Source organism: Microbacterium sp. 22296 (assembly GCF_052045385.1).
Lineage (GTDB): Bacteria > Actinomycetota > Actinomycetes > Actinomycetales > Microbacteriaceae > Microbacterium.
In genome coordinates, this window is the sequence record NZ_JBQEOS010000008.1 from 1 (window position 1) to 56,938 (window position 56,938).

Genomic DNA, 56,938 nt, shown 5'->3' on the forward strand with positions numbered 1-56,938 from the left:
GGGGAGCCCCGTCACGTCACATCGCGGGGCGGGGATCCCGCAGGTCGCGACCGGTCCACTCGGGTGCGACGATCGCGGCGACCAGGGCGGAGGCGGTGAAGACCCCCATGAGCACCATGATCGGGACGATGCTGCCGGTCGCGGCGGCCACCCACGCGGCGGCGACGACCGGGCCGATGCCCGTGGCGATGATGGCGGCGACCTCGCGGACGACGGCGGTGAGGGTATAGCGGTTGCGGGCACCGAAGATCTCGGGGATCGAGATGTTCTCCATGGATGCCAGGCCCAGCACCGAGATGTTGTGGATCAGCGCGTAGCCGACGAAGATCCAGCCCACCTCGCGGGAGTTGATCAGCAGCAGGGTCGGAACGATCAGAACGAGCGACAGCGACGACATCACGATGTACATCCGTCGGCGACCGACCTTGTCGCCGAGGAAGCCCACGAGCGGGATCGTGATGAAGCCGATCAGCGACGACACGATGACGATCTCGGGACCGACCTCTTTCGAGATCGCGAGGGTGATCGTGATGAACGAGATGAGGTAGGTCTGCACGATGCCGGAGTTGCCGGCCTGGCCGAAGCGCAGGAAGAACGACACGAGGATCGCCTTGATCGGCTTCCTCCGCAGCGACTCCAGGGTGCGGACGTCGTTGGTCTCGGTCGCGACGCGCTTCAGTTCGTCACGCGAGAGAGCCTTGCCGTCGACGACGTCCGTGCGCTCCTCGAAGACGGGGCTCTCCTTGAGGTTGAAGCGCACCCACAGGGCGAAGAGCATGATCACGGCGCTGCCGATGAAGGGGATGCGCCAGCCCCACGCGATGACGTCGCTCTCCATCATCACGGCGAGCAGGATCGCCCAGATGCCCGAGGCGAAGAGGGTTCCGCAGTTGGTGCCGAGGGCGACCAGCGAGGCGACGACGCCGCGACGGTTGTCGGGGGCGTACTCGGCGAGCATGACGCCCGCGCCCGAGATCTCGGCCCCCGCACCGAAGCCCTGCGCGAGACGCAGGATCACCAGCAGGATCGGGGCCAGGATGCCGACCTGCTCGTACGTGGGCAGCACGCCGATCAACGTCGTCGCCGCGCCCATCAGCAGGATCGTGTAGAAGAGCACCTGCTTGCGGCCGATCTTGTCGCCGATGCGGGCAAAGAAGAACGCACCGACCGGGCGGGCCACGTAGCCGACGCCGTAGGTCGCCATCGCGAGGACCACCGCCATGGCGGCGTCCCCTCCGGCGAAGAAGATCTGGCTGAAGACGAGGGCGGCGGCAAGCGAGTAGAGCTGGAAGTCCATGAACTCCAGCGCGGTGCCGAGCCAGCCGGAGACGGCGGCGCGCGCGAGGTCGCCGGTCGATCTCTTGGCGAGGGGCGGTGACGTCGAGGCGTCGACGCCGGGGGCGGAAGAGCTGCTCATCGGATTACTCCTTTGTAGTGATGACGGGGTCGGGGACAGCGGGTGCGGGTCAGAGGGAGAGGAGGACCTTGGCGGATGCCGAGGAGTCGCGCGCGGTGGCGAACGCGGTCACGGCGTCGGCGGCGGGGATGACGTGAGAGACGACCGCGTCGAGGGCGTCGGTCGAGGCCAGCAGGGCGACGGCGTCGTCGATCTCAGTCGAGAAGCGGAACGCGCCGCGCAGGGTGAGTTCCTTGGCGAGCAGCGGGGCGAGGTTCACGCCCAGGTCGGCATCGGGGAGCATGCCGACCTGCACCACAGTGCCCGCGCGGCGGGCCGCGCGCACCGCCTGGGTGAGCGCGACACCCACGCCCGAGCACTCGAAGACGACATCGAACGATTCGTTCTCGATGGTGTCGGTGCCGACGAGGAATGTCTCGGTCGCACCGAGGGTCCGCGCCCGTTCGAGGGGCTCGGGTCGCACATCGCTCGCGCCGACGACCTCGGCGCCCGCGTGGACGGCCGCGGCGGCGACGAGCAGGCCGATCGGACCCGCACCGATGACGAGGGCGCGCCGGCCCGCGAGGTCGCCGGCCAGGCTCACCGCGTGGATGGCGACGGCCAAGGGCTCGGCGAGAGCCGCGCGCTCGAGGGGGAGCCCTTCGGGCAGTACGCGCACCATGTGCTCCTCCACGACGAGCAGCTCGGCGGCGCCGCCCTGCCGGTGGGGGAATCCTGCGGCACTGCCGAGGTAGTCCCCGCCGGCGCGAAGGTGCGGGCGGTGCTCCAAACCCGGCACCGAGGGGCCGAAGCGCGCGGGGTGCACCGTCACGGGCGTACCGGGGGCGAGGCGGCCCGAGGGGTCGAGGTCGACCTCGGCCGACAGCTCGTGCCCGGGGGTGAGGGGCTCGCGGACGGCGTACTCGCCGTTCTTTCCGTGGAAGTAGTAGTGTAGGTCGGATCCGCAGATTCCGACGTAGCGCACGCGCAGGCGCACTTCGCCGTCACCGGGCTCCGGCGCGGGACGGTCTTCCCAGCGGATGTCCTCCGCGCCATGGATCGCGAGCAGCTTCATCGCGTCTCCTTCGTGTCGTGTGCGCTCCGGGAGCGCCGGGTGGTCAGAGGGTGGGGGCAGCCAGGGCGCCGGATGCCGAGAGGGCGTCGGCGACCGCGCTGTCGACGCCGCGCTGCACGATGATGTCGAGCAGGTCGCCGACCCGGTCGATGAAGACGGTGCGATGCGCGAGGTCTTCGCCGAAGAGGTGGAGGTCGACGATGGCGCGGGCCGCGAGGTCGCGACCGCCCCGCACGGCGCCCGCGGTGAGGCGTTCGCGCGCGTTGTCGCTCATCGCCGCGGCGTGTGGACCGGGGTCGAATCCGGCGGGAGGCGCGATGCAGGCGAGATAGGCCGAGACCGTGAGGGCGATGAGGTGGGGGAACTCCCCGCGGTCCAGTGCCTGCAGGACGGGGCCGGGGATGCGTTGGCCGAGCTTGACCGATCCGTCGGAGCCGACCTGGTCGGTACGGTGTCCCAGCGCGCTGTTGCCCCAGCGTGAGAACAGCTCGCGCTCGTACTGCTCGACGTCGACGCCCGCGGGTGCGGCGACCGACGGCTCGTACTCTCGACGCAGCACGGCCGCGGCGGACGCCTCGATATCGGGGAGGGCGATGGCATCCGGGATCGTCGCCGCGCCCTTCAGAGCGCCGAGGTAGGCGATGAGCGAGTGCGTACCGTTGAGCAGACGCACCTTGAGAAGCTCGTACGCGCCGACTTCGTCGGTGAACACGGCACCGCCGGCCTCCCACGTCGGTCGTCCCGCGGCGAAGCGGTCTTGGATCGCCCACATCGTGAACGGCTCGGCGGGAACCGGTGCGTCGTCGCGTACGCCGAGCAGTCCGGCGACGCGATCGGCGAACTCCCGCGTCGTCGACGGGACGATGCGGTCGACCATGCTCGAGGGGAAGGTCACGGAGCGGTCGAGGTAGGCGAGGACGTCGGCGCCCTCGGCATCCGGGAGCTCCTGCAGGAAAGCGCGAACGAGCTTCTCGGTGTGCGAGCCGTTGGAGAGCAGGTTGTCGCAGCTCAGGATCGAGATCGGCTCCCCTCCGGCGTCGGCGCGGCGCTGCAGGCCGCGGGCGAGCTGCCCGACGGTGGACCGGGGGGCGCCGCCGCGCAGATCGGAGGCGACGAGGGGGTCCTCGACGTCGAGGCGCTGGGTGGCGGGCGAGAAGCTGTAGCCGTTCTCGGTCACGGTGAGTGTCGCGATGCGGATACGCGGGTCGGCGAGGTCGGCGACCACGCGCGCCGGGTCGTCGGCGGCGACGTACGAGTCGGTGTGGACACCGGGGACCTCGAGGGAGGTCTCCTCCGGCGAGATGGTCGCGACGGCGTAGAGGTGATCCTGCGCGTGGAGGGAGTCGACGATGCGGCGCGACCGCGAGGCGACGCCGACGATTCCCCAGTCGCCGCCGTCGGCGCGCAGGGCGGCCGCGGTGTAGACGGCCTGGTGGGCGCGGTGGAAGCTGCCGAGGCCGAGGTGCAGGATCCCGGCGGCGGCGGGCGGCGCGGGGACCGCTACCGCACCGGTGGTGGCGCGGGTCAGGCGGGCGGTCGCGGCTGCCCGGCCGGATGCGGCACGGGTCGCCTCGAAGGGATCGTCGATGATCGGCATGAAAGCAGTGTGCGGTAGTTTGTACAAACTTGTCAAGCTTTTACATCGGACGATGAAGGATGATGGACACACGGCGACGGGAGGTGGAGATGGCGGCGAACCTCACAGAGGTGGCGCGGCACGCGGGAGTGTCGATCGCCACCGCGTCGCGCGCCTTCGGCGAACCCGACCGATTGGCGCCGGCGACGCTCGAGCGCGTTCGCAGGTCCGCCGTCGAACTGGGCTATTCCACGCCCCAGGTGGCGATCGGGACGCGCACGATCGCGGTGGTCGTCCCGGATGCCGCCAACCCCGTCTACGCGACCCTGCTCAAGGCGATCCAAGGCCAGGCGTGGCACGGCCGCCACCGCATCGTGCTGTTCGACGCCGACGAAGACCTCCGTCGCGAACGCGAAGCCATCGAACTCGGATGCCGCACCGACGGTCTCCTCCTCTGCTCGCCGCGCCTCCCGGAAGACGAGGTGCTGGCCCTCGTGCGCGACACCCCGCACGTCGTCATCAACCGCGTCCTCCCCGGCACGGTGTGCGTGGTGATGGACGCCGAGCGGGGACCGACGCAGGCGGTGGAGCACCTCTCCGCCCTCGGTCACGACCACGTCGCCTACGCGTCCGGGCCGCACGGCTCCTGGGCTGACGAGCAACGCGTGGGTGCCGTGGCCCGCGCGTGCGAACGCTTCGGCATCCGCCTGACGCGACTGAGCAACCACGCGGCATCCATCCAGGGTGGCCGGGCCGGTGCCGCGGCCGCCGTCGCCAGCGGCGCCACCGCGGTGATCGCCTACAACGACCTCGTGGCGCTGGGCCTCGAGGCGGGAATGGCCGAGCTCGGCCGCGTCTGCCCCGACGACATCAGCATCGTCGGTATCGACGACATCGACCTGGCCGGTGCCGTCACCCCGAGCCTGACGACCGTGCGTATGCCCATCGCGCGCTCCGGTGCCCTGGCCGTCGAACTGCTCCTGCAGGCGATGGTCGGCGCAACGCCGATGGACGAGACCGTGCTGCCCTCGCAGCTCATCGTGCGCAGCTCCACCGCGCCGCCGCGCGCCCGCCGCTGACGGGGTCGCCGCTGCGCTCGGTGCCGCGCGAGATCGGCTCCGGCGCTCGAATCGCGTCTGATCCTGTCATGAGGGTGTGACGCGGCCGCCCCGGCTGTGGGCCGCCGGGCTCGCGGGGCAGCTCGACGCCGAAAGTCACGACCCGCGGCGACCCCGACGGTGGGAGAATAAGCGCATGGCCCAGCAGCCCGACCCTGAACGACCGGTGTACATCCGCGACGACATCGAGACCGTGACGGTGCGCCGCGCGCCGAAGTACGGCGTCTTCCTGGCGGCCGGGGCGTTCCTCGGCATCCTGGTCGCCCTGATTTTGACGGTCGCGATCGACGGGTCCGGCGTGAGCCCCTATACGCAGGTCGTCTACTCGGAGCTGCAGGTGTTCGGCTTCACCGCGCTCATCTGCGTGATCGCCGGCATCGCGCTCGCCGCGATCGTGGCGCTGGTCTTCGAACGGGTCCTCAGCGGCCGCACCCGGCGGGTCACCGTCGACCACGAGCAGTACGAGGTCTGATCCTCAGGCCAGCTCCGCGATGATCGGGTGGATGGCGGCGTCGAAGGCCACGACGTCGCTGCGCAGACCATCTGTCACCGCCACGGTCAACGAGCCGATCCACCACACGCCCCGCTGAGTCAGCGGCAGCACCTGCACGTTCAACTCGAAAGAATGCGCGCGCCTGCCCACAGTCCGCTCGTGTGCCGCGATCGCGCCGGCGTACGCGCGGTACGACACCCCCGGACGAGCCGCGGACTCCCGCGCGTAGCGATCATGGGCCAAGCGTGCGAAGTCGAGAGCGTCGTCGGCGTGAGCGGTCATGGCCCGGCGCAACATGTCGGCGCCGTCGACGGGAAGGGCGACCAATCCGTCGTACCCGTCCACCAGCTCCAGCGGTACGGGTGAGGGATGCGCCTGCGGCTCGACGGTCATCGCCCAGAAGCCCCGCCACTCGCGTTCGAGCTGCGCGTGCCCGGCGTCCGTGTCGCTCGCGATCATCGGCGGCGGTACGCGCCGCAGTGCCGGGAGCTCCTCGGGGGAACGGATGCCGAGCACTTGCCGCAGATACAGCGCGACGAGCACCGATTGCGCCGCGTCCTCGCGGATCACCCACTCCGGTTGACCGCTCGTCATGGCGCCATTTTAGGGACGCACCCGCCCGAGCGGCGCGTCCCTTGCGCGCGCCGCTCGAGGGCGGGACGAGGTTGCGGGTGCGGGGTCCGGGCACGGGGCGCGTCCTAGGAGGCGCCGAGGAAAATCTGGTGAGGGAGGATGCCGTGGCCGCGGGCTGTCCTCCCGTCGCTGCTCCTCCTCCGCTCGCCGGTGGCCGGTGACGTGGCTCGTTCGCTTGTGCGGCTCCTCCCCGTGCCCCATCGAATCTCCTCCTTTCCCGGCCGCGCACCGTTGCGACGAGCGCCGCAGTCGCCCCCGCGCGACGCGCGGGCGTATCGAGCGCGGGTAGTCTGGTGCGGTGGCCTCAGCTCCCCACGAAAACCCCTATTCCGCCGCCGGCGTCGACACCGCCGCCGGAGACCTCGCCGTCGAACTGATGAAGTCGGCCGTGCGTCGTACCCACGGCCCCGAAGTGCTCGGTGGCGTCGGTGGCTTCGCCGGTCTCTTCGACGCCTCGGCGCTGCGCGACTACGCCAAGCCGCTGCTCGCGACCAGTACCGACGGCGTCGGCACGAAGGTCGCCATCGCGCAGGCCATCGACAAGCACGACACCATCGGCGAAGACCTCGTCGGCATGGTCGTCGACGACATCGTCGTGGTCGGCGCCCGCCCGCTCTTCATGACCGACTACATCGCGTGCGGCAAGGTCGTGCCCCAGCGCATCGCCGACATCGTCGCGGGAATCGCGCGCGGCTGCTCGATGACCGGCACGGCGCTGGTCGGCGGCGAGACCGCCGAACACCCCGGCCTGCTCGGCATCGACGACTATGACGTGGCGGGGGCGGCGACCGGTGTGGTCGAGGCCGACCGCATCCTCGGCGCCGATCGCGTGCGCGGCGGCGACGTCGTGCTCGCGCTCGCCTCCAGCGGCCTGCACTCCAACGGCTACTCGCTCGTGCGGCACATCATCACGGGCGCGGGCATCGCGTACGGCGCGGCGTCGGCCGACCTCGGGGGGACCTGGGGCGAAGCCCTCCTCGAGCCCACGCGCCTGTACACCTCGCCGCTGCTGCGCCTGCTCGACGACGACGCGGTGGGCTCCGGCATCCATTCGCTGAGCCATGTCACCGGGGGCGGCATCGCGGCCAACCTCGCGCGCGTGCTGCCGCGGAACACGTGGGTCGACGTGGACCGTTCGACGTGGAGCCCGTCGCCGGTGTTCCGCGTGCTCGCCGACATCGGCGGGCTCGAGCTGACCGCGACCGAAGGCACCTGGAACCTCGGCATCGGCTTCCTCGCCGTCGTCGCACCCGAGATCGCGGATGCCGCGAGCGCGGCGCTCACGGCCGAGGGCATCGCGACGTGGCAGGTCGGCGTCGTCCGTGACGACGCTCGGGGCGAGGGCGAGTACGAACAGGGCGCGAAGGGCGTCGACGGGGGCGCTGTGCGCCTGGTCGGCTCCTACGCGGATGCCGGGCACCCGGCGAACGGAGCGGACTGACACCCCATGTGCGGCATCGTCGGCATGGCCGGGCAGGGCCCGGTCAACCAGGAGATCTACGACGCGCTCCTCCTCCTCCAGCACCGCGGACAGGACTCCACGGGTATGGCCACCGCTGAGGCGAGCGGTGTCTTCCACATCCACAAGGCCCGCGGCCAGGTTCGCGAGGCGTTCCGCACCCGCGACATGCGCGCTCTCCTCGGCGACATCGGGCTCGGCCACGTGCGCTACGCCACCAAGGGCACCGCGTCGAACGAAGAAGAGGCGCAGCCCTTCTACGTCAACGCCCCCTACGGCATCGTGCTGGTGCACAACGGCAATCTGACGAATACGCGCGAGCTCACCCGCGAGCTGTTCAGCAAGGACCGCCGTCACCTCAACACCAGCAGCGACACCGAACTGCTCGTGAACATCCTCGGCTCGGAACTGCAGTCCGAGATCACCGGACCCGACCTCGATCCCGCGCAGGTCTTCCGCGCGGTCGCCCGCGTGCACGAGCGCGTCGAGGGCTCCTACGCCTCCATCGCCCTCATCGCCGGCTACGGACTCCTCGCCTTCCGCGACCCGTTCGGCATCCGCCCCCTCATCCTCGGCAAGCGCCCCGCCGCCGAGGTACCGGGCCGCGAGTCGCGCGACGAGTTCATCGTGGCATCCGAATCGCTCGTGCTCGAGAACGCCGGCTTCGAAGTCGTCCGCGACATCGAGCCCGGCGAGGCGGTGTTCGTCGCCCTCGACGGCACGCTCCACGCGCAGCAGTGCGCGCCGAACGCGACGCTGGCGCCGTGCTCGTTCGAATACGTCTACCTGGCTCGTCCCGACTCCGTCATGAACGGCGTCTCGGTCTACGAGACCCGCCTGCGGATGGGGGAGCGTCTCGCCGACACGGTCGCGAAGTACACCCCCGCGGGGTCCATCGACGTGGTCATGCCGATCCCCGACTCCGCCCGCCCGGCGGCGATGCAGGTGGCCCGCAAGCTCGGCATCGAGTACCGCGAGGGCTTCTACAAGAACCGCTACGTCGGCCGCACGTTCATCATGCCCGGGCAGGCGGTGCGCAAGAAGAGCGTGCGCCAGAAGCTCAACGCGATGTCGACCGAGTTCCAGGGCAAGAACGTGCTCCTGGTCGACGACTCGATCGTCCGCGGCACCACGAGCCGCGAGATCATCCAGATGGCCCGGGATGCCGGGGCGCTCAGCGTGACGTTCGCGTCGGCCGCCCCGCCCGTTCGGTACCCGCACGTGTACGGCATCAACATGCCCTCGCGCCACGAGCTCGTCGCGCACGGTCGCACGATCCCCGAGATCGCCGCGGAACTCGGGTGCGATTACCTGGTGTACCAGGAGGTCGACGACCTGAAGGCCGCGATCATGGAGGGCACCGATCTGGTCGACCTCGACATGAGCTGCTTCGACGGCCGCTATGTCACGGGGACCGTGTCGGAGGAGTACCTCGCCTGGGTCGAGGGCAGCCAGGAGTCTTGACCCGCCGCGCGGCGGGACACGTCGCGCTCGCCGCGGCCGCGGTCGTGCTGCTCGCGTTGACGCTCCGCATCGCGGTGGCCTCGCTCTCACCCCTGCTGACGGTGATCGGCCGCGACTTCGAGGTGCCCGCGGCGGTCGTCGGGCTCATCGGCATGGCGCCGCCCGTGGCGTTCGCCCTGTCGGGCATGGTGACTCCGGCGATCGAGCGACGTCTCGGTCTGGAGCGAACGGTGCTCATTGCCGCGATCGTCGGCGCGGTGATGCTGGCGCTTCGCGCCGCCGCCGTCGACGCGTGGACGCTGCTGGCCGCGACGGCCGGTGTCTTCGCCGCTGTCGGGGTGGCGAACGTGCTGCTGCCCACCGTGGTGAAGAAACACTTCCCCGAGCGCATCGGGCTGATGACCACCGTCTATTCGACGACGATGGCCGTGGCGACGTTCACGCCCCCGCTCGTTGCCGTTCCTCTCGCTGAGGCGGTCGGCTGGCGGGGGTCGTTCGTGACGTGGGCGGCCGTGGCGGTGCTCGCGGTGGTGCCGTGGGTCGCGATGAGCCTGCGGGCCCGTGCCGCGCGGTCCGACATGGTCGCCGAACCTCGCGCGTCGGTCCTGTCGCGCATCGTGCGGGTGCCGCAGACCTGGGCGCTCGTGGTCACGTTCGGCGTGAACTCGGCCGTCGCGTACGGGATGTTCGCGTGGCTACCGCTGATCCTCATGGACGATGCCGGGGTGGATGCCGCTGAGGCGGGCGGTCTGCTCGCGCTCTTCGCGTTCATGGGGCTCCCGGTGTCGCTCCTGGTGCCCGTGCTCGTGGCCCGTCTCGGGCGGACGACGCCGTTCTACGCCGTCGCGATCCTCGGAGGACTGACGGGCATCGTCGGTCTCCTCGTGGCGCCCGCGGCGGCGACCGCGTTGTGGGTGGTGCTCATCGGCATCCCGCCCCTGATGTTCCCGCTCGCGCTCGTGCTCTTCGGTCTGCGGACGCGCTCCCATGAGACCGCCGTGGCCGTCAGCGCCTTCGTTCAGAGCGCGGGGTACGGGTTCGCCGCTCTCATGCCCCTGGCCATCGGGCTGACGCACGAGGTCACCGGCGGGTGGACGGCGGGGCTGCTCGTGCTCGGCGCGGCACTGCTGCTCGTCGTTCCCGCCGCGATCATCATGGCCCGCCGGGAGTCGGTCGAGGAGGCATGGGAGAGGCGTACCGGCGCGTCGTGGTGACGGCCGGAACGGCGCGGGCACAACACTCTTTGCACGGAACGCCGCGGACCAAAACAGTGTTCACGACGAACGCCACCGGCCGCCCGGACAAGCCCGCCATCGGGGGTCGCCTAGCGATCCGCGACGTGAGCCATGATCACGAGTCGACCTGATCGCCCGGTCGACGACGGCGGTTGGCGCCCACTGGGGTGGACGCTCACCGAGAGCGAGGCGGAGCGGGAGGCGTCAGGCCTTCTCGTCTTCGTACTCGCCGCTGTACTGGTCGGCCCACTTGTCGACGTACGCGTCTTCACCCGCTTCGGGTGCACCCAGTTCGCGCTCGAGAGCCGAGTAGTTCACCGAATAGGTGTCGTACTTCAGCTCACGGGCGATCTTGGTGTTCTTCGCCTTCTGACGGCCACGCCCCATGCGAGACCCCCTCACGATCGACGTCGAGGGCCGCGCTGAGGCCCTGCGTATTGCGGTTCCGGACCGAGCCGGTAAGAGTAACACCCAGGATATCACGGCGCCTTCCGGCTGAGCGGTCGGGCGGCGTCCGCCGGCACGGCCGGCGAGAGGAGCACCCATGACCGACCAGCCCCACCACGCCCCTGCGGGACCCGTGATCGCCGGTGTCGTCCCGGGGCAGGCGCCCCGGGTCGTGCGCGAAGCCGCTCGTCAGGCGGCCCTCGCGCATGTCGACCTCGTCGTCGTGCACGTCGACACCACCCGGTTCGTCGCGTTCGAAGACCCGGACGGCTACGTGCACTCCACGAGCGGCGATGTCGCCGGAGCGGCATCGAAAGCGGCCCTCGAGGACGTGCGTCGAGCCGCCGCCGAGGCCCTCGCGGGCGACACGGTCGCGTGGAGCGTCCGGCAGGAGATCGGCGATCCGGCGCTCGCACTGATCCGGCTCGCAGATGAGATCCACGCTTCGGTACTGGTGGTGGGCACGCGCAAGCGCGGTCTGGGCGAATCGCTGCGGGAGTTCCTCACCGGGTCCGTCGCCGCCCGGCTGAGCCACCGTCAGCGCCGACCGGTGCTCGTCGTCCCGCAGGACGACCCGGTCGGCGCCGACGATCAGCTCCCGTGGGAGTGATGCGTCACCCGCGCATCGCGCGGGTCACGGCGTCGGACGCCTGACGCAGCGCCGCCTCGATCTCGTCGACTCCGGATGCCGCGAGCTCGCCGCCGCGGGCGACGTGCGCGCGCAGCTCGCTGCGCACACGTCCGCGGAACTCGTTGACGGCCGCGTCGGCACGGGAGAGTTGCTCGCGACTGCGGGAGCGCGGATCGTCGGCGGGCGCGGCGTGCGCCTGCTCGCGCTCCTCACGGGAGGCGGCGGCGAGGTCGGCGCGCAGACTCCGCATGGCATCCCGGACGCTTCCGCGCACCTCGTCGGCGATCAGGCGGACACTGTCGGCCAGACCGGCCTGGATGCCCTCCAGGTCGCCGGTGCGATTCGACACCTCGGCGCGACCGGCATCCGTGATCTGGTACACGGTCTTGCGGCCGTCGACGGTCTTGGTGACGAGGCCCTCTTCCTCGAGCTTGGAGAGCCGGGGATAGATCGTGCCGGCCGAGGGCGAGTACGTGCCGCCCGTGCGCTCGGTGAGCGCCTGCATGAGGTCGTAGCCGTGGCGCGGCGCTTCATCGAGCAGGCTGAGGATGTACAGGCGCAGGTCGCCGTGCGAGAAGACGGGGCTCATCACCACTCCTCCTCTCCGGCGAGTTCCTCGGGGCGCAGGCCCGAGATGCCGCGTCGGAGAACCGTGATCTCGCCCGAGACGGTGTTGGCTCGTACGTCGACGAACGATCCCGCGAGGGCGCCGGTCGAGCCGGTGTAGTTCGTGGGGCCCTTGCCCGAGCGAACCTGACCGTCGATCTGCACGCGGCCGCTGACCGAGCGCGAGACATAGTTGGCCGCGAGCGCGCGGTCGAGTCGCACGGTCGCCGTGCCGCTGACGGAGTTGAGGCTGATCGACTGGGTGGTTCCGCTGGAATCGACCAGCATCGCACCCGACACCGTGTCGATCGACGCCTTGGTGATGCGGCCGGTGGCCGCGACGTCGCCCGAGACGCTGTTGGCGCTCAGGGCGCCGTCGAGCTCGCGCACCTGTACGTCGCCCGAGACGGCGTTGAGGTCGACATCGCCGACGAGGCCGTCGACCATGATGTCGCCCGAGACGGTGTTCAGTCGCACGTCGGTGCGCAGGCCCGCGACGAGCGCGCTCGCGCTGACGACGCCGAGGGTGAGGGCGACGTTGCGGGGGACGGCGACGCTGATCTCCGCCTTGGGGCCACCCGCGCCGAAGTTGCGGAACACCTCGAGGAAGTTGTCCCAGCGCAGCTGCGGGTGGTCGATCTCGAGGCGGCCGTCGACGACCTCGATGCGGAGGTCTTTGACGGTGACGCCGTGCACTTCGATACGTGTGTCGGGTTCATCGTGGGCGATGACGTCGACCTGTCCGCCGACGAGGCCGATCTTGAGCTCGCGCACGGCATCGAGGTCGATGACGCGCGTCTCTCCGGGGTGGATGATCCATTTCTCCATGGCTGGGGCTCCTCACTCGCGATATATCGCGTTGTACCCGAGTATCGCGATATATCGCGTATGCGTCAACCCCGCGACGCTGTGAGGTCGCACAGCGTGCACTGATGCCCGACGGTCCGCCCCCTCGCGTCGAGGATCGTCTCCGAACCGGTCCACCGCCCCTGGTGCACCGGTGCGCGACGCCCACCGCTCCCCGCCTCGACGACCCGGGCGCTGTCAAGCCCGCACGCGCGCGGCCGGTCTCACCCGTAGCGTCATGATCCCGACGGAAGGAGACGGTCATGCCCCAGAGCCGTGGATCCAGCAGTCTGAAGGACCCCGAACTCTACGAGGAACTGCGCAAGCAGGGCGACTCGAAGGAGAAGGCCGCGCGCATCTCGAACGCCGCCGCCGCCCAGGGGCGCAGCGAGCTCGGTGAGAAGGGCGGCCACGCCGAGGACTACGAGGATCGCACCGTCGGTGAGCTGAAGAAGCGGGCGAAAGAACTGGGCATCACCGGATACTCGGGCAAGAAGAAGGCGGAGCTGATCGACCTGCTCCGCAACCACTGACGCGATGGCTCGCCTCATCCGCGTCCGGCCGTACGAAGACCCGGGCTTCCGCCGGGTGCGGTCGGGTTCGGGATTCCGGTACGTCGACCACACGGGGGCGGCGGTGTCCGAGCGCGACGCCGAGCGTGCGCGCGGGCTCGTCATCCCGCCGGCATGGCGCGAGGTGTGGATCGCCACGACCGAGAACGCGCACATCCAGGCGGTCGGCACCGACGAGGCGGGTCGGCGGCAGTACACCTACCACGCCGACTGGTCGAAGCGGCAGGACAAGGGCAAGTTCGCCCGCGCGCTGCAACTGGCCGAGGCGCTGCCGCGGGCCCGTGCGCGCGTGACCCAGTCGCTGCGCCGCGCCGAGGCGGACCGTGAGCGGGTGCTGGCGGTGTCGTTCCGCTTCCTCGACCTCGTGGCCCCTCGCGTGGGCAACGCGCGCTACTTCGTGACCAACGGCAGCCGCGGGCTCACGACGCTGCAGAGGCGCGACGCGATCGTCGAGGGCGACCTCGTACGCCTGTCGTTCCCTGCGAAGAGCGGCAAGCGCGCCGAGCTGTCGCTGCGTGACGCGGAGCTGGCATCCATCGTCGAGGAACTCGCCCTCGGGCGCTCCCGTGCCGCGCTGCTCAGCTACAAGCGGGGTCGCCGACGTGTGCCCCTGACGCCGGGAGACGTCAACTCCTACGTGCGCTCGCTCACCGGCGGGCCGTTCAGCGCGAAAGACTTCCGGACGCTGCGGGGGACGATCCTCGCCGCCGAATCGCTCGCCCGGGTCGGCGCGACCGGGGGCAAGAACGAGCGCAAGAAGGCGGAGGTCGCCGCCGTCCGTGCCACCGCCGACGCCCTCGGGAACACCCCCGCCGTCGCCCGGGCGAGCTACATCGACCCGCGCGTGTTCGCGCTGTACCGCAAGGGCCGCACGATGGAGTTGGGCGGATCGAAGGATGCCGCGATCCGGCGCCTGATCCTGGGGGAGTGACCGCGCGCACCGGGTCGTGGCCGGGCGGCCGCCGCGGGCGCGACCTCGGCGATCGGCCCGACCTCGGTCGGCATCCGAGCCTCGGAACAGAGGCCGTGCGAATCGATGACCTCGCGCGGACGCCCGGCGCACGGGGGTCGACGGCGCGAGGCGGCGTAGGGTGGCGCGGTGAGCATGTGGCGTGACGTCGTTCTCGTCGCCGTGGGCGGCGCGATCGGCACCGCCCTGCGGGCCGGCGTCACCCTCGCGGTCGGTGACGACCTGGGGTCCGCTCTCGTGCCGCTCATCAACGTCGTGGGGGCGTTCGCCATCGGCATCCTGTTCGGATGGCGATCCCGGATGCCGGCATCCTCGCGCGCGCAGCGCGTGCAGCTGTTCCTCGGCACCGGCGTGCTCGGCGGGTTCACGACGTACAGCGCGCTCGCCGTCGAGGCGGCGGACCCGGGCCTGATCTGGTGGGGCATCGCCTCGGTGGTGCTGGGCACGGCGGCGGCGTGGGGTGGGCTGCTGCTCGGACGCGGCGGGCGGCGCCAGCGATGACCCCCCTCGTTTTCGTCGCCGTGGCCGTCGCCGGGGGTGTGGGCGCCGCGCTGCGCTTCCTGCTCGACACCGCGGTGCGGCGTGCGACCGGAGACCGGTTCCCGTGGGGAATCCTCGTCGTCAACCTCACGGGCGCCTTCGTGCTCGGCGTCCTGAGCATGCTCCCCGCCGAAGACGCCTGGCGGTGGATCGTCGGCACCGGCCTGCTCGGCGGATACACGACCTTCAGCGCGGTCGCGGTGACCACGGCGCTGCTCGCCGAGGAGGGGCGGACGGCGGCGGCGACGACGTATGCGGCGGTGTCGTTCGCGGGGTCGGTGGTCGCCGCGGCGGCGGGGTTGGCGCTCGGGTCGCTGTTCTGACGGGGGGAGTCCCTTCGACGGGCTCAGGGACCTTCGACGGGCTCAGGGACCTTCGACGGGCTCGGAAACCCGTGTGGGGCGGAGGAGATCGAGCGCTGATGTCTCGGGCGACGGGTGGCCTATGGCCTCGGTGGGCTCCGGAACTCGGGCGCGGCAGGGGAGCCGAGAGCGGCCCGCCGCGCGAAACACGACTGCTATCCGGTGGACGTCGTGTGGTAACACCCCGTCGTTCTACTGGAGTGCATGGACAACGTCTCAGCGTGTGCACCGGTGGACCAGGACCGGGTGTCGACCCGTGTCAGCCTAGCTCTTCTCGGCGTCCGCAGTGACGCCCCCGTGCGGCGCACGGGTGGGGCGGGGCCCAGTGACGACGGCCACTTCGTCCTCGACGGGGAGGGTGCGGCAATCCCCCTCAACCCGAACAGTCCCTATGTCGTGACGGCGTCCGGCCGCCTGACCCGGGACGGTGCCGACCTCGGCTTCGACGTGTCTCCGGTCGTGCGGCCGCACTTCTACGACCTGCATACCGACGAGGGCGTGGCATACGACAAGATCGCCAAGCTCCACGGCAAGAACGTGTTGGCCACCACGGTCGTGCAGACCTGCGTGCGCTACGACGAGAGCGAGCGCTGCCGGTTCTGCGCGATCGAGGCCTCGCTCGACGCCGGCACCACCATCGCCGTGAAGACCCCTGCGATGCTCGCCGAGGTGGCCGAGGCCGCCGTGCGACTCGACGGCGTGACGCACATGGTCATGACGACGGGAACCTCGAACGGATGGGATCGCGGCGCGAAGCACCTCGCCCGCTGTGTGCGTGCGGTGAAGGCGGCGGTGCCGCAGCTCGAGATCCAGGTGCAGTGCGAGCCCCCCGCCGACCTGCAGGCCATCACCGACCTGTACGACGCGGGTGCCCGCTCCATCGGCATCCATGTCGAGTCGATGGACGACGACGTTCGCCGTCGATGGATGCCGGGCAAGTCGCGCGTGAGCATGGACGAGTACCGCGCCGCGTGGCGCGAAGCGGTTCGGGTGTTCGGTTGGAACCAGGTGTCGACCTACCTGATCGTCGGCATGGGGGAGGACCCCGACGAGGCGGTCGACGGTGCACGGGAACTCATCGACATGGGCGTCTATCCCTTCGTCGTCCCTTTCCGACCCTTGAAGGGAACGCTCGCCACCGACGTCGACAAGGTGACGGCACCGCACCGTGCGATCGTCGACGACATCACCTCGCGCGTCGCGGGCCTGTTGCACTCGGCGGGGATGCGCGGCGAAGACCAACGCGCCGGGTGCGCGGCGTGCGGAGCGTGCAGCATCCTCAAGACGGCGGGCGCCTGATGTTCGACGTGCCCGTGCTGACGGGGTCGCCCGCGAGGCTCGCGACGTCGGCGTGGGAGATCCGCGTCGCCGACGAGGGGCAGACCCGCGCCTACCGGGAGCTGCGGCGTGAGGTCTTCGTCGACGAGCAGGGCCTTTTCGACGCGCACGACCGTGACGACATCGACGACGACCCGCGGACCGTCGTGCTGGTCGCGATGACACCCACCGGTGAGGTGCTGGGCGGTGTTCGCCTCGCCCCCGCGACGCCGCGCGACATCGGCTGGTGGACGGGCAGTCGCCTGGCGGTGCGACGCGGTGCGCGGCACGCGGGCGGGATCGGGTCGGAGTTGGTGCGCGCGGCATGCCGCGAGGCGGTGCAGCGCGGCGTGGTCCGGTTCGAGGCCACGGTGCAGGAACGCAACGAGCCGCTCTTCACCCACCTCGGGTGGCAGCGGTGGGGGCGGACGGTCGTCGCCGGCGCTCCCCACGTGCGCATGCGGTGGCCCATCGACCGATTCGCCGCCCTGGTGGCCGCCACGAAGCTCCCACTCGGCGACGTGCTCTCCGGCATCCGGGACGACCACCCCGAGGGCCTCGGCGGCCCCGGCTGGGTCGGCGACGACGGCGCCCTCGTCGCCGGCACCGACGTCGTGGTCGCCACCGACGCGATCCTGCCCGCCCTCATCGACAAGGACCCCGAGTGGGCCGGATGGTGCGGGGTGCTGGTCAACGTCAACGACCTCTCCGCCATGGGGGCGACGCCCGTCGGACTGATGGATGCCGTGTCGGCACCCACCGCATCGGCGGTACGCCGCATCGTCTCGGGGCTGCGCAGCGCCGCGGTGGCGTGGGGCGTGCCGATCCTCGGCGGCCACACGCAGTGGGGCGGCGCATCGGCGCTGTCGGTGACCGCGGTCGGGCGGACCCGGCACCCCGTTCCCGGCGGCGGCGGGCGCCCGGGCCAGCCTCTCGGGCTCACCCTCGACCTGCACGGTCGGTGGCGACGCGGGTTCGAGGGGCGGCAGTGGGACTCCACGTCGACCCGGAGCGGCGATGAGCTGCGCCACCTCGCGGGACTCGTCCCCGAGCATCGCCCCGCGGCGGCGAAGGACGTCAGCATGGCCGGCATCGTCGGCACAGCCGCGATGCTCGCGGAGGCCTCGGGTGCGGGCGCCCGCATCGACGTGTCCGAGATCCCCGCCCCCGAGGGCATCGCCTTCGGCGACTGGCTGACCTGCTTCCCCGGGTTCGGCATGGTGACCGCCGGGACGGCGTCGATGGCTTCGCCTCTCGCGAGCTCCGCAGGCATCGGCGAGCTCACGACGGGCTCCGGGGTCGTGCTCCGTTGGCCCGACGGCGTCGAGACCACCGTCGTCGACGCCGGCGCCACCGGGCTCGGCGAGGCGTAACCCGACCTCATTCCGGTCGAAACCAATCCGAAACACCCGGACGTCAGCCTGGTATCAGGCACACGCGCTCCATCCCGGCTCCACCCGACGCGAAGGACACGACAATGACCACCGACCTCGACGCACAGATCGCGGAGAACATCGCCAAGTCCCTCGGCGAGATCCCGCACCCCTCGCTCCCCAAGGGCAGCAACATCTACGGTTCCACCAAGCTGTTCCCCGACTTCCAGGCCGAGAACGGCGAGTCGTACTTCACGCTCATCCACGGCATCCCGCACGAGTCTTCGGTCAGCTTCGTCGCGATCCTGCAGGCGACCCGAGCGCTCCGGAAGGGCTTCGAGTCCGCCATCTACCTCTACGGACCGGGGACGCTGGCCGCCGCCGCCAACCGCGGATTCCCAACCACCGGGGACGCGGGCTTCCCGGGCGAGCTGAACATGAACAACTCGCTCGAGACGTTCATCAAGGAGGGCGGCACGGTCTACTGCTGCCGGTTCGGCCTGGCCCTGCACGGCATCCGGGAAGAGGACATCATCGAGGGCGTCATCCCCGCGCACCCGCTCGACGTGCAGGACGCCGTCATCTACTACGCGCGCAAGGGCGCGATCATCAACTCCGTCTACAACCTCTGAGGCGCGCCATGTCGATCACCGTTGCCTCCGTCTCGGCCAACTTCACGCGGGACCTGGAGCAGAACTACGCGCTCATCGCCGACCTGGTGGCCGAGGCGCGGGCGGCGGGAGTGTCGTTCCTGGCGTTCCCCGAGGCCGCGATCGGCGGCTACCTCTCGTCCCTCGGCAACCACGGCGACACGATCAAGACCACGTCTCGCTCGATGCCGCCGGCGGTCCGCCTCGACGGCCCCGAGATCGCCCGCGTGCAGCAGCTCGCCGGCGACATGATCCTGACGATCGGCTTCTGCGAGCTGGCCGACGACGGCGAGACGCGGTACAACGCCGCGGTGTGCCTCGACGGACAGAACATCTACGGCTCGTACCGCAAGGTGCACCAGCCGCTGGGCGAGAACATGTCGTACTCGGCGGGGGACACCTACGAGGCGTTCGACACCCCGATCGGACGCGTCGGGATGCAGATCTGCTACGACAAGGCGTTCCCCGAGGCCGCGCGCATGCTCGCCCTCGACGGAGCCGAGATCGTCGTGAGCATGTCGGCGTGGCCCGCTGCCCGCACCGCGACCGCCGAGAACCTGCAGGACGACCGCTGGACCTACCGCTTCAACCAGTTCGACATCGCCCGCGCCCTCGACAACCAGGTGTTCTGGCTGGCATCCAATCAGTCCGGCACGTTCGGGTCGCTCCGCTACGTCGGCAACGCGAAGGTCGTCGACCCCGGCGGCAACGTCCTTGCGACGACTCTGCTGGGCACCGGCCTGGCGATCGCCGAGATCGACGTGGCCGAGACCTTCCGTGCGATGCGCGGCGGGATGTTCCACCTGCGTGACCGTCGTCCAGATGTGTACGGCCCGGTCGCCGCGCTCGATGGCGCCCACGTCGACGGATGGCGGGAGCTCGCCCATGCCTGAGATGCGCTTCGCCGTCCGCTGGCCCGACGGCGCCGAGTCCTCGCACTACTCGCCCAGTCTCGTGATGCACGACTACCTCGCTGCGGGCTCCCGCTACCGCGTCGCCGAGTTCGTGGCGCGCGCCGGTGAGGCGCTGGATGCCGCGGGCGAACGCGTGCGGGCCGCATACGGCTTCGCGTGCACCTCTGCGATGGCGTCCCGGGACGAGATCGTCCGCACGGCCGCCGCGTATCCCGACGGGGAGGTCACCGTGCTGCGCATGGAGCCGCCCCTGCCGCTGGGGGCGTCGTGATCCCCGTCGAGGTGCGACCAGGCGATCACTACCCGGCCGTGATCGTGGGCGGGGGCCAGGCCGGGCTCTCGGTGAGCTGGCATCTCGAGCGGGCTGGTGTGCGGCACATCGTGATCGAACGCGAATCGGCGGCGCACGAGTGGCGCGACGGACGGTGGGACAACTTCACCCTCGTCACCCCCAACTGGCACTGCCGGCTACCCGGTTACCCCTACGACGGTCCCGACCCCGACGGGTTCATGGCCCGTGACGAGGTGTACGCCTGGGTGCGTGGATACGCCGACACGTTCGACGCCCCGCTCGCCGAGGGCGTGGAGGTGCACCGTGTCGATCGCCGGGACGACGGGGTGTTCGTCGTCACGACCAGCGCCGGGGTCATCACGGCCGACACCCTGACCTCCGCCACCGGCGGGTACCACCGCCCGATCACGCCGTCGTGGGCCGACGACCTCCCCGATCGCATCGTGCAGATGCACTCGCACCACTACCGCAACGCCGGTCAGCTGCCGGGGTCGGTGCTGGTCGTGGGCACCGGGCAATCCGGTACGCAGATCGCCGAGGACCTCCACCTCGAGGGGCGTCGGGTGCACCTCGCCGTCGGGCGGGCGCCGCGCGTGGCCCGGTTCTACCGGGGCCGCGACTGCATGACCTGGCTCGCCGACATGGGCGTGTACGACGTGCCCGCCGGGGTGCAGGCGGCGGCCAAGCGCGCCGCGACCAATCACTACGTCACCGGTCGCGATGGCGGCCGCGACATCGACCTGCGCCTGTTCGCGGCGCAGGGGATGCGGCTGCACGGGCGGGCGACGGGCATCGCCGACGGCACGCTCGCGTTCGACGAGACCCTCGCGACCGTCCTCGACCACGCCGACTCCGTCGCCGAATCCATCAAGAACGACATCGACGCCTATATCGCCCGCAAGGGGATCGACGCTCCGCACGAGCCGCGGTACCGGCCGGTGTGGACGCCGCCGGCCGGCGCGACCAAGGTCGACCTCGACGAGATCGACGCCGTCGTGTGGGCCATCGGCTTCCGCGCCGACTGGTCGTGGCTCGGCGAGCTCGACGTCCTCGACGCGTCGGGGCACCCGGTCCACGAGCGGGGAGCGACGGCGGTGCCGGGCTTCTCGTTCGTCGGTCTTCCGTGGCTCCACACGTGGGGGTCCGGGCGGTTCCACGCCATCGCCCGGGATGCCGAGCACGTCGCGGCCGGAGTGGTCGCGGCGTCGCGCGGAGTCCTCGCGGTGCGCTGAGCGGCCACCGCGTACGCTCGACGAATGGCATCCGTCACGATGGCTGCGGTGGCGGCCCACTTCGGCCGCGACGTCGATCGCACGCTCGCGAAGCTCCCCGGCATCGTGGACGACGCGCGCGAGCGCGGTGTCGACCTCCTCGTGCTCCCGGATGCCACGATCGGCGGCTATCTGCTCGACCTGCACCACCCGGTCGAGGAGGGCGACGGCATTCCGCACGCGGTCGAGATCGACGGGCCTGAGGTGGCGGCGATCATCGCGCTCGCGGGGGACATGACGGTGTGCTTCGGCATCGCCGAGTATGCCCTCGAGGGGGGCGAGGAGCGACGGTACAACTCCGCCGTTTGCGTGAACGGGGACGGCGTGCTGAGTGTGCACCGCAAGGTGCATCTGCCGCTGGGCGAGAGCGAGGTGTATGCCGCCGGGACCGACTTCCGGGCGTTCGAGACCCCGGTCGGACGGATCGGCATGCTCATCGACTTCGACAAGACGTTCCCCGAGGCGGCGCGCTCGGTCGCCCTCGACGGCGCGCAGATCATCGCGTGCCTGAGCGCGTGGCCGGCCAGCGTCACCGACCGTTCCGACCGCATCCGCAACGACCGCCAGGCGCACCTGTTCGACCTCTACGACTGCGCGCGCGCCGCCGAGAACCAGGTCTACCTCGTGTCGTCGAACCAGACGGGCGTGCTCGGGGGACTGCGATTCCTTGGTCAGGCCAAGGTGGTCGACCCGGCGGGTGAGATCGTCGCGAAGACGTGGGCGAAGGGCGGCCTCGCCGTCGCCGAAGCCGATGTCCCCACCGACATCGCGCGGGCCCGCCGCTCGCTCAACCACCTCGCGCAGCGCGCCGAGCACGCCTACCGGCTCACCGCCCCGGCATAGACCGGGCCTGCGCCGCGGAAAGGACCACGATGCGCATCGCGCAGTTGACGTACTCCACCAAACCCCGCGGCGGGGTCGTGCACACGCTCGCGCTCGCCGAAGCGCTCGCCGCGCGCGGTCACGAGGTCGAGGTCTGGACGCTGGGGCGCGCAGGCGACACCGCCTTCTTCCGGCCCGTCGACCCGCGCGTCCGGGTGCGCGTCGTGCCGTTCCCCCCGCGCGACGGTGAGGACGTGGGTGAGCGCATCGAACGGTCGATCGAGCTGATGGCCGCTGCCCTGGACCCGGATGCCGACATCGTCCACGCGCAGGACTGCATCTCGGCGAACGCGGCGCTGCGCCGCGGCATCCCGGTGGTCCGCACCATCCACCACCTCGACACGTTCACGACGCCGCAGCTCGTGGCGTGTCACGACCGGGCCGTGGTCGAGCCCGCGGCCCGGTTGTGCGTATCGCAGGCGGTGTCGCGCGAGGTCGCGCAGGCCTACGGGGTGCGACCCGAGGTCATCGCCAACGGCGTGGACGCCGAGCGCTTCGGGGCCGCATCCGGCCCGGCGGCGGCGGATGCGCGCCAGCGGTGGCGGAAGCGGCTCGGCGACTACGTGCTCGCGCTGGGCGGCATCGAGCCGCGTAAGGGTTCGATCGACCTGCTCGAGGCGTTCGCTCTCGTGCGCGAGGCGCACCCGGATGTGCGCCTGGTGTTCGGCGGTGGCGAGACCCTGTTCGACTACCGCGAGTACCGTGAGCGGTTCGAGGCCCGCGCGGTCGAGCTCGGCATCTCGCCGACGATCCTCGGTTCCGTCGACGACGGCGCGCTGCCGGCGCTCGTCGCGGCCGCCCGCGCCCTGTCGTTCGTCTCGACGAAGGAGGGCTTCGGCCTCGCCGCGATGGAGGCGCTCGCGGCGTCGACGCCCGTCGTCGCGCGCGACCTGCCGGTGATCCGCGAGGTGTTCGGCGATGCGGTGCTGTACGCGTCGACCCCCGCCGCGATCGCCGCACGGCTCGACGAGGTGCTGCGCGGCGCCGCCGAGACCGACACGGCCGGCGGGGTCGCCCTCGCCCGGGCGCACACATGGGACCGCGCCGCCCGCGCGCACGAGGAGTTCTACGCCCGCGTGCCGGAGCGGAGCGCCTGATGACCGAGCGCTCGTTCTCGGCGATCCTCGCGGAACGTGCGACGCGCGATCCCGCAGAGCCTCTCGTCGTGGACGCGGCGGGGATCATGACGGCGGCCGAGCTGGATGCATCCGCCACCGCGTTCGCGCACGAGCTCATCGCCCGCGGGGTGCGCCTCGACGACACCGTGGCGGTGTCCATGCCGAACGGCCGCGATTTCGTGACCGCGTGCTTCGGGATCTGGCGCGCCGGCGCCACCCCGCAGCCGCTGTCGACCGACCTCACCCCGCAGGAGCGGGCGGAGCTCGAGCAGATCGCCCCGCCGGTGGCGGCGGTCGGTGGACGTCCCGCTTCGACGGATATCGCATGGATCGCCGGCGTGCGTGTCCCGCCCCGCGAGGGAGGATTACCCGATGTGGCGGCGGCGTGCTGGAAGGCCCCGGCCACCTCCGGATCCACGGGCCGCCCCAAGATCGTGCGGGCGGCGGCGCCCGCAACCCTCGACCCCTCCCGCCCCGTCGCCGCGTTCCTGCCGCAGACGGCGACGCAGATCGTCGCCGGGCCCCTGTGGCACTCCGCGGTGTTCACCTACGCCGTCCGCGGTCTGCTGACCGGTCACCGACTGATCATCCTCGACCGCTTCGACCCCGAGGGGTGGCTCGCCGCCGTCGAGGACCATCGCGCCACATGGGGTCTGCTGGTCCCGGCCATGATGACGCGCCTGCTGCGTCTTCCCCCGGCCCAGCGGGCGGTCGAGCGGGTCGCGAGCATCGAGAGCGTGCTGCACATGGGGGCCCCGTGCGCCCCGGAACTCAAACGGGCGTTCCTCCACTGGCTCGGAGCGGAGCGCGTCGCCGAGGTGTACGCGGGCAGCGAGTCGAACGGCCTCACTCACATCACCGGGACGGAGTGGCTCGGGCGGCCCGGCAGCGTCGGGCGGCCGATCGGTGGAACGCGCATCCGCATCCGCGATCCCCGCGGCCGAGACCTTCGGACGGGCGAGAACGGCCTGGTGTGGATGCGACGCGGCGACACCCCCGCCTACGCGTACGTCGGTGAGGTCTCGCGCCGCGACGAGGAGGGGTGGGACACGCTCGGCGACATCGGTCACGTGGATGCCGACGGCTACCTTTTCCTGCACGATCGCGCGGACGACCTGATCAATCGCGGTGGCGACAAGATCGCCCCCGCGCTCGTGGAGGCGGCCTTGGAGTCGCACCCAGACGTCGAGGAGGCCGTCGCCTTCGGCGTGGCCGACGACGAGCGGGGACAGGCCGTCCACGCCGCCGTGCGGCTCGTCGACGGCGCGTCCGTGCCGGAGGTGATGGCGCACGCACGTGCCCGTTTGGGGCGCCGCGCCCCTGTGGCTCTGCACGTGGCGACCGCGCCGCTGCGCAACGACGCCGGCAAGGTGCGCCGGGCGGCGCTCGCGCGCCGGTTCGCGCCGCCGGGGGACTGATTCACAGCGGCGGTGCTTCCCGGCCCGCTCCCCGCGACGCGTGGGATACTTGCCCCGATACATCTCTGTATCCAAATCGAACCCGAAGGGTGCTCCGTGTCGTATCTGGCCGTGCTGAGCCTGAAGAACCGCGCCCTCATCGCCCTGGTCACGATCGTGGCGGCGATCTTCGGCGGACTCGCGCTGACGAGCCTGAAGCAGGAGCTGATCCCCTCGATCGAGTTCCCCCAGCTCGCCGTCGTCACCACCTACCCCGGCGCCTCGCCCGAGGTGGTCGAAGCCGACGTGTCCACGCCCATCGAGAACGCCATCCGGGGAGTCGAGGGGCTCGAGTCCACGACGGCGACCAGCACGACGAACTCCTCGATCGTGTCGGCGTCGTTCACCTACGGCACGGATCTCGCGGCCGCCCAGCAGAAGATCCTCGCCGCGATCGCCCGCATCGACGACCAGCTGCCCGAGTCGGCCGACACCACCGTCGCCTCCGCCAGCATCGACGACTTCCCCGTCATCCAGCTCGCCGTCACCGGCTTCACCGACGCGCAGGCCACGCAGTCGGTGCTGCAGACGAGCGTCATCCCCGACCTCGAAGACGTCGCGGGCGTCAACGGCGCCCAGATCGTCGGCGGCACCGGTCAGCGCGTGACCATCACCCCCGACTCCACTCGGCTGGGCGAGCGGGGCTTCAGCCAGCAGGCGATCACCGATGCCCTGGATGCCAACGGCATCCTGTTCCCCGGAGGCTCTCTGACCGAGGGTGATCAGACGCTCACCGTGCAGACCGGCGCCAAGATCACGAGCGTCGACGAGGTCGCCGCGCTCCCCCTCGTGCCGACCGACCAGGCGCAGGTGCAGGCGGGGCGGACGACGATCGGCGACGTCGCCGCCGTCGCCCTGCAGTCCGACCCGGTCACCACCCTCTCGCGCGTCAACGGGCAGCCGGCGCTGACCATCGCCGTCACCAAGCTCCCCGCCGCCAACACCGTCGACGTGTCGCGCGGCGTCCTCGCGGTACTGCCCACGCTCGAGTCGACGCTCGGTCAGGGTGCGACCTTCACCGTCGTCTTCGACCAGGCGCCGTTCGTGCAGCAGTCGATCGACGCGCTCGCGCAGGAGGGCCTGCTCGGCCTCGTCTTCGCGGTCGTGGTCATCCTCGTGTTCCTGATGTCGGTGCGCTCGACGCTGGTCACGGCCATCTCGATCCCGACCAGCGTGCTCATCACCTTCGTCGGGCTCCAGGCCTTCGGCTATTCGCTGAACATCCTCACCCTCGGCGCGCTCACCATCGCGATCGGCCGTGTCGTCGACGACTCCATCGTCGTCATCGAGAACATCAAGCGGCACTACGTCGGCGACGCCGAGAAGATCCCCACCATCATCCGCGCGGTGCGCGAAGTGGCGGCCGCCATCACGGCATCCACGATCACCTCGGTCGCGGTGTTCCTGCCGATCGCGTTCGTCGGCGACGTCACGGGCGAACTGTTCCGCCCCTTCTCGTTGACGGTGACGATCGCGATGGCGGCGTCGCTTCTGGTGTCGCTGACCATCGTGCCCGTGCTCGCATCGTGGTTCCTCACGCCCGGGAAGGTGATCCGGGATGCCGCGGGCAACCCGGTCGATCCCGAAGCCGCCGATGCGCCGCCGACCCGTCTGCAGAAGGCGTACGTGCCGGTGCTGAGCTGGACGCTGAAGCACTCGTGGGTCACCCTGACGCTCGCGGTGCTCGTGCTCGGCGGCACGCTGGCGTCGGTTCCGCTGTTGAAGACCGACTTCCTCGGGGACTCCGGCCAGAACACCTTCACCGTGACGCAGAAGATCGGGTCGGCTCCCAGCCTGGATGCCGAAGACGCGGCGGCCCAGAAGGTCGAGGCCGTGCTGCTCGACACCCCCGGTGTGCAGACGGTGCAGACCTCGATCGGGTCCAGCGGATCGGCGCTGCGCGACGCCTTCTCGGGCGGGGGCACGGGCATCACCTACTCGATCACCTCGGAGTCCGGCGCCGACCAGGTGGAGCTGCGCGAACGCGTGCGCACCGAACTCGAGGGCCTCACAGACGCCGGTGAGATCGAGGTGCGAGCGGCCGGTGGGGGGTTTGGCTCGACCGACATCACCGTCGACGTCACCGCGCCCGACTCAGCGGCACTGCAGCAGGCGAGCGATGCGGTCGTGGCGGGCCTCGAGGGGCAGGACGGCATCGGACAGGTGACCAGCAGTCTGTCGGCATCCCTGCCGTTCGTCTCCGTGCGCGTCGATCGCGACGCCGCAGCCGACCGCGGCCTGTCGGAACGGGCCGTCGGCGCTCTGGTGTCGGGGGCTCAGCAGCCCCGACAGGCGGGCACGGTCGAGCTGGACGGTCGCGGTGTGACCGTCTATCTCGCCACGGCCAACCCTCCGCAGACGATCGACGACCTTCGCGCGCTCGAGATCCCCAGCGCGCAGGGCGCTGTGCGCCTCGACGAGATCGCCACGGTCGAAGAGAGCCAGACGCCCCCCTCGATCACGACCGCGCGGGGCTTGCGCACGGCATCCATCACCGTCACACCCACCTCGGACGACCTCGGCAGCTCCTCGGGAACCGTCACCGACGCGCTCGCAGGGCTCTCGCTGCCCGACGGGGCGACCGCGAAGGTCGGGGGCGTCGTCACCGATCAGCAGGACGCGTTCGCGCAGCTCGGGCTGGCGCTGCTGGCGGCGATCCTCATCGTCTACGTGGTGATGGTGGCCACCTTCAAGTCGCTGCGGCAACCGCTCGAACTGCTCGTGTCGGTGCCGTTCGCCGCGACCGGCGCCATCGTGATGCTGCTCATCACGGGCGTTCCGCTGGGTGTCGCCGGAATGATCGGCGCGCTCATGCTCGTCGGCATCGTCGTGACCAACGCCATCGTGCTCATCGACCTCGTGAATCAGTACCGCGCCCGCGGGCTGAGCGTGCACGACGCGACCATCGTGGGAGGCGCTCGACGCCTGCGGCCCATCCTCATGACCGCGCTCGCGGCGATCTTCGCGCTGGTGCCGATGGCGCTGGGGATCACCGGACACGGAGGATTCATCTCGCAGCCGCTCGCGGTCGTGGTGATCGGCGGGCTCGTCTCGTCGACGTTCCTGACCCTGCTGGTGCTGCCGACGCTCTACAACCTCATCGAAGGGGCGAGCGAGCGGCGTCGGGAGCGTCGGGCCGCGCGCGGCGGAGACGGGGAGCGGCCGTCAGACGCCGATGCCCATCCGGTGACCCGTCGCGAGCTCCGCGCGCAGCACTGACCACGCCTCGTCGGAGGCCGCGGCGCCGACGAGGTGCGGACACCCGTGGGGGGACCTCCGCGAGCGGGGGACGGTGACGCGATGCGGGGATGACGCCGCGCGGATCCGCCCGCCGACCGGGTGCGACCACTCCGCCCGCCCGGTTGTGCCGCAGGGCGGTTCGGCTGTCGAGCGACGGTGGGCGACGATCGGCGGGGGCGGACGGGGTGGGCGAGACCCGCGACGTGTCGATAGGTCCGCGATCGCGGAGGCGCCGGCCGTCGACCTCCGCGCGCGAAGGACGATCGTCGACGCTCCGGCCGTCGACCTCCGCGCGCGAAGGCGCGGACGGCCCGGCGAGGCGGGTGAGGCGGGCGGGGGTGGACGACTCGGCGGGACGGCTGAGGCGGGAGACCGGCCGACGGAAGGTCCCGACGGCCAGCCGGACGCGTCGACCGGCGAGCGGCGGCCGGAGGCGGCGGCGCGGGCCGCACGCGGCGCCACGGTCGTCGGCATCCGCGCGCCGCTCGACGCGGAGCGCGACGACGCCGAGCGTGTGGGTGAGCATGCCGGACCACGCGAACATCGCTCCGCACGAGATCGTCTCGAACAGGGCGAGGTTGATCGTGGCGGTGACGAAGAGCGCGATCGACAGAGCGAGCCACACCAACGCGATGCAGGTGCTGATCGCCATGCGCGCTCCGAGTCGGCGCAGCATGACCGGAGCGCTGACGAGCAGGACCAGGAAACCGAGCACCATCATGGCCGCAACCCGGTCGTGGAGGTCCTTGTCGGTGTTCAGTGGCACGCATCCCACCAGGGCGAGGCTGATGCCCACCACGTTCAGGCAGATGCACGCGAGGGTCGCGGACCCGCGGCGGACGATTCCTCGACCCAGGCGTCGGACATCCCGTCGGACGAAAAAGGCGAAAGTGACGACCATGAGTCCGCTGACTTTCAGGGTCGTGTTGAACAATGCACTCGAGAAATCGCCGAAGATTCCGAGTTGACTGAAATGCAGGTGCCACCACAGCGGGTCGCTCGTGGTCGCCATGGAAAGCACCAGTCCACCCAGCAGGACGGACAGCACCGCCCCGCCGACATGCAGCGATGGCAGGGCCGTGAGGCGGCGGGAGACACCGCCGAGGCGCGTCAGGAAGAGGTTTTCAGGGTCGACGGACGGGAGGGCGGTGCTCATGTTGGGGGAGTCTTTCCTCGGGACGGAACGGGACCCCCAGCACGTGGGGTCCTCGGCCCCCGTCGGCTTCAAACGGACAATTGCCGAGAGAGCCGTGGTTCTCGGCCGCCCCGGCCTCGACGATTACCGTCAACGCAAATGGTAGCTTTCGTCCGCGAAAATCGAATCCGCTTGTTCTTTCTTTTCCCCCAGGTCAACAAAACAATCGCGTGTCCCCCAAATGGGGGACACGCGATGGCAATCATGAGAAGCGGACGCCCCATTCCCGCGCCAGGACCGACCCCGGCTGCAGGATCTCGAGATCCGTTCCCGTGGCGAAGGCGTTCGCCGGTGCCGTCATGGGCTCGATCGCCACGGCGAGCGGGTGGCCCGGGTAGCGGTCTGTGGTGAAGACCTGAACCCAACGGAAGCCCTCGTCCTGCCAGATCTCCAGACGGCGGCCGTCGGGGGCGGTGAGCGTGTGATGGGCGCGGCCCTCGGCATCCCGCTCGAGGCCGCGATAGCCGTTGTCGAGCGAGAGATCGCCGAGACGCCGTCCGGCGCGCAGGTCGGTCGCGTCATCGACGGAGACCTCGTCGACGGGGAGCTTGTGGTCATCGAGGACGAGGGTCGTTGTGCCCGACGACTGCACGATCAGATCCGCGGTGGGCACGTCGCCGATCTGGAAGTACGGGTGCACGCCGAGAGCGACGGGTGCGGCCGCCGCCCCGACGTTCTCGATCTCGTGGGTCACGCGCACCCCGGAGCGCTCGAGCAGGAACGTCACGCGGGTGCGCAGATGGAAGGGATACCCCGTCTGCGGCACGATGTCCGCGCCGAGGATGACGCGCTCGTCACCCTCCTCCAGGGGCTGGTAGACGCCGAACCGCAGGAGTCCGTGACTGGCGTTTCCGAGCGCCGGCTCGCTGATCGCCAGCTGATGTTCGACGCCGTCGAAGGAGTACCTGCCGCCGCGGATGCGACCCGGCCACGGAACGAGCACGACACCGGATGCCGCGGGGGCCGGCGCGTCGTCGGGATAGCGCGGGACGAGGTCGACCCCGTCGACGGTGAGAGCGCGCAGTGCGGCACCCACCTGGGCGATCTCGGCGGACGAGTGCTCGCCGCGCAGGTGGAAGCGGCGGCCGGTGGGATCGGCGGTCATGGCAGGGCCTTTCGTGGGCGGGGCGGACGCTGCAGCCAGGGCCGCAGCAGGCGGGTGACCCACGGGAGCACCGCGTAGGTCATGACGGGGGTCAGCATGAGGGTCGTCGCCAGCACGCGCAGCACGAGGGGGACCTCGGCGAAACCGGGGATGAAGCCCAGCAGCCAGGACGCGAGGAGGTTGGTGGGGAAGAACCCGACCCAGATGGTGACGGCCTGCTTCCACCGCGGGGGCGCGGTCGGCATCGGCTGCTGCACGGGCGACGTCGTGGCATCCGCGGGGGCGAGCACCGAACCGAACGAGGCGTCGAACCAGCCCTCGATGCCCGTGCGGCGCTCGACGCGCTCCTCGCGCGCGAAAGGGCGACCGGAGTCGAGCCACCACTGCCGCTGCGACGAGGTCTCCCACCCCTCGAGCGTCGAGATGTCGCGGAACCGGTACAGCATGTACCAGAGGTCGCTGTCCTCCCCGGCACGCACCCACCCCGAGCCGAGGAAGCCCGGGAAGGCGGTCGCGAGGTCGGTGCCGGCCTGCATCCAGGAGGTCGCTTCGGCGGTGCGCGTCGGATCGATGCGCCGCTCGATCGCCACCGTGATGGGGTGGGCGTCGGTGTCTGCCATGCGTCCATCTTCCGTCAGGGCGCCGCTCCCGTCGGCGTCGCGCTCGGTTTCGTCGGAGCTCGTCCCGCTCGCGACCGACCTGGTCCCGCTCGCGCCCGACCTGTTCCCGCTCGCGACCGACCTCGTCCCACTTTCGGCGCGACGAGGTCCCACATGTGGCTGTCTGAGGCGCCCCCAACCAGCCACAAGTGGGACATGGCCCACCTCGTCCCAGTTTCGGCGGGACGAGGTCCCACATGTGGCTGTCTGAGGCGCCCCCAACCAGCCACAAGTGGGACATGGCCCACCTCGTCCCACTTTCGGCGGGGCGATGTCCCACATGTGGCTGTCTGAGGCGCCCCCAACCAGCCACAAGTGGGACATGGCCCACCTGGTCCTAGTTTCGGCGGGACGAGGTCCCACATGTGGCTGTCTGAAGCGCCCCCAACCAGCCATAACGGGGACACGCATCCTCCGAGGGGTGTGGATGCCATTCCCAGGCGCGGGCTGTAACGTGGGGCGGTCGGCTCTGGACACCGTGCGTGATGCGCGGATGGGTTTGTAGTCCAAGGGGCCGATGGACAGGACGCGATCGCGGCCTCGACCATCACTAGTGAATTGGCCCCCGGCCGACGAGAGTCCGGGTTTCGCACCGCCATGAGCGGCGCCGCTGTTTCGCGCGAACAGAACCCAGGAAGTTTCCTCATGCCCAAGAACAAGAAGCCCGCCGGCGGTCGTCCCGCCAAGAACTTCGAGCCGCGCTACGCCGCTCAGACCTCGTTCCAGGACCGCAAGCGTCGTCCGGGTGCGGACGGCCCGGCCAAGCCCGGCAGCAAGAGCCCCAGCCACCGCGGCTACCGCCCCGAGGCGGAGTCGGCCGGTGACAAGGGTCGCTGGAACGCCGCCGATCGCGCCGGCCGCAGCGAGGCCCGCAACATCCGCACCTCGGCGCGCGACGACCGCCCTGCCCGTTCGTTCGAGGACCGTCCCGCCCGGTCGTTCGATCGCGCCGACCGTCCCGCGCGGTCGTTCGACCGCGCCGACCGTCCCGCTCGTTCGTTCGATCGTGACGAGCGTCCTCGTCGTGACGCCGGTGAGCGTCCGGCGCGTTCGTTCGACCGCAGCGACCGCCCGGCGCGTTCGTTCGACCGCGCGGACCGCCCGGCGCGTTCGTTCGACCGCACGGACCGTCCGGCTCGTTCCTTCGACCGCACGGACCGTCCGGCGCGTTCTTTCGACCGCACCGACCGCCCTGCTCGGTCGTTCGATCGTGACGAGCGGCCTCGTCGTGACGCCGGTGAGCGTCCGGCTCGTTCCTTCGACCGCACGGACCGTCCGGCGCGTTCTTTCGATCGCACGGACCGCCCTGCTCGGTCGTTCGATCGTGACGAGCGGCCTCGTCGTGACGCCGGTGAGCGTCCGGCTCGTTCGTTCGACCGCAGCGACCGCCCCGCTCGTTCCTTCGACCGCGCCGATCGCCCCGCTCGGTCGTTCGATCGCGCCGATCGCCCCGCGCGTTCGTTCGACGAGCGTCCCGCCCGTTCCTTCGAGCGTCGGGACGACCGTCCGGCCCGCAGCGACGACCGTCCGGCTCGTTCGTTCGATCGCAGCGACCGCCCCGCTCGTTCCTTCGACCGGACCGACCGTCCCGCTCGGTCGTTCGATCGTGACGAGCGTCCTCGTCGTGATGCCGGTGAGCGTCCGGCGCGGTCGTTCGACCGGACCGACCGCCCCGCGCGTTCGTTCGACGACCGCCCGCGTCGCACCGACGGCCCGAGCCGCAGCGACTGGAACAACACTTCGAAGCGCTCCGCCGAGCACGAGCAGCGCGTCGATGTCGTGCACGAGCGCCTGCAGGCGCAGGCTGTGGACGCCGCGACCGAGACCGGTGCCGGTTTCGCCGAGCTCGGCCTCGGCGACAACCTGGTGCGCGCTCTCGCGAGCCTCGGTGCGGCGAGCCCCTTCCCCATCCAGGCAGCGACCGTGAAGCCCATCCTCGACGGACGCGACGTCCTCGCCCGCGGGCGCACCGGCTCGGGCAAGACGATCGCCTTCGGCGCCCCGCTCGTCGAGCGGATCCTCCGTGCCCAGGCCGGTCAGCGCCGCGAGTTCGGACGTGCGCCCAAGGCGCTGATCCTCGCGCCGACCCGTGAACTCGCGCTGCAGATCGACGGCACCGTCCAGGTGCTCGCGCGCAGCGTCGGTCTCTTCACCACGCAGATCTACGGTGGCGTGCCGCAGGCGCGTCAGGTCGGTGCGCTGAAGAAGGGCGTCGACATCGTCATCGGCACCCCCGGTCGCATCGAGGACCTCCTCAACCAGGGCAAGCTCGACCTCTCACAGGTGCAGGTGACCGTGCTCGACGAGGGCGATCACATGTGCGAGCTCGGCTTCCTCGAGCCCGTGCAGCGCATCCTGCGCGCGACCGCCGACGGCAGTCAGAAGCTGCTGTTCTCGGCCACGCTCGACCGTGAGGTCGCGGCCCTCGTCGACGAGTTCCTCGTGGAACCCGCCGTCTACGAGGTCGCCGGCGAAGACCAGGACTCCGGCACGATCGAGCACCGCGTGCTCGTGATCGACCACCGCGACAAGGCCGAGATCCTCGGTTCGCTCGTCGACCGCGCGGGCAAGACTCTCGTCTTCGCTCGTACCCGCGCGTACGCCGAGATGCTCGCGGAGCAGTTCGACGATGCCGGTGTCGCCGCGGTCGCCCTGCACGGCGACCTCAACCAGCAGAAGCGCACCCGCAATCTCGAGAAGCTGACCTCGGGCCGCGTCAACGTGCTCGTCGCCACCGACGTCGCCGCCCGCGGCATCCACGTCGACGACATCGACCTGGTCATCCAGGCCGACGCCCCCGACGAGTACAAGACGTACCTGCACCGCTCGGGCCGCACCGGCCGCGCGGGCCGCACCGGCACCGTGGTGACCCTCATCACCCGCCAGCGTCAGCGTCGCATGACCGAACTGCTCGACCGGGCCGAGATCCAGGCGCCGTTCGAGCCGGCGCAGCTCGGCGACGACCTGATCGAGGAGATCTCGGGTCGCCAGTTGGCGAACGTCACCGCGTAAACGCCTGCATCGGAACGCCCGTCGCGCGTGCGGCGGGGGTTTCGTGCGTCCGGGACCGGGTAGTCGCGGCTGCTCAGAACAGCGTGGGCTCACTCGCCGGCGCGACCCGCGGCCGGGCGGATGCCGGTATTCCCGTGCGGCGGATCGGTCCCAGGCCGCTGCTTTCGGGCGCACGGGCGGCGAGTCCCGGCTGTGGACGACCGCGCGGGTGCTCGTCTTCGTCCCAGCCGTCGAGTCGATGCATTCGCAGTAGAGGGCGCATGCGTTTGCCGAGCCAGGTGCGGTACGCCTTCGGCGCGGCCGTGGACACGCCGGGGTACAGCCCGCGGTAGGAGGAGACGAGGTGGGGGTGCTCGCGTTCCAGCCACTGCAGGAACCACTGCTTCGCTCCCGGGCGCAGGTGCAGGGCTCCGTAGACCACACGGGCAGCGCCCGCGGCGCGGATCCGAGCGAGGGCCTCGTCGAGCACGGCGATGGAGTCGGTGAGGTGCGGCAGGATCGGCATGAGGAAGACCGTCACGCGGAAGCCCGCGGCCGTCGCCGCACGCACGGTGTCGAGGCGTGCGTCCGCGCTGGGCGTACCCGGCTCGATCGATTTCTGCAGGGCGTCGTCGAAGACGGCGATCGACATCGCAAGGGTGACCTTGACCTCGCGCGCGGCTTCGGTGAGCAGCGGCAGGTCGCGTCGCAGCAGGGTGCCCTTCGTGAGGATCGAGAACGGCGTGCCGTTCTCGGTGAGCGCCCCCACGATGTCGGGCATGAGCCGGTACCGCCCCTCGGCGCGCTGGTAGGGGTCGGTGTTCGTGCCGAGCATGACGGGTTCGCGCGCCCACGACCCGCGACGGAGTTCGGTGCGCAGCACGTCGGCGACATTGATCTTCACCACGATCTGCGAATCGAAATCCGCGCCGTAGTCGAGGTCGAGATATTCGTGCGTCTTACGAGCGAAACAGTACGTGCATTGATGACCGCAGCCCCGGTAGGGATTGACGGTCCAGTCGAACGGCATCGCCGATGCACCCGGAACCCGATTGAGGGCGCTCTTGGCCATCACCTCGTGAAAGGTCATTCCGGCGAACTCGGGCGTGGTCACCGACCGCACCAGACCGTCCATGCGCTCCATGCCGGGGAGTGCGGCCGTGTCGTCGACGCCCAATTGCTGCCCTTGCCACCTCATCTCGATAGTCGAACACATGTTCGAACACGACGCAAGTGGACAGTGCGATCACTCGCACATCCCGGGCGTGCTGCGACGGCCCGTCGACCCTCACAGGATCCCGCGGGACAATGGATGGAATGACGTCCCCCGACCCCGAGCTCTCCCCCCGCCGCGCCGCGCGCGCGGAGGCCGAGCGACTCGCGACGGCGGCACTGGCGACCATGCCCCCGGTCGAGCCGGTGACGCGCCGTCGGCTCCGCACGGAGGGCGAAACCCCTTCCCCGCGTGGGCAGGGTGGCATCCGCGCCCTTCTCTCCTCTCGAGGCGGCACCGTCGCCACGCGCCGTCGGCGCGCGGGCGTCCTGGCGGTCGCGCTGACGATCGTGGCGTCGGGAGCCGTCGCAATCGGCGCCGCGGCCTCCGCGGGTGGGGGCGAGGGAGAAGCGCAGACCGCGACCGTCGATACGGTGGCCGCTGTTCCCGGCCCGCCCGCCGTCCCCGCGGAGGGTCTCCCCGTCCCGCAGCTCGCCGCCGTCCCCGCGACCGCCACCCCGTGCGACGACCCCGACTTCACCGCAGCCCTCGCCGCGGGAGACGACTCCGCCGCCATCTCCGCCGTCGGCGGGGGGAGCGCCTTCCGCGAGGCCGTGGCATCCGGAATCGCTCCGTGCGTCTCGCTGTCGGACCCGAACCGCGAGTGGGTCGTCGTCAACAAGCAGCGCCCCCTCGATCCCCTCGACTACCGCGCCGGTGACCTCGTCATGCCGCAGAACGTGAGAGCGCTCGAGGAGTCGGCTCTGCGCTCGGCTCCCGCGAGCGCCCTGACCGAGTTGGTGCGTGCGGCGTCGGAGGCCGGGGCGGGCGAGATCGGATACCTCAGCGCGTTCCGCTCCTACTCGACGCAGCAGTCGACCTACGCGGGCCGCGTCGACGTGGGCGGTGTCGAGGAGGCCGACCGTGAGAGCGCCCGTGCGGGCTACAGCGAGCATCAGACGGGACTGGCCGTCGACATCGTCCCGTGCGACGGCTCCTGCGGGACCCTCGACGACATCGCCTCGTCATCGCAGGGGGCGTGGGTGCGGGATCACGCGTGGGAGTACGGATTCATCACGCGCTACGCAGAGGGACGCGAGAGCGTCAGCGGCTACCTGCCCGAGGCCTGGCATCAGCGCTACATCGGTCGCGAGCTCGCCCGCGCGTACCACGAGGGCGGGTACACCACGCTCGAGGAGTTCTTCGGTCTGCCGGCGGCGCCGACGTACTGAGCGAAGGGATGCCGGGACCACGACGCTGAGATGGATGAGCCCCGCGAAGCCGCCGACGCACGGCGTGTGCCGACCCCTTCGACGGGCTCTCGGACCTGCGTGGAGCATCGGGTGGTGCGGGCTCCCGGTCCCTTCGACGGGCTCGGGGACCTGGGGGGCGGGGCGAGGAGACCGAGCTCGTCGACGCCTCCGGAAGAGCGGGCTCGTCGGGGTCAGTTGACGACGCCGGCGCTGCAGGTCTGCTGTGCCGCGCTCGACCCGCTGATCGACGGCGGCAGAGCGACCGCGCCGGTCGTGGGGTCGACGGTGCCCGGCTCGACCTCCTCGGCGGTCGGGGTCTCGCCCGGCGACTCCTCGGGTGCCGGTGTCGGGTCGGCGACCACGGTACCGCCGTTGACGGCGACGTCTCCGGTGACCTCGATCGCCTGATTCGCCGCGAGGGCGTCCCAGAGCACCTGGGCCGCATCCCAATTGGGGGCGACGCGGTCGGCATCCGAGCTGGCCGTGACCGTGGGGTACTGCACGAAGACGATGTCCTCGAACGGCACGTCCTTGACCGCCTGGGCGACCTGCACGAGCGTAAGCGGATTGGTGAGACTCTGCGTCGGCGTGACGTTGCGCAGTCCCGTGGATGCCAGTCGGAACAGCGTCGCGGGGTTGGACAGCACCTCCTCGCTGACGAGCTTCCGGGCGAGCCGCGACATGTACTGCTGCTGATTGCTGACGCGGGCGAGATCGCTGCCACCCACGCCGTAGCGGGTGCGGAGGAATTGCAGGGCCTCGACGCCCTGGATGGTGCGGGGGCCGGCCTCCCAGTCGATGCCCGTGTTCTCGTCGCGCATGTCACTGGCGAGGCAGATCTCGACGCCGCCGATGGCGTTGGTGATCTCGATGACCCCTCCGAAGGTGACCATCGCACCGAACTGGATCTGCTGGCCGCTCATGTCGGAGATCGCCGTGATGACGCACGACAGCCCGCCGTAGGTGTAGAGCTCGTTGATCTGCAGATACCCGCCGTCGAAGCGGCCGCCGTCCGAGGTGTCGCACGCGGGTGCTTCGAACACCAGGTCGCGGGGGAACGACACCACCGTGACCTTTCGCGGGGCGTCCGAGATGTGCACGAGGATATTGACGTCGTTGAGGCGCCCCTCGGAGTCCGGCCCTTCGCAGCGCTCGCCGAAGAGGGCGATGAGGTTCTCCTCGCACGCGTCGATGCCGACGACCATCATGTTGACGCCGCCCTCGAGCCGGCCGAGGTCGGGCGGCACCGGCGGCTGGTTCTCGACGGCGACCGCCTCGTCGACGAACCCCGACGCGAGGTCGTAGGCGGTGTACGAGGCGACGCCGATCGCCGACACGACGGCGACCACCGCCGCTACGGCGATGAGGGTGGCGAGTTGGCCGAGCGGATGCGGGGATCGCAGGCGGGCGTGCTGTGCGACGGTGCGACGGCGCCGGGGCATGGCAACTCCTCCTCGGGTTTCGTCGCAGTCTAGGGGCGGCGGGCGTCGAGCACTGGGCTGCGATCTCGGCGAGGCGGTGATGCCCTGTGCGACCAACCGGACGTTTCGTGCTTGTGACGTTTTCGGACCCCGTCCAAACTGACCGTTGGTGATCAATCTCCTCTGGGTTATGTTTGTGCAACGCGCGCCACCGATGTCGCGCACATCGCTCATTCATCCCCCCGTTTGGAGCGCACTATGGGTCGAACCCTGCGTTCGGTCGCGGCCATCACCCTGGCCGGACTGTTCACCGCCACCGGAGCCACCGCCGTTCAGGCTGCCGACGTGGGCGAGGGGGTGACACCACCCACCCCCATCGAGTCGACCACCGGCCGCTACATCGTCGTGCTCGACGAAGCACCCGTCGCCACGTACGACGGCGGAGAAGCCGGCCTCGAAGCCACCAAGTCCGAGGACGCGAAGCTCGACCCGGACTCCCCGGCGGCGCGCGAGTACTCGGCCTTCCTCGAGCAGCGCCAGCAGGACGTCGCCGATGAGGTCGGAGTCCGCCCCGACACCACGTACACGGTCGCCGTCAACGGATTCAGCGCCACGATGGATCCGAATCAGGCGGCGAAGCTCGCCGCCACCGAGGGCGTGCAGAAGGTCGTCCCCGACGAGATCCGCCACCCTGACGCCGTCCCCTCGACCGAGTTCCTCGGGCTCGAGGGCGACAACGGCGTCTGGCAGCGCGTCGGCGGTGTCGACGCCGCCGGTGAGGGCACGGTCGTCGGCGTGATCGACACCGGCATCGCGCCGGAGAACCCCTCGTTCGCGGGCGAGCCGCTCGGAACCACCCCGGGAGACGAGCCCTACCTCGACGGCAACGACGTCGTGTTCCGCAAGGGCGACGGCTCCGACTTCCGCTCTCCCCGCGTCACCGAGGGCAACGGCTGGTCGCTGTCGGACTACTCCACGAAGCTCGTCGGCGCGCGGTACTTCGACCAGGGTGCGGCCGGTACGGGTTTCACGTTCGAGGCCGACTACCGCTCGCCCCGCGACGGCGACACCCACGGTTCGCACACGGCCAGCACCGCGGCCGGCAACACGGGCGTGGACGCCGACGTCGAGGGCGTCGACTTCGGTGCGATCTCCGGCGTCGCCCCCGCGGCCAAGGTCGCCGCATACAAGGCGTGCTGGGCCGGCCCCGACCCGCTCGTGACGACGGATGACGTCTGCGCCCTGAGCGACCTGCTCGGCGCGATCAACGCCGCCGTCCAAGACAACGTGGACGTCATCAACTACTCCATCGGCGGGGGAGCGGCAACCTCCACATTCGCCCTCGAGGACCAGGCGTTCTTCAACGCCGCAGCGGCCGGCGTCTTCGTCGCCGTCTCGGCGGGCAACTCCGGCCCCGACGCCTCCACGGCAGACCACGCGTCGCCCTGGTACACCACCGTCGCCGCCTCCACGATCCCGACCTACGAGGGCACGGTGACCCTGGGGAACGGCTTCGAAGCCGCCGGCGCCTCGATCTCGGTGCCCGCCGGGCAGACCGTCTCGGCTCCCGTGGTCTACGCCGGTGACATCGCGGCATCCGGAACCGATCCGGCCAACGCGGCCCTGTGCCTGCTCGGATCGCTCGACCCCGCGCAGGCCGCGGGCAAGATCGTCGTGTGCGACCGCGGGCAGAACGCCCGCGTCGAGAAGTCGCAGGCCGTCAAGGACGCCGGGGGCGTGGGCATGATCCTCGTCAACGTCACCCCCGCCTCGGTCGACAACGACTTCCACGCGGTGCCGACCGTGCACCTCGACGCGCGGTACCGTGACGCTCTGCTGGCCTACGTGCGGGAGACCCCGGATGCCACGGCCACCCTGGTCGGCGAGAACATCACCGACGAGGTGACCCCGACCCCGCAGGTCGCGGGCTTCTCGAGCCGCGGCCCGATGCTGGCCGACGGCAGCGACATCCTCAAGCCCGACATCTCGGCGCCCGGCGTCGCGATCCTCGCCGCGGCCGCCAACGCCCCCGGCGCGGACCCGGCGTTCGAGTTCCTCTCGGGCACGTCGATGTCGTCTCCGCACGTGGCGGGTCTCGCGGCGCTCTACCTCGGCGAACGACCGCAGGCGACCCCGGCCGAGGTCAAGTCGGCCATGATGACCACCGCCTACGACACCGTGGACGCCGAGGGCGCTGCCGTGGAGGATCCGTTCGCCCAGGGCGCCGGACACGTCGACCCCACGAAGTACTTCGACCCGGGTCTGCTGTACCTCAACGGTTCCGCCGACTGGGCGGCGTTCCTCCAGGGCAAGGGCCTGTACGACTTCGGTGTCGCGCCGATCGACGGCAGCGACCTCAACCTCGCGTCGATCTCGATCGGTTCGCTGGCCAAGCCGCAGACGGTGACGCGCACGGTCACCTCGACTCAGGCCGGTTCGTTCTCGGCATCCGTCGAGGTCCCCGGAGTGGATGCCGTGGTCGAGCCGTCGACGCTCGAGTTCGCCGCGGCGGGTGAGGAGAAGACGTTCACGGTGACGTTCACCCGCACGACGGCAGCCGCCGAGCAGTGGGCGACCGGCTTCCTCACCTGGACGAGCGGCGACACGCAGGTGCGCTCGCCGATCGCGATCCGTCCCACGACCGCCGAGGCTCCCGCCGAGGTCACGGGCACGGGCCTGTCGGGCTCGGTGAACGTCGGCATCCTGCCCGGGATCGACGGCGAACTGCCGCTGAACCTGGCGGGTCTGAGCGCTCTGACGCTGCTGACCGACCCGGACAACCGCGTCGAGGGGCACTCCGGTGACCAGGACTCCGGCGACGCCGAGGGATATGTCCGCTGGGTCGTGGAGGTGCCCGAGGGCACGACGCTCTCGCGCTTCGACCTCGACTCGTCCGACGACACCGGCAGCGACCTCGACCTGTACGTGTCGCGCGTCGTCAGCCCCGACGACCTGCGGTACTACGAGCGGTACACCTCGGCGACGGGCTCGGCGGACGAGCAGGTGTCGCTGTCGAACCCCACCCCGGGGACCTACCTCGTCGAGGCGAACGTGTACTCGTTCACCGCGCCGTTCACGTGGGACATGACCTACGCCAACGTCGCCCCCGGCGGCGAGGGCCAGCTCACGGCGACGCCGAACCCGCTCACCGTGCAGCAGGGCGTCGAGACGTCGTACGACCTGTCGTGGCAGGGCCTGGCTCCCCAGACCCGCTACCTCGGCGTGGTGACCTACGGCGAGTCCGAGGTGCAGACCGTGCTCACGGTGGACTCGGGTGAGGCGGCGCCGGTCGTCGTCGAGGCCCCCACCGTGTCGGGCACCGTCGCGATCAACCGCACCCTGCGCGCGACCCCCGGCACCTGGAACCCCGCCGATGTGACCACGACGTACCAGTGGCTGCGTGACGGCGAACCGATCCAGGGCGCGACGTCGCAGACGTACCGCGTGCAGCGCGCCGACCTCGGTCGCGTGCTCAGCGTCCGGGTGACCGCGACGTCGCCGACCACCGGGCTCTCGGGCACGGCCGACAGCGCGGGTGTGGCATCCGTCGTCACCTCCCGCACAGAGGTGACGGTCAGCCCGTGGGTGGGGCGCACCACCGACACGTACAAGGTCAACGTGAAGATCCGGCCCGCCGGTGGTCCCGCGGCGACCGGCGACGTCGTCGTGACGGTCGCGGGCAAGGACTACCCGGCCACCCTGCAGAACGGTGCCGCGACGGTCACCCTCGACCCGCAGACGCGCGGCGCCAAGGTGGTCAAGGTCGCCTACGGCGGTAGCACCACCGTCCAGCCGTCGAGCGCGAGCAGCGCGTTCATCGTGCTGCGGTAATCACCGCTCGCTCACTGCGGCGTCCGGGCTTCGGCTCGGGCGCCGCAGTGTCGTTCGGGCCTCCCCTCGCGGCCACGTGCCGAACTCCGGAGGTCCGCAACGCCGTCGGCTGCGAGGCTGCGTGTTCCGCGGGTCGGTGGGTGCGGGGCCGGCGGATCTCCGGACTTACGCGCGGGCGATCACTGCCCTCGCGCCGCGGAGACTAGGCCCGCCGCCGCCGCGGCGTCAGCCGCACCGCCGGCAGCGGCGGCGCCGGGATGCGCTCCGGGCCGTGGTCGACGACCGTCCCGAAACGCTCGCTCTGCGCCTCCCACGCCTCTCGGGCCTCGACGATCTCGTCGTGCGATCGGCCGACGAAGTTCCACCACATCACGATGTCGGCCTCGAACGGCTCGCCGCCCAGCAGGAACACGCGGGCGCCCTCGTCGCTGCGGAGTTCGAGGTGGTCTCGGCCCTTGCCGAGGTAGATCAGACGGGTGTGATCGACGGATGCCGTGGTCCCCGCGCCGACCCCGGGAGAAGAGCGTCGCGCGGCGTCGGCGTCGGTGGCATCCATTCCGGTGATCGCCTCGGCGGTGCCGGTCATGCCGTAGACGGCGTACTCCCAGTCCGCGCGGAGCGGGACGCGCACGTCGACTCCGGCGGGCAGGCGCACTTCCGCGCCGACGATGGGGGTGTGGACGGTCGCGGGCGACTCCACCGGGCCCAGTGCCCCCATGACGACCACGGCATCCGCCCCGTCTCCGAGGTCGAGCACCGGGAGGTCTTCGTGCCGTTCGAAGGCGGGACCACCGTGGCGGCGGGACTCCGGCAGCGCCACCCAGAGTTGCAGGGCGTCGAGCGGGATCGGCTGGGCGCCCACCGAGTACTCCGAGTGGGCGATTCCCGCTCCGCTCGTCATGAGGTTGAGGGCGCCGGGTCGCACTACGACGTCACTGCCCACGGCATCCCGATGCCGCACCTCGCCGACGATCGGCCAGGTGACCGTCTGCAGACCGATGTGCGGGTGCGGCTCGACGCGCATGAGGGTGTCCTGCGGACCGAAACGGTCGAGGAAGCACCACGCGCCCACCATCGGCAGCGCGCGGTGGGGGAGGGTGCGGTGCACCTCCATGCCGCGCACGCCGCCGAGCGGCACCTCGCGCGCGTCGATCACCAGCGCCCGCGGTCCGTCGCAGTCGACCGGACCCTCGGATGCCGGGGGCGCGACGTCCAGCCGGGTCACGACGGTTCGCTGGGTCCGGCGGAGTCCGCGGCGTCCTCTTCGTTCGGCCACTCGACCACGAGGCCGGGCACGTCGTGCTCGCGCAGGTAGTGCGCGACGAAGGGGCAGGAGGGGATGACGCTGCCGCCGCGGCGCGCGAGATCGCTCAATGCTTCGCTCGCCAGCGCCGATCCGAGGCCGCGACCCTTGAAGGCCGGGTCGATCTCGGTGTGGGGCAGGTTCACGCGGTCCTCGCCCGCGGGGCGGAACTGGAGGAATCCACCGAGCTCGTCGCCCACGTGGATCTCGTAGCGGCGCGCTTCGTCGTTGCGGGTCACGGTCAGTTCATCGGCCATCGGCGTCTCCTGTCGTCGGTGTCCCGTGCAACGTACGTCAAGTGGCCGATGTTCCGCACCCCCTCGACACGGCGGCATCCGTCCCCCCTTTCCGCGCTCAAGAGTCGGGGGCGGCTGGGGCTGCGGGGAGGTGGCTGAGTCTGTCGAAGCCACCGGGCGTCGTGCGGGTTCCGGTCCCTTCGACAGGCTCAGGGACCTGGGGGTGGACTTCGGGACGTGGGGGTGGACTTCGGGACTCGGGGGTGGACTTCGGGACTCGGGGGTGGACTTCGGGACTCGGGGGTGGACTTCGGGACTCGGGGGCGGGCTCAGGGACCTGGGGCGCACGACCCTGCGACCGCCGCGCACGCCGTTCGTCGCACCGTTCGCGCCGCTCACCGCACGCGCACCGGATGCCGCTGGCCCGGCGTGGCGGTATCCGCTTAGCCTCGGCGGGTCCGCAGTGCCGCGAGCAGGAGAACCCATGAGCGCTTCCGTCGACGACGACATCGTCACCGATCCGAACCTTCCCCCCGTCGCTGTGGAGCCCGAGAAGCTCCGCAGCAGGTGGACCCCCGCCAAGATCGCCCTGTGGATCGGGATCGCCCTGTTGGGCGGTCTCGGCTGGACGATGCTCGCGGTCGTGCGCGGCGAGACGGTGAACGCGATCTGGTTCGTGTTCGCCGCCGTCTGCACCTACCTCATCGGCTACCGGTTCTACTCGAAGGTCATCGAGCGCTACATCACGCGTCCCGACGACCGCCGGGCCACGCCCGCCGAACGCAAGCAGGACGGCAAGGACTACGTCCCCACCGACCGGCGCGTGCTGTACGGCCACCACTTCGCCGCCATCGCCGGCGCAGGTCCCCTGGTCGGCCCCGTGCTGGCGGCGCAGATGGGCTATCTCCCGGGCACGATCTGGATCATCGTCGGCGTCATCCTCGCCGGCGCTGTGCAGGACTACCTCGTGCTGTTCTTCTCGATGCGCCGCGGCGGCCGCACGATCGGCCAGATGGCGCGCGACGAGCTCGGCAAGATCGGCGGAACCGCGGCGATCCTCGCGAGCCTGCTCATCATGCTGATCATCGTCGCGATCCTCGCGCTCGTCGTCGTCAACGCCCTGGGCGAGAGCCCGTGGGGCGTGTTCAGCGTCTCGATGACGATCCCGATCGCCCTGTTCATGGGGTTGTACCTGCGTTTCATCCGGCCGGGCCGCATCACCGAGATCTCGATCATCGGCTTCGTGCTGCTGATCGCGGCGATCGTCGCCGGCGGCTGGGTCGCCTCGACCGAGTGGGGCTACGCGGCCTTCCACCTCGACCGCACCGTCATCGCCTGGGGCATCATCATCTACGGCTTCGTCGCCGCGGTGCTGCCGGTCTGGCTGCTCCTCGCCCCCCGTGACTACCTCTCGACCTTCATGAAGGTCGGTGTCATCGTCATGCTCGCCGGAGCGATCGTGCTGGTGCGCCCCGAGATCTCGGTCCCCGCCTTCAGCGAGTTCGCCGGCGGTCAGACCGGTCCGGTGTTCAGCGGGCCGATCTTCCCCTTCCTCTTCGTCACCATCGCGTGCGGAGCGCTGAGCGGATTCCATGCCCTCATCGCCTCGGGCACCACCCCGAAGCTGCTCGAGAAGGAGCGCCAGACGCGCTTCATCGGATACGGCGGCATGCTCATGGAGTCGTTCGTGGCGATCATGGCGCTGGTCGCCGCGTTGTCGATCGATCGGGGCATCTACTTCGCGATGAACTCGTCGCCTGCTGCCACCCTCGGCACCGTCGAAGGTGCGGTGGCGTTCGTCAACGGCCTCGGACTCGCGGGCGTCAACCTCACGCCCGACATGCTGACCTCCACCGCTGCGGCGGTCGGCGAGGAATCGATCGTCTCGCGCACCGGCGGTGCGCCGACCCTGGCGCTCGGTCTCGCCCACATCATGCAGCAGGCCCTCGGCGGCCAGGCGATGATGGCGTTCTGGTACCACTTCGCCATCATGTTCGAGGCCCTCTTCATCCTCACGGCGGTGGATGCCGGAACCCGCGTGGCCCGCTTCATGCTCCAGGACTCGATCGGCACCGTGATCCCCAAATTCAAGGATCTCTCGTGGCGACCCGGTGCCTGGATCTGCACCGCGGTGATGGTGGCCGGGTGGGGCGCGATCCTCATCCTGGGTGTCACCGACCCGTTGGGCGGCATCAACACCTTCTTCCCGCTGTTCGGCATCGCCAACCAGCTGCTCGCCGCGATCGCGCTGGCCGTGGTCCTGGCCATCGTCGCCAAGCGGGGACGCTCGTACTTCCGGTGGCTGTGGATCGTCGCGCTGCCCCTCGCCTTCGCCGCTGTCGTGACCATCACGGCATCCATGTACAAGATCTTCTCGCCGGTTCCGGCGGTGGGGTACTGGGCCAACCACTTCGCGTTCCGCAACGCCCTCGCCGAGGGCAAGACCGAATTCGGCACGGCCAAGAGCGTCGCCGCGATGGAGGCGGTGGTGCGCAACACCCTCGTGCAGGGCGTGCTGTCGATCGTCTTCGTCACCCTCGCGATCATCGTCATCCTCATGGCCGTGATCGTCACCGTCCGGGCGATCCGCAACGGCGGCGGAGAGAACCTCGAGGACGCACCTGCGCCCTCGCGTCGATTCGCTCCCGCCGGCTTCCTCGCCACCAAGGAGGAGCGCGCGATCGAGAAGGAGTGGGAGGCCCTGCCCGCCGACCACCCCGACCGCCCGTCCGTCTCCTCGCACCATTGAGCGCGCGGACCATGACCGACACGGATGCCACGGCCCCCGGCCCCCTGCAGCACCTCGGCGCACGGGTGGTGCGGGTGGGTCGTGGCATCCGTTGGTATGTCACGACCCTCATGGGCGATCGGGCCTACGACGTCTACGTGACGCACCTGCGCGCCCAGCATCCCGACGCGACACCGCTCACGGAGCGGCAGTTCTGGCGGCAGCGCACCGCCGAGCAGGACCGCAATCCGGGCGCGCGCTGCTGCTGAGTAGGCTTCGACGATGTTCGATGCCCCGCTGTTCGCCGGTGCCGCGGGCGTCGTGGTCGGCGTCGCGATCACGCTCGTGCTCGTGTTCGCCCGCCGCTTCGCGCTCGCCCCGCGCGACCTCGGCAGCGACGCGGAGCGGGCCACGCACCGGACCCTGCACGTGGCCGCGGCCGCGGCGGCAGCCCTGCGCGGAGGACGCGACGAGCCGGATGCCGCGCGCGCCGCGAAGCACCTGCGCGTGCTGCTGGCCGCGGACGCCGTGGCGATCGTCGAGTCGGGGGTCGACCGGGTCGCCGTCGACGGCCCCGCGTCGCTCGCCGGTCCCGCGCGACGGGTCGCCGCGCGCGTGTACGAGTCGGGGCGGCGGCAGGTGTTCACCGAGGCCGGCGAGGCCGCCGTCGGGGCGCCGATCGTCGTCGACGGCCGGGTGTGGGGAGCCGTCGTCGCCTTCGCGGGCGACGTGCGCGCCCCGCTCGTGCGCGCCACGGGCGACGTCGCCGACTGGTGCGCCGCCCAGATCGAGCTCGCCGGACTCGATGCCTCGCGCGCCGCGCTCGCCGAAGCCGAGCTCCGGGCGCTGCGGGCGCAGATCAGCCCGCACTTCATCTACAACGCCCTGACCGCGATCGCCTCGTTCATCTCGACCGACCCGCCCCGGGCGCGCGACCTCGTGCTCGAGTTCGCCGACTTCACGCGGTACTCGTTCCGCCGGCAGGGGGAGTTCACGACGCTGTCGGAAGAGCTGCGCAGCATCCACTCGTATCTCGAGCTGGAGCGTGCACGTTTCGGCGATCGCCTGACCGTGCGCCTGCGCATCGCGCCCGAGACCCTCGCCACCGTCATCCCGTTCCTGTCGGTGCAGCCGCTCGTCGAGAACGCCGTCCGCCACGGGCTGGAGCGCCGCGAAAGCGGCGGTGTGCTCACCGTGACCTCGATCGACGACGGCACGCACACCGAGGTGATCGTCGACGACGACGGGGTGGGGATGGACCCCGACGAACTCGCGACCCTGCTCGACCTGGATGCGCCGTCGTCGCACGTGGGCCTGCGCAACGTCGATGCACGACTCCGGCAGTTGTACGGGCCGGGAGGCGGTCTCGTCGTCGAGACCAACGTCGGCTCGGGCACCTCGGTGCACCTGCGCGTGCCCAAGTCCCAGCCCCAGCACGAGACGGTCCGCCCATGAGCGTCGAGGTGCTCGTCGCCGACGACGAGGCTCCCGCGCGTCACGAACTCGCCGCGCTGCTCGCGGCCGACCCCCGGGTGTCGGTCGTGCACACCGCGAGCGGCGGCGCCGAGGCGCTGCGGGTGCTGGAGCGGGGCGAGATCGCGGTGGCGTTCCTCGACATCCACATGCCCGGGATCACGGGGTTCGACCTCGCCCGGGCCCTTGAGGGCTTCCGCACGCGTCCGCCGGTCGTGTTCGTGACCGCCGACGACTCCGGCGCCGTACGGGCGTTCGATCTGGAGGCCGTCGACTACGTGCTCAAGCCCGTGCGAGCCGAACGCCTGTATCGTGCGCTCGGTCGGGCGCTCGCCGTCGAGACGGGTGTCGACGCGGTCGACGACGAGACGATCCCGGTCACGGTCGGCGCGTCGACGCGTCTCGTTCGCCGCGCGGACGTGCGCTGGGTGCAGGCGAACGGCGATTACTCGCGGCTGTACACCGCGGCATCCGATCACCTCGTGCGTGTTCCGCTGTCGGACCTGACCGAGCGATGGGCGGGCGCCGGGTTCGTGCGCGTGCACCGTTCGTACCTCGTCCACCGCGACGCCGTCACCGAGGTGCGCCTGGCAGGATCGGCGCCCACCGTCGTCCTCGCCGAGATCGAGCTGCCGGTCAGCCGACGCCTCGTGCCGGCCGTGCGGGACGCGCTCCTGCGCTGACCCCGGGGCGGTGACCCGCGGGAACGCCGCGCGTCATCGGCGGTGGTGCCGCACCGTCGACGCGGAGGATCCCGGATGCGACCATGGGATGCCATGACCGACGATCCGCGTCCCCTCCCGCGCGTGCGGGTCACGGCATCCACCGCGGGTCGGGTGTCGCGGCCGGTCACGCGTGGCTTCGCTCTGCCCGGCCGGATGGCCGACGAGGCGGACGAGGTCTTCTCGCGCGGGCTGGTGCGCGCGCAGCTGCGTCTCGCGCTCGGCTGCGTCGCGGCGTTCGTCGTGGTCGCCGCGGCCCTGGCGGGGGTGATCACGGCGCTCCCCGCGCTGGGCGACCCGACGCTGTGGTCCGTCCCGCTGTCGTGGCTGCTGCACGCCTACGCGTTCTACCCGCTGATCCTCGTCTTCGCCCTCATCTACGCCCGGGCCGCCGCCCGTAACGAGCGCCGGTACCGGCAGCTCGCCGACCCGGAGGATGCTGCGTGAACCCGGTGCTCGACCTCGCGGCGGTGGGGCTGCTCGTCGTGGCGACCGCGGTGCTCGGGTTCGCCGGCATCCGGTCTTCTCGAACGCGCAGCGACTTCTTCGTCGCGTCGCGCAGCGTCGGGAGCGTCTGGAACGCCTCGGCGATCAGCGGCGAGTATCTGTCGGCGGGGACGTTCCTGGGGCTGGCGGGACTCGTGCTGCTATCGGGGGCGGAGGGCTTCTGGTTCCCGATCGGGTATGCGGCCGGGTACCTGCTGGTGCTGCTCTTCGTCGCCGCGCCCCTGCGCCGGAGCGGGGCCTACACGATCCCCGATTTCGTCGAGACGCGGCTGGAGTCGCGCGCCGTGCGCCGAGTGACGAGCGTGGTCGTGCTCGTGATCGGGTGGCTGTACATCGTGCCGCAGCTGCACGGGGCGTCGCTCGCCCTCGGGGTGGTCGCCGACGTGCCGCGGTGGACGGGCGGGGTGCTCGTGGCGGTGCTGGTGGCGGGGATCGTCGCCGCGGGTGGGATGCGCGCGATCACGGCGGTGCAGGCGTTCCAGTACTGGCTCAAGCTCACGGCCCTGCTCGTGCCGGCGGTGTTCCTGCTCCTGGCGCTGTCGGGAGGAGGGGCCGACATCGACCCCGCGCGGGTGTTCCCCGCCGAGAGCGGGCCGGGCGCGATCGACGTCTACGGCACCGTCTCCCTGCTGCTGGCCCTGCTGCTCGGCACCATCGGCTTGCCCCACGTGCTGGTGCGGTTCTACACGAGCCCGAACGGGGCGTCTGCCCGGCGCACCACGGTGGTCGTCATCGTCCTGATCGGCGCGTTCTACGCGGTGTCGTCGACGATGGGGCTGATCGCGCGGGTCGTCGCCCCCGACCTGGCCGTTGCCGGCGTCGCCGACACCGTGGTGCTCGCGCTTCCCTCGCGGGTCTTCCCGGGCCTGGTGGGGGAGCTGCTGACGTCGCTGCTCGTGGCCGGGGCGTTCGCCGCGTTCCTCGCGACGTCGTCGGGTCTCGTCGTCTCGCTCGCGGGGGTCGTGAGTCAGGACGTGTTCGGGGGAGGGGTGCGCTCCTTCCGCCTCTCGGCGGTGCTGTGCACCGCGGTGCCCCTCGCCGTCGCGCTCCTCACCGAGCCCGCGGGTCTCGTCGCGAGTGTCGGCCTGGTGTTCGTCTTCGCGGCGTCGACGCTCTCGCCGGTGCTGCTTCTGGGCGTGTGGTGGCCGCGACTGACCGCGCGGGGCGCGGTCGCCGGCATGGTGGTCGGTGCCGTGTCGTGCGGCGCGGCGTTGGTGGCCGGAGGGTGGCTGCGCGGCGCCGATGAATGGGCCGTGCTCGTCACGCAGCCGGCGGCGTGGACCATTCCGCTGACGACGGCGGTGATCGTCGTGGTGTCGCTGCTCGACCGCGGGGGCGCGCCCGTGCGGGTGGAGCGGTACCTCGCGCGGTTGCATACGCCGGACGCGTAAGGGCGGGGTGCGCGGGGGCGGGGGCGGGGGCGGCCGGCGCGAGCTGTTCGCTGGTGTGGCCGGCGCGAGCCGTCTGCCGGTGTGACCGGCGCGAGAAACGCTGTTCGCGGGGGTGACCCCGTGTGAGAAACGCGATCTGCCGCCAGAAACGTCTCGGCAACGCGTTTCTCGGCGTGCGTGCCGTTTCTCGGCGGGCCGGGGGCGTCAGGCCGCCGCGTCAGCCGCGCGCCCGGTGCCGCCGGACGGCGGCGCGATTCGCGCATCGCACCGAGCAGTAGCGCTGTCGGCCGTTGCGCGTGACGTCGACGACAACGTTCGCGCACGGTTCGGCGGCGCAGCGGCCGAGGCGCTGCATCCCGCGGGTGACGAGGTGCAGCGACGTGCCGACGGAGATCACAGCGGCGAGAACGCGCGGGAGGGCTTCGTCACTGTCGCGATAGTGCAGGTGCCACCCTTCGCCATCGTGATCGGTGAGGCGCGGATACGCCGTCACGGCGGCCATCTGCGCGTTGAGCAGGGCGGCGCGCTCGTCGGCATCCCTCGCATCCACGACTCTCAGCCACTCGTCGATGACACGCCTCGTCTCGACGTGATCGTCGGATGCCACGGGGAACCGCATCGTCATCCCCTGCTCGATCGTGCGCGCCTCGATGCCGGCGCGGTCGGCGGGCCAGTCGTTGGCGAGTGAGGCCGCGAGAAGGACGGCGTACTCGCCGTAAGGGTTGAGATGCACAACGGCATTACATCACGCTGAAGTCATGACCACCCCTCGAGTGCTCCCCGCTCCCACCCTCCGCCACGAACACGCATGGGTCACCGAATCGGTGCACGCGACGAGCGAGGGACGCGTCCGCTACGTCCGCTGTGCCGGGTGCGTCACGCGCCGCGTCGATCTCGATCCCTCCGGCCTGGCGCCGGCATCCGCGCTCTCGCGCGAGATCGGCGAGCTCCGACCGTCGTCCGGCGATCGCGATCACCCCTCCTCCCCAGCCAGGCCGACCGACGCGATGGATGCCACGTCGAGGTCGGTGTCGGCGGCCGGGGTTACCGTGGAGGGGTGACTCATCCCGGCGCTGCACCCGAGCCGTACGCCGACGCGCCGCCCGAGGCGTACGACATCCTCGACGATCCGTACGCGGGCGCCGACTGGGACCCCGATCAGTTCGCCCCGCCGGAGGACTTCGACGCGCCGCCGCCGCCCGTCGACCCCTCTTCGCCTTTCGCGCGCGCGGTCGCGGCGACCGGCACCGCGCGCGAGCTCCCCGCCGTGCGCGACTTCACCGGGCGCGATCCCCGCGAGGTGCTGCACGAGGTCTACGGCTACGACGTGTTCCGCGGCGACCAGGCCGACATCGTGCAGCACGTCGTCGACGGCGGCGACGCGGTCGTGCTCATGCCCACCGGTGGCGGCAAGAGCGTCACCTATCAGGTGCCCGCGCTCGTGCGGCCGGGCACCGGTCTGGTCGTGAGTCCGCTCATCGCGCTCATGCACGATCAGGTCGAGGCGCTCATCGCCAACGGCGTGCGCGCCGGCTACCTCAACTCGACGCAGTCGCCGGCCGAGCGCCAGGCCGTCGAGCAGGCCTATCTCGCGGGCGAGCTCGACCTGCTCTACGTCGCGCCCGAGCGGCTGAACGGCGCCCAGACCCTCGCCTTCCTGGCCCGTGGGCGACTCAGCGTCATCGCTATCGACGAAGCGCACTGCGTGTCGCAATGGGGTCACGACTTCCGCCCCGACTACCTCGCGCTCGGCGACCTCGCCGATCGCTTCCCCGGCGTTCCGCGCATGGCGCTCACGGCCACCGCCACTCCGGCGACCGCCCAAGAGATCGTGGAACGCCTTCGGCTGCGCGACGCGCGCGGGTTCGTCGCGAGCTTCGACCGTCCGAACATCCAGTACCGCATCGATGCGAAGGTCGACCCGCGCCGCCAGCTCGTGCAGTTCATCAAGAGCCAGCCCGAGGGCTCGGCCGGCATCGTCTACGCCCTCAGCCGCAAGAGCGTCGAACAGATGGCGGCGTACCTGTGCACCCAGGGCCTCGACGCCCTGCCCTACCACGCCGGCCTCGACGCCTCCGTGCGTGCGGCGAACCAGTCGCGCTTCCTGCGCGACGACGGCGTGATCATGGTGGCGACCATCGCGTTCGGTATGGGCATCGACAAACCCGACGTGCGCTTCGTCGCACACATCGACCTGCCCAAGTCGGTCGAGGGGTACTACCAAGAGACCGGGCGAGCCGGCCGCGACGGCGACCCCTCGGTGGTGTGGATGGCGTACGGCCTCGGCGACGTCGTGCAGCAGCGCCGAATGATCGACCAGTCGCCCGGAGACCGCTCCTACAAACTGCGCCTCGGTCAGCACCTCGACGCCATGCTCGCCCTGTGCGAGACGGTCGGATGCCGCCGACAGAACCTCCTCGACTACTTCGGGCAGCGTTCCGAGCCGTGCGGCAACTGCGACACCTGCCTCACCCCGCCCGACACCTGGGACGGCCTGATCGCGGCTCAGAAGCTCCTGTCGACGATCGTCCGGCTGCAGCGCGAGCGCGGCCAGGCCTTCGGCGCCGGTCATCTCGTCGACATCCTCCGCGGAGCCAAGACCGAGCGCATCGCGCAGCAGGGCCACGACCGCCTCAGCACCTACGGGCTGGGTGCCGATCTCTCCGATCAGGACTGGCGCAGCGTCATCCGTCAGCTGCTCGCCCGGGGCATCATCGTCGCGCAGGGCGACTACGGCACGCTCGCGCTCAGTGAGGCGTCCGCGCCGGTACTGCGCGGCGAGGCGGCGGTGCCACTGCGCAGCGACGTGCTCGGCCGCACGGGTTCGGGCGGCGGGGGGAGTCGCCAGCGCAAATCCAGCGCCGACGAGGTCGCCCCCGCTGACCGCGACCTCTTCGAGGCGCTCCGCGCGTGGCGCGCCGAGAAGGCCCGCGAGCAGGGAGTGCCGGCGTACATCGTCTTCGGCGATGCGACGCTCCGCGCCATCGCCGCCGCACGGCCCGCGTCGGTCGGTGACCTCGACGGCATCACCGGCATCGGTGCCAAGAAGCGCGAGGCCTACGGCGACGGCATCCTGACGGTCGTCGCCGCGAACTGACGCACGGACGGTCCCCGTCCCTTCGACAGGCTCCGGGACCTCATCCCGACACGTCCGCGCGTGTCGGTGCCACCGTGGGTGATCGGAGCCCGTGGCCCGGAGGGGCTGAGCTCGTCGAAGCCGCCGGTCGCGCTCTGAGTCGGTGGTGAGCAGGATGGCTGAGCTCGTCGACGCCACCGGTCGTGTCTCCCCTCAGCGTGCTCCCGGGAATGTTGACCATCCACAACGACCCCGCGGCTCGCGACCCGGCATGCTTGTCGCGCATCCACACAATGATTGCCGGGTCGTTGTCGAAGACCTACCGTTATCGGCATCCCTGAGCCCCGTCGAGAGGTGCCGAGAATGACCGACGCCGCCGTCCGTCCCACCACGCCCGCCACGAGCACGCGTACGCCCGTCGGAGGTGCGCCCACCGCGGCGCACACCGCCGCCGAGGCCGCGGAGGCCCGCATCGATACCGAACGGGTCACCGATCTGCTGCTCGGAACGTGGGCCGACACGCGCCGCGCGGCGCGCGAGATGATCAAAGACCCCGCGCTGTGGCGCGACGACAGTCTGGGCATGGACGCGCACCGCGAGCGCACCCTCAGCCAGCTGCACCTGCTCGTGCAGAACAAGGCCGTGCACCGCGCCTTCCCCAAGCGCTTCGGCGGCGAGGAGAACAACGGCGCCAACATCGCCGGCTTCGAGGAGCTCGTCGCCGCCGACCCCAGCCTGCAGATCAAGTCGGGCGTCCAGTGGGGCCTGTTCGGCTCGGCTGTCCTGCAGCTGGGCACAGCCGAGCATCACGACAAATGGCTCCCCGGCATCATGAGCCTCGAGATCCCCGGCGCGTTCGCGATGACCGAGACCGGTCACGGCTCCGACGTCTCCGCCATCGGCACGACCGCGACCTACGACCCCGCCACCGAGGAGTTCGTCATCCACACGCCCTTCCGCGGCGCGTGGAAGGATTATCTCGGTAACGCCGCCCTGCACGGCAAGGCGGCGACCGTGTTCGCTCAGCTCATCACCGGCGGCGTCAACCACGGCGTGCACTGCTTCTACGTGCCGCTCCGCGACGACGACGGCGCGTTCCTGCCCGGCATCGGTGGCGAAGACGACGGTCTCAAGGGCGGTCTGAACGGCATCGACAACGGTCGTCTGCACTTCGACCACGTGCGCGTCCCCCGGACCAACCTGCTGAACCGCTATGGTGACGTCGCCCCCGACGGCACGTACTCCAGCGACATCGCCAGCCCGGGTCGCCGGTTCTTCACGATGCTCGGCACCCTCGTGCAGGGGCGTGTCTCGCTCGACGGTGCGGCCGCGTGGGCTTCGGCCATCGGCCTGATCATCGCCATCACCTACGGCAACCAGCGCCGTCAGTTCGACTCCGGCAGCGGCACCCCCGAGGTCACGCTGCTGGATTACGGCAAGCACCAGCGTCGCCTCCTGCCGCGCCTCGCCACGACCTACGCCGAGATCTTCGCCCACGACGAGTTCCTCCAGAAGTTCGACGGCGTCTTCAGCGGCGCTCTCGACACCGACGCCGACCGTGAAGACCTCGAGACCCTCGCTGCGGCCCTCAAGCCCCTGTCGACGTGGCACGCGCTCGACACGTTGCAGGAGTCGCGCGAGGCGTGCGGTGGGCAGGGCTTCCTGTTCGAGAACCGCCTCGTGGGGCTCCGCGCCGACCTCGACATCTACGTCACCTTCGAAGGCGACAACAACATCCTCCTCCAGCTCGTCGGCAAGCGCCTGCTCGCCGACTACGCCCGTCAGTTCAAGGGCCGGGATGCCAAGCAGCTCGCCGCCTTCGCCGTCGGGCAGACCGCGGGCAAGCTGTTCCACGGGGCCGGGATGCGTCAGCTCGGACAGGCCGTCAGCGACTTCGGGTCGACCGCCCGCTCCGTCGAGAAGGGCCTGCGCGCCGAGCAGCAGCACGAGCTGCTGACCGGTCGTGTGCAGCAGATGATCGCCGACATCGCGGGGCGCCTGCGCCCGGCATCCAAGCTCTCCCGCGAGGACGCCGCAGCCCTGTTCAACGAGAATCAGTCCGAGCTCATCGAGGCCGCCCGCGCACACGGCGAGCTGCTGCAGTGGGAGGCGTTCACCGACGCCATCCACCGCGTCGACGACCGCGACACGTCGAAGGTCCTGACGTGGCTCCGCGACCTGTTCGGTCTGCAGCTGATCGAGAAGCACCTGGCGTGGTATCTCATCAACGGGCGGCTGTCGACGCAGCGGGCCGCGGCCGTGTCGAGCTACATCGACCGGCTCTGCGCGCGGCTCCGTCCGCACGCGCAGGACCTCGTGGATGCCTTCGGCTACGGCCCCGAGCACGTTCGGGCGTCCATCGCCTCGGGCGTCGAGGACGACCGGCAGAACGAGGCGGCGTCGTACTACGCCGAGCTCGCGGCATCCGGAAACGCTCCGGTGCCCGAGAAGAAGCCGGCGCGGTGACGGCATCCCCCTGTCACGAGAACAGGGGGTGAGAACGGGCCGGTCCCACGCGGATCGGCCCGTCGTCGTGACCCGGTCGGGGGATGTCGGAACCCCCTCCTACCCTGGGGGCATGAGCGATCTGCTGACCGGTTCCGACGGCATCGCACGCTGCGCCTGGGCGGGCGCAGATGTCGAGTACCAGCGCTACCACGACGAGGAGTGGGGCACGACGCTCCACGGCGACCGTCCCCTCTTCGAGAAGCTCAGCCTCGAAGGCTTCCAGGCGGGCTTGGCCTGGATCACGATCCTGCGCAAGCGCCCACGCTTCCGTGAGGTGTTCCACGGCTTCGAGCCGTCGGTCGTGGCCGCTTTCGGTCCGAACGACGTCGACCGGTTGCTTCAGGATGCCGGGATCATCCGACATCGGGGCAAGATCGAGGCCGTGATCGGCAATGCGGGGATCGTCACGGGCATGGCCGAGGGTGAGTTCGACGAGCTGATGTGGTCCTTCGCGCCCGTCCGGCATGCACCGCCGCCGACGTTCGCCGAGGTGCCCGCGGTGACGCCCGAGTCCACCGCGATGAGCAAAGAGCTGCGGCGCCGGGGATTCCGCTTCGTCGGACCGACCACCATGTACGCCCTCATGCAGTCGTCCGGCATGGTCGACGATCACGTCGCGGGGTGCTGGCGCGCGGCGGCCTGAGCGCGGCGAAGCGCGGCCGGTCAGCCCTCGGGTGCTCCCGTCCAGACGCGGACGTCCGCGCGGGATGCCGTGCCGTCCGTCGCGAAGAACGCCTGTTCCTCGCCCATCCAACGTTCCCAGAGGTCGCGATGCTCGGTGCCGTCCCGCTCCAGTCCCCGCTCGAGGCGCTCGAGCGGTGAAGCCTCCACCCAGACGCGACAGGCCAATGCGTCGGAGATGGCGGCGCGCGTGCAGGTGACCCCTTCGATCACCACGAACGGGCTCCACTCCACGGTGCGCCAGGCGCCGAGACTGTCGCCGCGCCAGTCCGACCAGTCCCGCCGCCGGTACGTCGCATCGCGCCCTTCCCGGAGCGGCACGAGGACCTCTCGATCGAAGCGTGGCCACCATCCGGCGAAGTTCCCCCAGGAGATGAAGTCGTCCACCGGTATGACCGGGGCGTCCAGCACCCGGGCCACGGGACCCGCGAGAGTGCTTTTTCCGGAGGCAGAGGGGCCGTCGACACCCACGATCCGGATGCCGTCGACCGGCGATTCCCGTGCGACCTGGGCGATTGTGGAGATGGTGTCGGCATCGGGGACGAGCATGGAGCCATCGTGACGGTGGTGTCGCGATCCGTCCAGCGCAGAGGTACATTCCCGCGCGTCGCGCGTTCGCGAGAAGGCAGCCGGCCTGTGGACCCCGGCGCTTCGGCCCCGGCATCAGGTCGTACAGATGTTCCCCTCACTCCCGCGGTGTGCCGGCGG

Annotated in this window: 48 protein-coding genes and 1 pseudogene (1 of these 49 cut by a window edge); 32 read left to right on the forward strand and 17 right to left on the reverse strand. The window is 70.8% G+C overall.

From position 1 onward, the window contains the following. Positions 1-16: 16 nt before the first annotated feature. The 3 genes from ACTJJP_RS13970 to ACTJJP_RS13980 are packed head-to-tail and all read right to left on the reverse strand — an operon-like array spanning position 17 to position 4,068. Positions 17-1,417 (reverse strand): MFS transporter, encoded by a 1,401-nt coding sequence (locus ACTJJP_RS13970; protein ID WP_440775584.1) that lies wholly within the window; start codon positions 1,415-1,417, stop codon positions 17-19. Between the two features lie 49 nt (positions 1,418-1,466). Next, the gene (locus tag ACTJJP_RS13975; protein WP_440775585.1) at positions 1,467-2,471 is read right to left on the reverse strand and encodes an L-idonate 5-dehydrogenase; all 1,005 of its coding nucleotides are present in this window, start codon (positions 2,469-2,471) and stop codon (positions 1,467-1,469) included. Positions 2,472-2,514: 43 nt separating this feature from the next. Next, positions 2,515-4,068 carry a mannitol dehydrogenase family protein gene (locus ACTJJP_RS13980; protein ID WP_440775586.1) on the reverse strand — a complete coding sequence of 518 codons (1,554 nt, stop codon included), beginning with the start codon at positions 4,066-4,068 and terminating at the stop codon, positions 2,515-2,517. A gap of 59 nt (positions 4,069-4,127) precedes the next feature. Between ACTJJP_RS13980 and ACTJJP_RS13985 the strand changes: the two genes are divergently transcribed. Beyond that, a complete protein-coding gene (locus ACTJJP_RS13985; RefSeq protein WP_440775587.1) occupies positions 4,128-5,126 on the forward strand; it encodes a LacI family DNA-binding transcriptional regulator in 999 nt (332 codons plus the stop codon). A 175-nt stretch (positions 5,127-5,301) separates the two neighbouring features. After that, positions 5,302-5,637 carry a potassium transporter Trk gene (locus ACTJJP_RS13990; protein ID WP_440775588.1) on the forward strand — a complete coding sequence of 112 codons (336 nt, stop codon included), beginning with the start codon at positions 5,302-5,304 and terminating at the stop codon, positions 5,635-5,637. Between the two features lie 3 nt (positions 5,638-5,640). On the opposite strand, the gene ACTJJP_RS13995 is transcribed toward ACTJJP_RS13990, so the two are convergent. Then, positions 5,641-6,252, reverse strand: a complete 612-nt coding sequence (locus ACTJJP_RS13995; RefSeq protein ID WP_440775589.1) for a zinc-binding alcohol dehydrogenase — start codon at positions 6,250-6,252, stop codon at positions 5,641-5,643. A gap of 337 nt (positions 6,253-6,589) precedes the next feature. Here ACTJJP_RS13995 and purM point away from each other — a divergent pair, with 337 nt between their 5' ends. From purM to ACTJJP_RS14010, 3 genes are read left to right on the forward strand one after another with little or no spacing between them, the layout of a single operon-like run. After that, positions 6,590-7,732 (forward strand): phosphoribosylformylglycinamidine cyclo-ligase, encoded by a 1,143-nt coding sequence (gene purM / locus ACTJJP_RS14000; protein WP_440775590.1) that lies wholly within the window; start codon positions 6,590-6,592, stop codon positions 7,730-7,732. A gap of 6 nt (positions 7,733-7,738) precedes the next feature. Continuing rightward, positions 7,739-9,214 (forward strand): amidophosphoribosyltransferase, encoded by a 1,476-nt coding sequence (gene purF, locus ACTJJP_RS14005; RefSeq protein ID WP_440775591.1) that lies wholly within the window; start codon positions 7,739-7,741, stop codon positions 9,212-9,214. After that, positions 9,211-10,428 (forward strand): MFS transporter, encoded by a 1,218-nt coding sequence (locus ACTJJP_RS14010; protein ID WP_440775592.1) that lies wholly within the window; start codon positions 9,211-9,213, stop codon positions 10,426-10,428. The genes purF and ACTJJP_RS14010 overlap by 4 nt, the downstream gene beginning before the upstream one ends. A 225-nt stretch (positions 10,429-10,653) precedes the next feature. Here the strand turns inward: ACTJJP_RS14010 and ACTJJP_RS14015 are convergent, their stop codons facing one another. Beyond that, positions 10,654-10,836 (reverse strand): DUF3073 family protein, encoded by a 183-nt coding sequence (locus ACTJJP_RS14015; RefSeq protein ID WP_440775593.1) that lies wholly within the window; start codon positions 10,834-10,836, stop codon positions 10,654-10,656. Positions 10,837-10,993: 157 nt separating this feature from the next. Here ACTJJP_RS14015 and ACTJJP_RS14020 point away from each other — a divergent pair, with 157 nt between their 5' ends. Beyond that, complete coding sequence (locus ACTJJP_RS14020; protein ID WP_440775594.1) at positions 10,994-11,506, forward strand: universal stress protein; 513 nt, start codon at positions 10,994-10,996, stop codon at positions 11,504-11,506. Between the two features lie 4 nt (positions 11,507-11,510). On the opposite strand, the gene ACTJJP_RS14025 is transcribed toward ACTJJP_RS14020, so the two are convergent. After that, on the reverse strand, positions 11,511-12,116 hold the full coding sequence (locus ACTJJP_RS14025; RefSeq protein WP_440775595.1) for a PadR family transcriptional regulator: 606 nt from the start codon (positions 12,114-12,116) through the stop codon (positions 11,511-11,513). Then, on the reverse strand, positions 12,116-12,961 hold the full coding sequence (locus tag ACTJJP_RS14030; RefSeq protein WP_440775596.1) for a DUF4097 family beta strand repeat-containing protein: 846 nt from the start codon (positions 12,959-12,961) through the stop codon (positions 12,116-12,118). The genes ACTJJP_RS14025 and ACTJJP_RS14030 overlap by 1 nt, the downstream gene beginning before the upstream one ends. Before the next feature lie 281 nt (positions 12,962-13,242). On the opposite strand from ACTJJP_RS14030, the gene ACTJJP_RS14035 reads away from it, so the two are divergent. From ACTJJP_RS14035 to ACTJJP_RS14100, 14 genes are all read left to right on the forward strand, one after another. Continuing rightward, positions 13,243-13,512, forward strand: coding sequence for a DUF7218 family protein (locus tag ACTJJP_RS14035; RefSeq protein ID WP_440775597.1), 270 nt, complete (start codon positions 13,243-13,245; stop codon positions 13,510-13,512). Positions 13,513-13,516: 4 nt separating this feature from the next. Beyond that, a complete protein-coding gene (locus ACTJJP_RS14040) occupies positions 13,517-14,482 on the forward strand; it encodes a DNA topoisomerase IB (RefSeq protein WP_440775598.1) in 966 nt (321 codons plus the stop codon). A gap of 174 nt (positions 14,483-14,656) precedes the next feature. Then, entirely contained in the window at positions 14,657-15,022 is a 366-nt protein-coding gene (locus ACTJJP_RS14045) for a fluoride efflux transporter FluC (RefSeq protein ID WP_440775708.1), read from the forward strand. Next, the gene (locus ACTJJP_RS14050) at positions 15,019-15,384 is read left to right on the forward strand and encodes a fluoride efflux transporter FluC (protein ID WP_440775599.1); all 366 of its coding nucleotides are present in this window, start codon (positions 15,019-15,021) and stop codon (positions 15,382-15,384) included. The genes ACTJJP_RS14045 and ACTJJP_RS14050 overlap by 4 nt, the downstream gene beginning before the upstream one ends. A gap of 243 nt (positions 15,385-15,627) precedes the next feature. Further along, the gene (locus tag ACTJJP_RS14055) at positions 15,628-16,722 is read left to right on the forward strand and encodes an MSMEG_0568 family radical SAM protein (RefSeq protein ID WP_440775600.1); all 1,095 of its coding nucleotides are present in this window, start codon (positions 15,628-15,630) and stop codon (positions 16,720-16,722) included. Further along, positions 16,722-18,113: an MSMEG_0567/sll0787 family protein gene (locus ACTJJP_RS14060; RefSeq protein WP_440775601.1), complete on the forward strand. Its 1,392-nt coding sequence runs from the start codon at positions 16,722-16,724 to the stop codon at positions 18,111-18,113. The genes ACTJJP_RS14055 and ACTJJP_RS14060 overlap by 1 nt, the downstream gene beginning before the upstream one ends. A 104-nt stretch (positions 18,114-18,217) precedes the next feature. Further along, positions 18,218-18,745, forward strand: a complete 528-nt coding sequence (locus tag ACTJJP_RS14065) for an MSMEG_0572/Sll0783 family nitrogen starvation response protein (RefSeq protein WP_440775602.1) — start codon at positions 18,218-18,220, stop codon at positions 18,743-18,745. A gap of 8 nt (positions 18,746-18,753) precedes the next feature. After that, positions 18,754-19,656, forward strand: coding sequence for a carbon-nitrogen hydrolase family protein (locus ACTJJP_RS14070; protein WP_440775603.1), 903 nt, complete (start codon positions 18,754-18,756; stop codon positions 19,654-19,656). After that, complete coding sequence (locus ACTJJP_RS14075; protein ID WP_440775604.1) at positions 19,649-19,948, forward strand: MSMEG_0570 family nitrogen starvation response protein; 300 nt, start codon at positions 19,649-19,651, stop codon at positions 19,946-19,948. The genes ACTJJP_RS14070 and ACTJJP_RS14075 overlap by 8 nt, the downstream gene beginning before the upstream one ends. Then, positions 19,945-21,201 (forward strand): MSMEG_0569 family flavin-dependent oxidoreductase, encoded by a 1,257-nt coding sequence (locus tag ACTJJP_RS14080; protein WP_440775605.1) that lies wholly within the window; start codon positions 19,945-19,947, stop codon positions 21,199-21,201. The genes ACTJJP_RS14075 and ACTJJP_RS14080 overlap by 4 nt, the downstream gene beginning before the upstream one ends. Positions 21,202-21,225: 24 nt before the next feature. Beyond that, a complete protein-coding gene (locus ACTJJP_RS14085) occupies positions 21,226-22,083 on the forward strand; it encodes a carbon-nitrogen hydrolase family protein (protein ID WP_440775606.1) in 858 nt (285 codons plus the stop codon). 29 nt (positions 22,084-22,112) lie between these two features. After that, a complete protein-coding gene (locus ACTJJP_RS14090) occupies positions 22,113-23,219 on the forward strand; it encodes an MSMEG_0565 family glycosyltransferase (RefSeq protein ID WP_440775607.1) in 1,107 nt (368 codons plus the stop codon). Further along, positions 23,219-24,658 (forward strand): AMP-binding protein, encoded by a 1,440-nt coding sequence (locus tag ACTJJP_RS14095; protein WP_440775608.1) that lies wholly within the window; start codon positions 23,219-23,221, stop codon positions 24,656-24,658. The genes ACTJJP_RS14090 and ACTJJP_RS14095 overlap by 1 nt, the downstream gene beginning before the upstream one ends. Before the next feature lie 96 nt (positions 24,659-24,754). Next, on the forward strand, positions 24,755-27,916 hold the full coding sequence (locus ACTJJP_RS14100; RefSeq protein ID WP_440775609.1) for an efflux RND transporter permease subunit: 3,162 nt from the start codon (positions 24,755-24,757) through the stop codon (positions 27,914-27,916). A 550-nt stretch (positions 27,917-28,466) separates the two neighbouring features. Here the strand turns inward: ACTJJP_RS14100 and ACTJJP_RS14105 are convergent. The 3 genes and pseudogenes from ACTJJP_RS14105 to ACTJJP_RS14115 form a co-directional block, all read right to left on the reverse strand. Next, positions 28,467-29,093: pseudogene (locus ACTJJP_RS14105) on the reverse strand (DUF998 domain-containing protein); the annotation flags it as partial. 241 nt (positions 29,094-29,334) lie between these two features. Beyond that, positions 29,335-30,237 (reverse strand): aldose 1-epimerase family protein, encoded by a 903-nt coding sequence (locus tag ACTJJP_RS14110; protein ID WP_440775610.1) that lies wholly within the window; start codon positions 30,235-30,237, stop codon positions 29,335-29,337. Continuing rightward, positions 30,234-30,857, reverse strand: a complete 624-nt coding sequence (locus ACTJJP_RS14115; RefSeq protein WP_440775611.1) for an antibiotic biosynthesis monooxygenase — start codon at positions 30,855-30,857, stop codon at positions 30,234-30,236. The genes ACTJJP_RS14110 and ACTJJP_RS14115 overlap by 4 nt, the downstream gene beginning before the upstream one ends. 684 nt (positions 30,858-31,541) lie before the next feature. Between ACTJJP_RS14115 and ACTJJP_RS14120 the strand changes: the two genes are divergently transcribed. Continuing rightward, entirely contained in the window at positions 31,542-33,908 is a 2,367-nt protein-coding gene (locus ACTJJP_RS14120) for a DEAD/DEAH box helicase (protein WP_440775612.1), read from the forward strand. 73 nt (positions 33,909-33,981) lie between these two features. On the opposite strand, the gene ACTJJP_RS14125 is transcribed toward ACTJJP_RS14120, so the two are convergent. Then, the gene (locus ACTJJP_RS14125; RefSeq protein ID WP_440775613.1) at positions 33,982-35,085 is read right to left on the reverse strand and encodes an Rv2578c family radical SAM protein; all 1,104 of its coding nucleotides are present in this window, start codon (positions 35,083-35,085) and stop codon (positions 33,982-33,984) included. A gap of 119 nt (positions 35,086-35,204) precedes the next feature. Here ACTJJP_RS14125 and ACTJJP_RS14130 point away from each other — a divergent pair, with 119 nt between their 5' ends. Continuing rightward, the gene (locus ACTJJP_RS14130) at positions 35,205-36,332 is read left to right on the forward strand and encodes a M15 family metallopeptidase (RefSeq protein ID WP_440775614.1); all 1,128 of its coding nucleotides are present in this window, start codon (positions 35,205-35,207) and stop codon (positions 36,330-36,332) included. Positions 36,333-36,544: 212 nt separating this feature from the next. Here ACTJJP_RS14130 and ACTJJP_RS14135 read toward each other — a convergent pair whose 3' ends face one another. Then, the gene (locus tag ACTJJP_RS14135; protein WP_440775615.1) at positions 36,545-37,795 is read right to left on the reverse strand and encodes an LCP family protein; all 1,251 of its coding nucleotides are present in this window, start codon (positions 37,793-37,795) and stop codon (positions 36,545-36,547) included. 237 nt (positions 37,796-38,032) lie between these two features. Here ACTJJP_RS14135 and ACTJJP_RS14140 point away from each other — a divergent pair, with 237 nt between their 5' ends. Then, the gene (locus tag ACTJJP_RS14140) at positions 38,033-41,605 is read left to right on the forward strand and encodes a S8 family serine peptidase (protein ID WP_440775616.1); all 3,573 of its coding nucleotides are present in this window, start codon (positions 38,033-38,035) and stop codon (positions 41,603-41,605) included. Positions 41,606-41,807: 202 nt separating this feature from the next. On the opposite strand, the gene ACTJJP_RS14145 is transcribed toward ACTJJP_RS14140, so the two are convergent. Together ACTJJP_RS14145 and ACTJJP_RS14150 are read right to left on the reverse strand one after the other, a co-directional pair. Then, positions 41,808-42,830 carry a pirin family protein gene (locus ACTJJP_RS14145; RefSeq protein ID WP_440775617.1) on the reverse strand — a complete coding sequence of 341 codons (1,023 nt, stop codon included), beginning with the start codon at positions 42,828-42,830 and terminating at the stop codon, positions 41,808-41,810. After that, a complete protein-coding gene (locus ACTJJP_RS14150) occupies positions 42,827-43,165 on the reverse strand; it encodes a GNAT family N-acetyltransferase (protein WP_440775618.1) in 339 nt (112 codons plus the stop codon). Before ACTJJP_RS14150 ends, ACTJJP_RS14145 begins: the two co-directional genes overlap by 4 nt. A 463-nt stretch (positions 43,166-43,628) precedes the next feature. Here ACTJJP_RS14150 and ACTJJP_RS14155 point away from each other — a divergent pair, with 463 nt between their 5' ends. The 6 genes from ACTJJP_RS14155 to ACTJJP_RS14180 all read left to right on the forward strand — a co-directional run bounded on the left by ACTJJP_RS14155 (position 43,629) and on the right by ACTJJP_RS14180 (position 49,965). Then, a complete protein-coding gene (locus ACTJJP_RS14155) occupies positions 43,629-45,893 on the forward strand; it encodes a carbon starvation CstA family protein (RefSeq protein WP_440775619.1) in 2,265 nt (754 codons plus the stop codon). Between the two features lie 11 nt (positions 45,894-45,904). Beyond that, positions 45,905-46,141: a YbdD/YjiX family protein gene (locus ACTJJP_RS14160; RefSeq protein WP_440775620.1), complete on the forward strand. Its 237-nt coding sequence runs from the start codon at positions 45,905-45,907 to the stop codon at positions 46,139-46,141. A 13-nt stretch (positions 46,142-46,154) separates the two neighbouring features. Further along, the gene (locus ACTJJP_RS14165) at positions 46,155-47,327 is read left to right on the forward strand and encodes a sensor histidine kinase (protein WP_440775621.1); all 1,173 of its coding nucleotides are present in this window, start codon (positions 46,155-46,157) and stop codon (positions 47,325-47,327) included. Next, positions 47,324-48,028: a LytR/AlgR family response regulator transcription factor gene (locus tag ACTJJP_RS14170; protein WP_440775622.1), complete on the forward strand. Its 705-nt coding sequence runs from the start codon at positions 47,324-47,326 to the stop codon at positions 48,026-48,028. The genes ACTJJP_RS14165 and ACTJJP_RS14170 overlap by 4 nt, the downstream gene beginning before the upstream one ends. A 93-nt stretch (positions 48,029-48,121) precedes the next feature. Next, a complete protein-coding gene (locus ACTJJP_RS14175) occupies positions 48,122-48,514 on the forward strand; it encodes a heavy metal transporter (protein WP_440775623.1) in 393 nt (130 codons plus the stop codon). Continuing rightward, positions 48,511-49,965 (forward strand): sodium/solute symporter, encoded by a 1,455-nt coding sequence (locus ACTJJP_RS14180; protein ID WP_440775624.1) that lies wholly within the window; start codon positions 48,511-48,513, stop codon positions 49,963-49,965. The genes ACTJJP_RS14175 and ACTJJP_RS14180 overlap by 4 nt, the downstream gene beginning before the upstream one ends. 217 nt (positions 49,966-50,182) lie before the next feature. Here ACTJJP_RS14180 and ACTJJP_RS14185 read toward each other — a convergent pair whose 3' ends face one another. Continuing rightward, a complete protein-coding gene (locus tag ACTJJP_RS14185; protein WP_440775625.1) occupies positions 50,183-50,698 on the reverse strand; it encodes a CGNR zinc finger domain-containing protein in 516 nt (171 codons plus the stop codon). Between the two features lie 324 nt (positions 50,699-51,022). Here ACTJJP_RS14185 and recQ point away from each other — a divergent pair, with 324 nt between their 5' ends. The 3 genes from recQ to ACTJJP_RS14200 all read left to right on the forward strand — a co-directional run bounded on the left by recQ (position 51,023) and on the right by ACTJJP_RS14200 (position 56,192). Further along, the gene (gene recQ, locus ACTJJP_RS14190) at positions 51,023-53,062 is read left to right on the forward strand and encodes a DNA helicase RecQ (RefSeq protein WP_440775626.1); all 2,040 of its coding nucleotides are present in this window, start codon (positions 51,023-51,025) and stop codon (positions 53,060-53,062) included. A 342-nt stretch (positions 53,063-53,404) separates the two neighbouring features. Continuing rightward, positions 53,405-55,507 carry an acyl-CoA dehydrogenase family protein gene (locus ACTJJP_RS14195; protein ID WP_440775627.1) on the forward strand — a complete coding sequence of 701 codons (2,103 nt, stop codon included), beginning with the start codon at positions 53,405-53,407 and terminating at the stop codon, positions 55,505-55,507. 112 nt (positions 55,508-55,619) lie between these two features. Continuing rightward, complete coding sequence (locus tag ACTJJP_RS14200) at positions 55,620-56,192, forward strand: DNA-3-methyladenine glycosylase I (RefSeq protein ID WP_440775628.1); 573 nt, start codon at positions 55,620-55,622, stop codon at positions 56,190-56,192. Between the two features lie 20 nt (positions 56,193-56,212). Here the strand turns inward: ACTJJP_RS14200 and ACTJJP_RS14205 are convergent, their stop codons facing one another. Further along, positions 56,213-56,779, reverse strand: coding sequence for a uridine kinase family protein (locus tag ACTJJP_RS14205; RefSeq protein WP_440775629.1), 567 nt, complete (start codon positions 56,777-56,779; stop codon positions 56,213-56,215). Positions 56,780-56,915: 136 nt separating this feature from the next. After that, on the reverse strand, positions 56,916-56,938 hold the end of the coding sequence (locus ACTJJP_RS14210) for a hypothetical protein (protein WP_440775630.1). 109 nt of this gene lie beyond the right edge of the window; only the last 23 of its 132 coding nucleotides appear in the window; its start codon lies beyond the right edge, outside the window; the stop codon is at positions 56,916-56,918.

What these genes read in the sequence shown, in the direction of transcription:
- ACTJJP_RS14120 (WP_440775612.1), top strand. Translation starts at nt 31,542, where the DNA reads ATGCCCAAGAACAAGAAGCCCGCCGGCGGTCGTCCCGCCAAGAACTTC.
- ACTJJP_RS13990 (WP_440775588.1), top strand. Translation starts at nt 5,302, where the DNA reads ATGGCCCAGCAGCCCGACCCTGAACGACCGGTGTACATCCGCGACGAC.
- ACTJJP_RS13970 (WP_440775584.1), bottom strand. Translation starts at nt 1,417, where the DNA reads ATGAGCAGCTCTTCCGCCCCCGGCGTCGACGCCTCGACGTCACCGCCC.
- ACTJJP_RS14090 (WP_440775607.1), top strand. Translation starts at nt 22,113, where the DNA reads ATGCGCATCGCGCAGTTGACGTACTCCACCAAACCCCGCGGCGGGGTC.
- ACTJJP_RS14165 (WP_440775621.1), top strand. Translation starts at nt 46,155, where the DNA reads ATGTTCGATGCCCCGCTGTTCGCCGGTGCCGCGGGCGTCGTGGTCGGC.
- purF (WP_440775591.1), top strand. Translation starts at nt 7,739, where the DNA reads ATGTGCGGCATCGTCGGCATGGCCGGGCAGGGCCCGGTCAACCAGGAG.
- ACTJJP_RS14135 (WP_440775615.1), bottom strand. Translation starts at nt 37,795, where the DNA reads ATGCCCCGGCGCCGTCGCACCGTCGCACAGCACGCCCGCCTGCGATCC.
- ACTJJP_RS14070 (WP_440775603.1), top strand. Translation starts at nt 18,754, where the DNA reads ATGTCGATCACCGTTGCCTCCGTCTCGGCCAACTTCACGCGGGACCTG.
- ACTJJP_RS14200 (WP_440775628.1), top strand. Translation starts at nt 55,620, where the DNA reads ATGAGCGATCTGCTGACCGGTTCCGACGGCATCGCACGCTGCGCCTGG.
- ACTJJP_RS14195 (WP_440775627.1), top strand. Translation starts at nt 53,405, where the DNA reads ATGACCGACGCCGCCGTCCGTCCCACCACGCCCGCCACGAGCACGCGT.
- ACTJJP_RS14040 (WP_440775598.1), top strand. Translation starts at nt 13,517, where the DNA reads ATGGCTCGCCTCATCCGCGTCCGGCCGTACGAAGACCCGGGCTTCCGC.
- ACTJJP_RS14115 (WP_440775611.1), bottom strand. Translation starts at nt 30,857, where the DNA reads ATGGCAGACACCGACGCCCACCCCATCACGGTGGCGATCGAGCGGCGC.
- ACTJJP_RS14015 (WP_440775593.1), bottom strand. Translation starts at nt 10,836, where the DNA reads ATGGGGCGTGGCCGTCAGAAGGCGAAGAACACCAAGATCGCCCGTGAG.
- ACTJJP_RS14050 (WP_440775599.1), top strand. Translation starts at nt 15,019, where the DNA reads ATGACCCCCCTCGTTTTCGTCGCCGTGGCCGTCGCCGGGGGTGTGGGC.
- ACTJJP_RS14085 (WP_440775606.1), top strand. Translation starts at nt 21,226, where the DNA reads ATGGCATCCGTCACGATGGCTGCGGTGGCGGCCCACTTCGGCCGCGAC.
- ACTJJP_RS14045 (WP_440775708.1), top strand. Translation starts at nt 14,657, where the DNA reads ATGTGGCGTGACGTCGTTCTCGTCGCCGTGGGCGGCGCGATCGGCACC.
- ACTJJP_RS14075 (WP_440775604.1), top strand. Translation starts at nt 19,649, where the DNA reads ATGCCTGAGATGCGCTTCGCCGTCCGCTGGCCCGACGGCGCCGAGTCC.
- ACTJJP_RS14130 (WP_440775614.1), top strand. Translation starts at nt 35,205, where the DNA reads ATGACGTCCCCCGACCCCGAGCTCTCCCCCCGCCGCGCCGCGCGCGCG.
- ACTJJP_RS14140 (WP_440775616.1), top strand. Translation starts at nt 38,033, where the DNA reads ATGGGTCGAACCCTGCGTTCGGTCGCGGCCATCACCCTGGCCGGACTG.
- ACTJJP_RS14055 (WP_440775600.1), top strand. Translation starts at nt 15,628, where the DNA reads ATGGACAACGTCTCAGCGTGTGCACCGGTGGACCAGGACCGGGTGTCG.
- ACTJJP_RS14030 (WP_440775596.1), bottom strand. Translation starts at nt 12,961, where the DNA reads ATGGAGAAATGGATCATCCACCCCGGAGAGACGCGCGTCATCGACCTC.
- ACTJJP_RS14025 (WP_440775595.1), bottom strand. Translation starts at nt 12,116, where the DNA reads ATGAGCCCCGTCTTCTCGCACGGCGACCTGCGCCTGTACATCCTCAGC.
- ACTJJP_RS13985 (WP_440775587.1), top strand. Translation starts at nt 4,128, where the DNA reads ATGATGGACACACGGCGACGGGAGGTGGAGATGGCGGCGAACCTCACA.
- ACTJJP_RS14035 (WP_440775597.1), top strand. Translation starts at nt 13,243, where the DNA reads ATGCCCCAGAGCCGTGGATCCAGCAGTCTGAAGGACCCCGAACTCTAC.
- ACTJJP_RS14155 (WP_440775619.1), top strand. Translation starts at nt 43,629, where the DNA reads ATGAGCGCTTCCGTCGACGACGACATCGTCACCGATCCGAACCTTCCC.
- ACTJJP_RS13980 (WP_440775586.1), bottom strand. Translation starts at nt 4,068, where the DNA reads ATGCCGATCATCGACGATCCCTTCGAGGCGACCCGTGCCGCATCCGGC.
- ACTJJP_RS14060 (WP_440775601.1), top strand. Translation starts at nt 16,722, where the DNA reads ATGTTCGACGTGCCCGTGCTGACGGGGTCGCCCGCGAGGCTCGCGACG.
- ACTJJP_RS14095 (WP_440775608.1), top strand. Translation starts at nt 23,219, where the DNA reads ATGACCGAGCGCTCGTTCTCGGCGATCCTCGCGGAACGTGCGACGCGC.
- ACTJJP_RS13975 (WP_440775585.1), bottom strand. Translation starts at nt 2,471, where the DNA reads ATGAAGCTGCTCGCGATCCATGGCGCGGAGGACATCCGCTGGGAAGAC.
- ACTJJP_RS14170 (WP_440775622.1), top strand. Translation starts at nt 47,324, where the DNA reads ATGAGCGTCGAGGTGCTCGTCGCCGACGACGAGGCTCCCGCGCGTCAC.
- ACTJJP_RS13995 (WP_440775589.1), bottom strand. Translation starts at nt 6,252, where the DNA reads ATGACGAGCGGTCAACCGGAGTGGGTGATCCGCGAGGACGCGGCGCAA.
- ACTJJP_RS14175 (WP_440775623.1), top strand. Translation starts at nt 48,122, where the DNA reads ATGACCGACGATCCGCGTCCCCTCCCGCGCGTGCGGGTCACGGCATCC.
- ACTJJP_RS14205 (WP_440775629.1), bottom strand. Translation starts at nt 56,779, where the DNA reads ATGCTCGTCCCCGATGCCGACACCATCTCCACAATCGCCCAGGTCGCA.
- ACTJJP_RS14110 (WP_440775610.1), bottom strand. Translation starts at nt 30,237, where the DNA reads ATGACCGCCGATCCCACCGGCCGCCGCTTCCACCTGCGCGGCGAGCAC.
- ACTJJP_RS14150 (WP_440775618.1), bottom strand. Translation starts at nt 43,165, where the DNA reads ATGGCCGATGAACTGACCGTGACCCGCAACGACGAAGCGCGCCGCTAC.
- ACTJJP_RS14160 (WP_440775620.1), top strand. Translation starts at nt 45,905, where the DNA reads ATGACCGACACGGATGCCACGGCCCCCGGCCCCCTGCAGCACCTCGGC.
- ACTJJP_RS14125 (WP_440775613.1), bottom strand. Translation starts at nt 35,085, where the DNA reads ATGAGGTGGCAAGGGCAGCAATTGGGCGTCGACGACACGGCCGCACTC.
- ACTJJP_RS14065 (WP_440775602.1), top strand. Translation starts at nt 18,218, where the DNA reads ATGACCACCGACCTCGACGCACAGATCGCGGAGAACATCGCCAAGTCC.
- ACTJJP_RS14020 (WP_440775594.1), top strand. Translation starts at nt 10,994, where the DNA reads ATGACCGACCAGCCCCACCACGCCCCTGCGGGACCCGTGATCGCCGGT.